Raw genomic sequence first — 53,472 nt, forward strand, 5'->3', positions numbered from 1 at the left:
TCGGGCGATCGACACCCGAGATGCTGCGGACCCTCGATGCGCTCCAGGCAGTCGATGACGGTCCCGTTCTGGCCCCTGCAAACTGGGTGCCGGGCGAGGCCTTGCTGGTTCAGCCCGATGCCTCGCTCGATAGCGTCTTCTCCGCGAAAGGCCACACCGATTGGTTCATGAAGGAAGTCAAGCGGGGATCGCGGAAATGACCGACGAAGAGCTGGTCGATGTTCTGAAGGCTCTCGCCCATCCGGTGCGTCTGCGTATCATGCAGGCGCTCACTGGTGCCGAACGCAATGTGGGCGAGATCGACGAAGCTGCCGATATTGGCCAGCCGACCCTTTCCCAACACTTGGCGGTACTGCGAAATGCAGGGCTGGTAAAAACCCGCAAGGACGCCAAGCTTGTCTATTATCGGATCGACGACAGCAGGCTCGCGAAGGTCGTGAGTGCGACGGGAGGGCTCGGCGGACTGTCCGCCGGGCCGGTGCGTCAGTCGCGGCAGCCGACTCCTGGAGTAGCCAATTTTGCAAAAATGGGATAATCACAGGTGAGGTGATGCCGCCTTCTTGGACAGTTTGGCGGCTGTGTTCAGCTAATCACCGTCCGCCGATAGACCTCCACCGGCCCCTGCCATCCATCCTGATGCGGACGTCGGCCTCGCGCAGAACGCTGGTGACGCGAAGCTGGTGGACGGCGATCCTCCTCGGCCTGCGTTCGGATCGGCGGATGTAATCACGTTCGAACACACCCTCACGATGTGTTCAGCACCGGACCAATCAGGGCAAATCCGACATTAAGCGAAGGCACTATCGGTGGCCTAAGTGAAGAGACACTCGAGATTCGGTGGATAACCTAATATGCCTTTCGGGCTTGGGGGTATCGATGGGGGTATTTTCAGGCGGTGCAGATAAAATATGTCATGTGCCCAACGGTATAGATCGGAAACGCAAGTCCCTCCTCCATCTCATAAAGGTGGTCCGCGCACTAATGTATGCGGACGACCTGGAAAGTATCCGGAGGCACGATGGGGGCATTCGGTTCGGTATACGACCGGAAGGGACCGTTCTTGGGGCTTTGATCCACCATATAGAGGAAGACTTCGGCCTAGCAGAATGCTCGTTATGCCTCCTTGCATCAGCCTGTGGTTTGATCAGTATATCGATGCACTCAATGCCTGGCTCGAGGCACAATGCATCGCGCAATGGGGCCATATCCAGCATGGCGTTCTGCCCGGCACTGTCGCCGATGTGCATGCCGCGGAGGCCGCCAGCCTGATGCCGCTGGGGCGGACCTTCGACGGCTTCGTCGAGCACACCAAGCGGGTATCGCCGACTTGCCTCGTGAACTTCGAGCGCAACCGGTACTCGGTGCCGGCCTCCTTCGCCAACCGACCGGTGAGCCTGCGGGTCTACCCTGAGGGCATTCGGGGCCCAGCCGGAAAGGGCGGGGATTTTTGGGTGGGGTCTACTCGCAGGATCTTCACCCGAAATAATCATCGTGGGAGTGCACTCTCCCGACCAATGAGGGTGTCGAAGCTCGACGCTATGTTTCCATTACGCAAATCAGGCGCCGGACAGCGCTGACGAACATCATTAAAAAGACCAGAGCAAAAAGGCCGATATCTTCCAGTCTTTTGGGGCTTGGCGCTGACCAAATATTTGTGGTGCGTTCACGGTTGGCCCTTTGTGGAGAAACGACGGTGCGCGATACCTTCAAGGCTAAGTCTAGCTCTTCAATACTCCGCTTCGTGAAGCCCCAGGCTCGCGGCCGCCTCATCCGGGACGAAGCGTGCTGGAGGGCATTCGCCGTCTGCACAGGGGCCGATTGCCAATGTGCGAGCGGTCAGTTCAGGGTCACACCCACCGACACTCTCGTTCACTCCGCCAGAAAAGGTAATGGTGCCGTCGTCATTGTGTGGCCTGCTGCCGGTTTGGTGGACACCGAGATAGGGTGTTTCCACCTATCGGAGGTCCACAATGCAAAGAAGGAAGTTCAGCCGCGAGTTCAAGCTTGAGGCGGTGAGGATGGTCCGCGAACGCGGGGTGACGATCGCCCAGGCGTCGCGCGATCTGGATGTGCATGCGAACGTGCTGCGTAAATGGGTCCGGGAGCTTGCCGCCGATCCGGGTCATGCCTTTCCCGGTCACGGTCAGATGAAGCCGGAGCAGATGGAGATCGATCGCCTGCGGCGCGAGCTGGCCAAGCTGAAGGCGGAACGCGACATCCTAAAAAAAGCCGCCGCCTACTTCGCGAGGGACTCGATATGAAGTTCCAGTTCATCGCGAAGCACCGAGGGATCTGGCCGGTGGCATGGATGTGCGGGGCGCTCGGTGTCTCGCGAAGCGGTTTCCATGCCTGGCTGATCCGCCCGCCGTCGCAGCGTGCCCGCGACGACGAGGTGATCGGTGCCAAGGTCCGTGCCAGCCATGTAGGAAGTTATCGCACCTATGGTGCGCGCCGTGTCTGGCACGATCTGCTGGCCGACGGGGTATCCTGCGGCTTGCACCGGATCGAACGACTGATGCGGGCGCAGGGTCTGCGAGCAAGGCCGCGGCGACGCGGGCTTCCCAAGGATCATGGCGAGCGGTCGGTCATCGCCGGCAATGTGCTGGATCGCCAGTTCACGGCAGACAGGCCGAACCAGAAGTGGGTCGCAGACTTCACCTATATCTGGACGGCCGAAGGATGGCTCTACGTTGCTGCGGTGATCGACCTGTTCTCGCGCCGGGTAGTCGGATGGTCGATGAGCGCCACCATGACAGCCCAGCTCGTCACCGATGCGCTGATCATGGCGATCTGGCGGCGTGGCAAACCCGACGCGCTGCTGCATCACTCGGATCAGGGAAGCCAATATACCAGCGAGCAGTTCCAGCGGCTGATGGCCGATAATGGGGTTACCTGCTCGATGAGCCGGTCCGGCAATGTATGGGATAATGCCGCCATGGAGAGCTTCTTCTCCTCGCTCAAGACCGAGCGGATCGGGAAGAAAATCTACCGCACGAGGGCGCAGGCGAAGGCCGACGTGTTCGATTATATCGAATGCTTCTACAACCCGACCCGGCGTCACTCGACCCTGGGTTACCTCAGTCCCATCGACTTCGAACGTGAAGCTGGGGTAGCCTGAATGAACTTATCTCGGCGTCCATCAAACCGGCAGCAGGCCAGTGGACGAAGCTATCAGGCGCTCCAAGCGAAGGGATAGGCCAGGGGTTGTCCTGGCTCGCCTCTGACCAGAGCGTGGTTATGCGAACGTGACGGCTATGTGGCGCGACTTCCTTCGGATAAGTGACAGAAAAGCCAACGATACAGTGGTTTTCACGATCAAGGATCTGTGGGCTGAACGTTACTTCATGCGGCGATTCTGCCGTGACCGTTTGAGCAGCGGCGGCAGCCGGACAGGTGGTCACAGCGAGCGCGACGACCACTGCCAATTGTATCGATTTCATCTAGCCGTCCCCTTTCTCTCGCTTCGAGGCGCTGTCCCTTGTGATGGTTTCGCCAAAGGGAGCTGCTACCTTCCGGGAAATATTACCCTTGCACCAAGGCGCGCCGGCCCTGGCCCTGCCGGCCGAGGCAGCTTGACTTGCTGTTTTACTGACTGAGACTATCCAGTTTGATGTCAAACGTCAGTTCGACTGCATGGCTTTTGCTGTCATCAATGGTCCGCCCGAAGTCTGTTGAATGACCGAGTTTCGCGGACACAGAACCACTGAGGTGCAATTGCTCGCCGGATTTCTCAACCTTGTTCAATGTCACGGGTGCGGTCGACGATGATGAAAGGTAGAAGGCCCGCTTCCCCTCGCCATTGTCGAGCGTAATTTCCGGATTGTTTGGCTTCCCGCCTCCGAGTTCAAAGCCGAAAGCAATATTGCCGATGTCGTCAGGCCCGCTCACTTTTCGGGCCATGACAGACACCGTGCCGCTGCTGGCATCACCTGTGAAATCCGACTGCATTGTCCACAGTGACCAGCTGGCAGGTTGCCCGTTGACTGTGCCGGTGATCAGTGTGCCCTCATCCTGCCTGCCAGTGCTGGCAGCGCCATCGCCGGCACCGCTGGATTGCGCAGCAGGGCTGGTGCCGGATTCCTGTCCATCGGGCGAACACCCTGTGATGAGCAGGGCCGCGATCGGGAGCAGGATGGCGCTGCGTTTAAAAGGGCGAAATGACATGATAGTCTCCTGGAGATAAACGGCGATCGCAGTGCGTCTTACGCCTTCAGCGTGAAGGTATGGGCATTATTGCTCGGTTTGAGTGACATCGATCTGGATCATGTAGCCTTCGACATCTTCGGGCTGCGAAACGGAGATCTGGCCGCTTTCGACGTTGCCGCCGTCGAACAGCAACCGGCCATCGGAGAGCATTCCGTCGTTGACCTGGTATCCAGCCGCCTCAAGCGCAGATTTCCATCCGGGGAATTCTGACTTGGGATCATTGGGGACACTGGCCTGCAGCAGGTATGTCCGCATGCCGATCTTGGTGTCCTGGATCACAGTGTGGCCACTTGGCAGGGCGACGCCCGCCGGCATCCAGTCCCGATTGCCCGAGGCCGAGGTGCCTGTGGCCGACATTTCCGTCTCGTCAGCCACAGCTTCATTTTCAACTGCGGTATCCTGCCCGCACGCCGCCAGCAGAAGCAGGGCAGGAGCGGCGGCGAATTTCGCGATATGGGGCTTTTTCATGAGACTCTCCTTCGCACGGCGATAGTGGGTTGCCTGTGATTCGGGCGACGGGGTCAAGCCCCAAGAATGACGGCGGCAGTGTCGGGGCAGGCCGAGCGCACTTTCGCCTCGATCCGATCGTTCAGGCGGCGATCGTAGGCTGCAACATCCTCGCCAACGTCAGTGATAAATCCGCCCAGCGAACTGCGGTGGACAGGCAGGGCTTTGAGCAGGTTGATGCACTCTGTCGTCCCGGGCTTCTCGACGGACAGGGTCGTCTCGACGAAGTGCGCCATGGCACCAACATAACAGGCATCGAGTGCCGCAATCGCATCCGTGCGTTTCTGCCCGCCGGTCGCCGTTGTTTTCAGCAGCCCTGCCGCCTTGCCGACAACGCCGGCACAGGCTTGCGAGGGGCTACGCCCTTCGCTGGCACTCTGCCACGCTCTATCGAATGATGTGCGGTAAGTTTCAGCGACGCCCGAACTGCCGCCTGTCGCTGCAGCAGCAGGCGATGTAGCCTCATCTGCCTGCTCGCCGGAGCACGCTGAAACCAACAGAAAAATGGGCGCAGATATCAGGAAGCGTCGCATGGTAAACCTCTCTCAAATCCAGAACTGCTGAGCACGCGCGGACAAATCGGAGCCAAAAGGCGGGTAACGACACCGGGTGGGGACGACACCCCACCCGAAAGTTTGCCTGGTTCAGCGGATATTCCTGCGCTGCACCATGTTGACGATCCCGAGCAGGATCACGGCGCCGACGAAAGCGATGATCAGCCCGGTCAGAGAAAATTCCTGCACACTGCCGCTGATGCCGAGCAGTGGTCCGGCAACCGCATTGCCGATCAGTGAGCCCACGATGCCGACGACGATATTCCAGAAAATGCCCATCGAGGCATCGCGGTTCATGACCAGGCTGGCCAGCCAACCGGCGATACCGCCGACGATCAGTGCAATAATCCAACCCATAGTTTCTTCCTCCTCAGTTACGGATTTCCAGGTGCGTCACGCTGACGTCCACGAATTGATCGTTGCCGATGTTCTCCGGTGCTTCGCCAGGTGACAGCATGACCCTCCAGATCAAGGCGCCAATCGCCGCGCCCACGAGGGGAGCGACCCAGAACAGCCACAATTGGCCCAGAGCCGCGGTGTCGGCGAAGAGGGCCACGCCGGTGGATCGGGCCGGATTGACCGAGGTGTTGGTGACGGGGATCGAGATCAGGTGGATCAAGGTCAGCGCCAGCCCGATGGCGATCGGCGCAAAACCGGAAGGGGCTGCCTTTGATGTCGCCCCCAAGATGACGATCAGGAACCCTGCTGTCAGCACGATCTCGATCAGCAGGGCTGCCTGCATCGAGTAGCCGCCAGGCGACAGGTCGCCAAAGCCGTTCGATGCAAAGCCGCCGGCGCTCCACCCGGTCTTGCCCGAGGCGATGACGTAGAGCACGACCGCGGCGGCAACCGCGCCCACCACCTGGGCAATCCAGTACGGGATCAGGTCCTTCCAGGAGAACCGGTTGGCGAGAGCGAGGCCCAAAGAGACCGCGGGATTGAAATGGCCGCCGGAAATCCCGCCCACTGCATAGGCCATCGTCAGGACCGTCAGGCCGAAAGCCAGCGAGACACCGGTGAACCCGATGCCGAGCTCCGGAAATCCGGCGGCCAGGACGGCCGAACCGCAGCCTCCGAATACCAGCCAGAATGTGCCGACGAATTCGGCTGCGAATTTGCGTATCATTGGTTCTCCCCCTTATGCTTGTGTGGCGCCATGAGACCAGTAGGCTGCGCCGCTCGTGTCAGCGGCCGAGCCGTCCTGCCATGCCCAGAATGTCGTCGAGTGGATTGCCATCGCCGTCGAGGTCGATCAGCGACGCAAGGCCACCAAGACCACCAAGACCACCAAGACCGCCGCTTTGCGCCGCTCCGCCTTGACCGCCGCCCATCACGCCGCCGAGAACCTGGCCCAGCATGCCGCCAAGGCCGCCGCCCTGTCCGGTGTCACTGGCCCCGCCGCCCGCCTTCTGGCTGGCCAGGTAACCGGTGACGGCCATGGCCAGCAGCGGCAGCATCTTCTTGAGCAGCGCAGGATCGATGCCGGTCGATTGCGAGGCCTGGCCAGCAACAGTCCGGCTGACCTCCTTCGAGCCAAAGATCTGGCCCAGGATTTCATTGCCAGGTGCTGCGGGGGTCGGAGCACTGCCGGTCACTGCCTCCAGCAGGCCGCCGCCGCCGGCACCGCCCAGCATGTCGATCAGTCCGCCAAGACCGCCCGGCGCGGGCTGCGCCTGCTTCTTGAAGCCGCCGAGGATGGCGGGAAGCAGCGCCTCTGCTCCGGTGCGGGCTGTTGCGGGGTCGACACCCAGTTCACGTGATATGGAATCAAGCGCCCCAGTCTGTTTCATGATGTCTGCAATATTCACAGCGGCCTCCTGTTCTTAAACGACGCCAGACGTGTCCGACAGACGTCATGATCATCGCCCATGACTTGCCAAAGCAACATGGCTCCCACACACTCGTTTCGGGATGATGTCAGAGAGCAAGGAGAAGCGCGATGAGTTTTTTCGGTAAAATCAAGGACGCCATTTTCGGCAAGAAGGCGCAGGCGGCTCCGGCTGCACCCGCACCGACCACGGCGGCGGCTCCCTCGGCACTGACTCCAGTCGCACCGCAGCCGGTTTCCGAAGTCGATGTGGAAGCCATCCTCAGTGGCCTTGCGGCAAAGTCTGACCAGAAACTCAACTGGCGCACCTCGATTGTCGACCTGATGAAGCTGCTCGGCCTCGATTCCAGCCTCACCGAGCGCAAGGGCCTCGCCCAGGAACTCGGTTACACCGGTGCGCTTGACGGTAGCGCTGAAATGAACATCTGGCTGCACAAGCAGGTCATGCGGGAACTGGCGGCCAATGGCGGCAAGGTTCCGGCCGAACTTCTGGATTGATCGTCAGGCTGGGGGCAACCCAAACAGGGGATTTTCAGGAGAAGCACCATGGCTATCGCCAAAGTAATCGAAGTGATTTCCAGCTCGACGACGGGTTTTGAGGATGCGGTTTCCAGCGGCATTGCCAAGGCATCGGAGACCGTGAGCAATATCGAAGGTGCCTGGGTCAAGGACACCAAGGTCACCGTCAACGATGGCAAGATCAGCGAATGGCGGGTGATCCTGTCGATCACCTTTATCGTCAAGTGACGCACCTTGGATACGGTCGCTGCTGACGGCCGAACCCAAAGGTGCAAGAAAAGGCCGAGGACCTGTCCCTCCAGATCCTCGGCCTATATTTGTGTGTTGTCGCCTTCGCTCCGTGAGGGGCAACCGGGGGCATCAACGATCGACGATTGCGCTCAGCCGATGATGGAAGGGATGGTGCGGGGTGTCGCCGCGGGTGACATCACGAAAAATTCCCCCTCCCAGCACAGGCAGCAGGCCTTCGACCTTCAGCAAGTCCTCGAAATTCCTTACGTCGATATGGACGTGGAGTCTGCCATCGAAATCGAAGCTGATAATCGCGTCTTCGGGGCAAGCGCCCTTCAGCATGGCAAGGACCTTGTTCAGTTCGTCAGTGATCATCGAGGACCGCTGGTCAGGCAGGCGTTCTACACTCTGCTTTTGAGCCGGATTCTCGCTCATGGCATCTCCCGATTTCCTGGTGTCCGGATGCAATGCCCCTCGATCAATGGCTGATCGCGGGATCCATGGTCTTGGCCTGATCGACCCATTTCTCGACCTGCGAGGCAGCGGGCACTGCCCGGGTGAATTTCTTCGCCTCGTTCATCTCTTTCATTTTCGCTGCCAGGTTCTCGGCATTGCGGGTGGCCAGTTCCTTGACCGTGTCAACGCCGGCGGCCTCGAGTAGTTCGGAGTACTCTTCGCCTACGCCTGAAATCCGCATCAGGTCGGCCATGTTGGCCCACTTGAGCAGCTGGCTGGTAGAAAATCCGGTTTGCGCGGCAACGTCGTCCCGGCCTTTGCGGCTGCCGCAGGCGCTGAGCAAATCGTCCGTGGTCTTGATGCCCGCTGCCTGCAGTCGTTCGGCGTACTTCGCTCCAATCCCTTCGATTTCATCGATCTTGTACGCCATCATCCACTCCTTGCATTACGCCTTGTCTATTCTGCGACTGACAGCCTAACCGGACAGATCAGGCCATGCAAACGCCGGTCAATATTTCTGCTGGCGCTCATAGAGGTCACGGTAGTGTTGCAGCCTCGTGACCCGCAGCCCCTGCATACCAGACCGGTCGACGGCGCGCTGCCAGGCGGCAAACTCCTCGATGGTCAGGTCATAGCGCTCGCAGGCTTCGTCGATGGTCAGCAATCCGCCGTTGACGGCAGCAACCACTTCGGCCTTGCGCCGGACGACCCAGCGTCGGGTGTCTCTTGGCGGCAGGGAATCGAGGGTGAGCGGCTCACCGAGCGGCCCAATGACTACGGCGGGACGGAATTTCTGGTTCTCAATCATAATGAATATCGATCGCCTGGCCGCAAGCGCTGGCACCGTCTCCTTTGTCAGCGATGTGTGCTGCCAATCATGGCCAAGAGGAAGTTAACATTGCGTGAGACTGCCGATGCCGTTGTGCAAGCCATATGTATTCCAGCGAACAGACAATCTGGATCACTGCATGGATTCGCCTTGAGCGAGTGATACTCCCGCCGTAACGTCTGCCTGTTATTCCATCGGCGGAGAGGAGAATCCCATGTCTGACGAAATCCTTAACAAGGGGAAATGCCCGGTTTCCCATATGACCACGGCGTTCGGCGCTCCGGTCGTCGACAATCAGAACTCGATGACTGCGGGCAAGCGCGGTCCGGTGCTTGTGCAGGATGTCTGGCTCAACGAAAAGCTCGCCAATTTCGTGCGGGAAGTCATCCCGGAGCGGCGGATGCACGCCAAGGGTTCCGGTGCATTCGGCACCTTCACCGTGACCAACGACATCACGCGCTATACGCGGGCCAAGATTTTCAGCGCCGTCGGCAAGAAGACCGAAATGTTCGCGCGTTTCAGCACGGTGGCCGGCGAACGGGGCGCGGCGGATGCCGAGCGCGACATCCGCGGTTTTGCACTCAAGTTTTATACCGAGGAAGGCAACTGGGACATGGTGGGCAACAACACCCCTGTGTTCTTCCTGCGCGATGCGAAGAAGTTCCCTGACCTCAACAAGGCGGTCAAGCGCGATCCGCGCACCAATATGCGTTCACCGACGAACAACTGGGACTTCTGGACGCTGCTGCCCGAGGCTCTCCACCAGGTTACGGTGGTGATGTCGGATCGCGGCATTCCCAAGAGCTACCGTCACATGCACGGCTTCAGCAGCCACACCTACAGCTTCTGGAACGATGTCGGCGAACGCTTCTGGGTCAAGTTCCACTTTCGGACCCAGCAGGGCATCGAGAACCTCACCGACGCAGATGCCGCAGCGGTTGTGGCCAACGACCGCGAGAGCCATCAGCGCGACCTTTTCGAAGCCATCGAACGCGGCGACTTCCCGCGCTGGAAGATGTATGTGCAAGTGATGCCCGAAGCCGAGGCGGAAACCTATCACGTTCATCCGTTCGACCTGACCAAGGTCTGGTACAAGAAGGACTATCCGCTGATCGAGGTTGGCGAGTTCGAATTGAACCGCAATCCCGAAAACTATCATATGGATGTCGAGCAGGCGGCGTTCTCGCCATCAAATCTAGTGCCCGGCATCAGCGTATCGCCTGACAAGATGCTACAGACGCGGCTCATCAACTATCCGGATTCGCAGCGTTATCGCCTTGGCGTCAACTATCACCAGGTGCCGGTCAATGCGGCCAAGTGCCCGGTCATGAGCAACCATCGCGATGGTGCAGGACGGATGGACGGCAATTTTGGCGGATTGCCGCACTATCAACCGAACAGCTTTGGCCAGTGGGTCGACCAGCCGGAATTTGCAGAGCCGCCGCTCCGCATCGACGGCAATGCCGAGATGTTCAATTTCCGCGAGGATGACGACGATTACTACAGCCAGCCGCGCAAGCTGTTCCAGCTCATGACGCCTGCGCAGCAGCAAGTGCTTTTCGAGAATACGGCGCGCAACTTGGGTGATGGCCCGGACTTCATAAAGCAGCGCCACATCGACAATTGCACGCGCTGCGATCCGGCTTACGGCGCAGGAGTTGCCAAGGCTCTCGGCATGTCGGTCAAATCGCCGCAGGAATTGTCGCCTGAACCGGAATTGGCCGACTGAAACAATAGAATGAAGTCAAGGTAATGACGCTTGATGCTCCCCGGCGAGGTGGGACGCCACTTGGCCGGGGAGCATCAGGTCAACGGGGGAGGAGCTTGAGACTGTCGCCGATCACGGAGCATAATGCAGCGAACCCATTGCAGAACCACTCAAGGAACAGGAAAGAAAGGACGATCAATGCCTGCACCAGACCTCCGCACAGTCCTGCTCGACGCCCTTGAGGACGAACGCAAGGCCGAAGCTACCTATGGAGCGGTAATCGCGAAGTTCGGCCCGGTCCGCCCGTTCATCAACATCGTGGAAGCCGAGCAGCGCCATGCCGCGGCTCTTGAGCGGCAGATACAGCGGTTGGGCATGGAAATCCCGGAGAACCCCTGGCAAGCAGCCAAGATTGCGCTGCCCCCATCTCTCGCTGATGCCTGTGCCATGGCCATCGAAGCGGAAATCGAGAACATCGCGCTCTATGACCGCCTGATCCCGCAGATCGATGATCCGATTGTGCGGCAGGTACTTCAAAATTTACAGGACGCCTCGCGCAACAAGCACCTGCTAGCCTTCCGCCGTTGTCTGGCGCGCGAGAGCGGCGAACGCGGGGGCAATACAGGTGGCGGGCGCGGTCAGGGTGGTCGCCGCCATCGAGGGGGTTGCCGCTCCTGAATCAATCGATGCAATTTCGGACCGGTCTTCTGTTCCCCGTTCCTGCAACGCGGCAACAGTGGCTGGCAATCCTGCTCGGCTTGTTTGCCCTGCTTTCCGCGTTGTCGCCTGCAAATGCGGCGGACCGGATAGACGTTCATTTCTTCTGGAGCGCCGAGTGCCCGCATTGCCGGGACATGGCCGCATCCGTGGACGCAGCCATCGGCGGCGAAGGAGATGTCACACTCCATCGGCACGAAGTCTCGCACGATGCCAGAAGCGCCGAACTGTTTGCGCAGACGGTCGAGAGTCTGGACTTGCCCGCCGTGGTGCCGATCGTGCTGATCGGCCGGGAAGTCATGGTCGGCCATGAACCCGGCGCCAGCGAGGGACTGCGTGAGATGATCAACCGGTGTCGGGCAGGCCCGTGTCCCGACCTGGTCTGGACGCAAACGGCAGCCGAAAGCAGCCACACATCCGCCCCACTGCAGAATGTACGGCATAAGCAGGCATCGACACTGCGCGTCCCCTGGCTTGGCGAGGTGCAGATATCCGATCTTTCGCTCCCGGCTCTGACTATCGCCATGGCGGCGATCGACGGCTTCAATCCTTGCGCGATGTGTTCGCGGATCATTTCGTGAGGGTCTGGACGAAAGTGATGGAGAGCGATCGCCGCTAAGCGATCGCTACCCGAGTCATCGGGCGACCGCTCGATCCTGATCCCCGACTGCTCGCTTGCGGAATATCCGCGGGCGAGTGGTCGGGGGACTTTCACGCATTCGAAGTTGGACCCCGCATGGTGATCGGGGTAGGTCGCGACCATGTGTAAATTTCCAGGTCTCACCATTCTTTTGCTGTTCACAACGGCGTGCGCGCCCGAGATGATACCCAAGGCAGGGGTACCAAACCCCGCCACGACTGCGGAAGGTGCCGGCTCAATCCGAGAATCTGCTGAGGCTAGGGGGCTGGCATTTGCGCAACAGCATTGTTCCGGTTGCCATGCTGTGAGCGCCGGACGACGATACTCCCCGAACGTTGATGCCCCGACCTTTGAATCTGTCGTCAACACGCCAGGCCTGACCGGCGCGACGATCAAGCCCTGGCTGCAGAAATCACACAATTTTCCCGATGTGATGAACTTTGCCATCGATCCCGACCAGATCGATGACCTTGCTGCCTACATGATATCATTGCAGCGAAGCGATTACGTACCACCGATCTGACATGGGATAGACCGCAGTGGTTACGGGCAGGAACCATGTCCAATTGGTTGCCGGCACGGTGCTGCTATGCTCTGATCGGTATTGCCTCCCACAACGCTGAATTAGAGGGAGCAGGAGGCAAACACGCGATCCCGGTCAGGCGTTTTCGGTCAGAGCCTGGGCAATCTGGTCCTTGAGCGCGAGGCGCTGCTTGCGCAGTTCGGTTTCGCGATCCTGCGACACCGGCGCGATGTTGGTTTCTGCGCGATGGATCTCGTCGTTAACTGCGTCATAGTCCACCAGGAGCTTGGCGAACCGGGTGTTCGACACCTTCAGAGCGTGGATCTGGTCCATCTGGTCAGGAAATTCATCGCCCAGAGTGTGGGGGGTATTCGACATTCAAATTCTCCAATCGCAATCACGGCCCGGTCTCAAATGCGGCAAGAAGAATCCCTCGCGCCTCGCCGGAGCTGGCCGTTCCCTAACCCTAGGGATGGCGAGCACAACTGTCGACGTCGCTTGAAGGCCGGAAAAAATCCTGCAGGCCGGCGTAAACAACGAATCCTTGCCTGCCGGCTTTGCGCCGAAGGACTTCTCGTTGTCAGGCAGCGGCGGCACTTGCTAACAAAGGGCAGGAGACTTGAAAGGATCATTGTCCATGCCGAATGCCGACGCCGCCCGAGCACGCCTTTCGCAACAACTCACCGAACTCGCAGGCCGGCAGCAGCGCCTGGCTCAGGATCTTTCAGAACCCTTGAACCCGGATTCGTCCGAACAGGCGGTCGAGTTGGAGGATGACGCCTCTCTCGAAGCGCAGGCTGCGCTGGTCGCCCGCGAAATTGCGTCGGTCAACCGGGCCTTGCTGCGCATCGAAAATGGCACCTATGGCGAATGCGTGCGCTGCGGCGATGCCATCGCTCCCAAACGTCTTGAGGCGCGCCCGGAAGCAGCACTCTGCATTTCCTGCGCAAGCAGCGAGCAATGACCTCGTCCGATTGAAAGCGCATGACCGAAAGCCCTGCTCAGCCGTGGCACGACGTACTGGACTTCTGGTTTCCGGAAGGGCGCAGCAAGGATGTGGACACAGAAACTCATCGCAAGCATTGGTTCTGGCGCATGCAGGGCGGTGCAGATGAGGCGATCGTCGCCCGGTTTCCAGAACTCACCGCGCGTGGTGCGGAAGGCGGGCTCGATCACTGGGCAAGCGATCCGGAGGGGCGACTCTCACTGATCATTCTGCTGGATCAGTTTTCACGGTCGCTCTGGCGGGGCACGCCGCGCGCATTCACGCAGGATGCTGCCGCACTGAAACTGGCGCTGACGGGGTTGGCAACCGGCCACTATGAAGCTCTCGATACGCCGTGGTTCAAGATCGCCTTCACCCAGCCACTCGGCCATTGCGAAGGCCCCGACCACCTTGAGCGCATTGATCTCCTCATCCGTCTGCGGGGAGAAATTGCTTCCACCGCCCCGGAACATTTGCAGCCGATCTATCGATCCCTGGTAAAACAGGCCGAAGACGTCCGCCAGGTAGTTGCAACATTTGGTCGTCACCCGCACCGCAATGAGATCCTTGGCAGGCAATCGATGCCTGCGGAACAGGAGTACCTTGGAGAGGGCGATTTTCCGCACCTGCGCGCATTTCAACCAGAACGCCTGTGACGGCAGGCTCGCACTGTTCTCGACCACTGCAACCTTCACGCCAAGCAAGTGGCATTTTGTCAGACAGTTCGAGAAATGACCTGTTATGGTCCCAGCATGGGCCACGGCATGAGGGGAGACGTTCTTTGAGTACAGGCGCGACAACAGCGCACATCGTCGAGACCGGTGAAAGTGCTTTTGCCGTCAGCATCGACGTGTCCGGCCATCACCTCATCGGCGATGAGCCCGTCGAACAGGATGGCGGGGACCTGGGACCGGCGCCCTATGACCTGTTGCTGGCCGCACTGGGCGAATGCACGGCCATGACGGTGCGCTGGTATGCCCGTCAGCAGAACTGGCCGCTCGAACGCGTGGAAGTCACCCTGACCCACGCCAAGGGCACGGTCGAGGGGAAGTCGGCGAAAACGGATCATTTCACCAAGACGATCCGTGTCATTGGCGAGGATCTGTCCGATAAGCAGCGGGAAAAGCTGATCACGGTCGCGGCCCGCTGCCCGGTGCAGCGCACCCTGGAGGGCACGCCGGTGATCACTACGGTTGCGGTAAGCTGACGAAACCCGAGCCCGATAGGAGAAAGCAGAGGATGAGCTACTATATTTCCGCCAGGTTGAAGGTTCCGTTCGATGACGCCATCGCGCGCGCAGAGGCTGCGCTGAAGACAGAGGGGTTCGGAGTGATCAGCCGGATCGATATCCAGCAGACCCTCAAATCGAAGATCGACGTCGAATTTCGCCCCTATACGATCCTTGGGGCCTGCAATCCGACATTGGCGCACGAGGCGCTGCAGCTGGAAGACAAGGTCGGTCTGATGTTGCCCTGCAATGTCATCGTGCAGCAGTCAGGTTCGGACGAAGTTGAAGTCGCCGCAATTGACCCGGTGGCGTCGATGCAGGCGATCAGCAATCCTGAACTGGTCAAAGCCGCCAGCACGGTCCGGGAAAAGCTCGCACGCGCGATCGACCGGCTGCGGCAATCCGAAATTTAGACCAGCGAAAATCAGCACAGGCGGAAGATGATGAGCGCATTGGAAAATCTGAAGACGGAACTCGCCACGTTGCGTGATGAGGCCAAGGTGCAGGCCCATCTGGGCAGCATGGAAGCCCAGCAGGAATGGCAGGAAGCCGAAACCAAATGGAACCACTTCGTGGCCGAAGCGCGCCTTCATGACAGCGGGCAGAACATCAAGTCGGCGATCGAGGTGCTGGCCGAGGAACTGCGCGCCTCCTATGAGCGATTGAAGAGGGCGCTCTGAGCTTCAATTCAAGGTCTACGCAGATCCATGCCAAGTCGGGCCTATTGGCACCCTTAAATCCGACAGGCCCGATGGAGACCCAAGATTGATGACCTCACGAATTGCCCATCCATTGCTCCAGTCCCGGGTGATGGACGCCGAGGCGGCCGCGGCGCTGATCGCGCCGGGCACGACCGTGGGGATGAGCGGTTTTACCGGCGCGGGCTATCCCAAGGCGGTGCCGCAGGCGCTGGCGCGGCGGATCGAGGCGGCACACGCGGCCGGCGATCCGTTCGCGATCAGCGTGTGGACCGGCGCCTCGACCGGGCCTGAACTGGACGGCGCACTCGCCAAGGCCAAGGGCATCGATTTTCGTTTGCCCTACAATTCCGATCCGATTGCTCGCGAGCAGATCAATCGCGGCGAGATGAACTATTTCGACATGCATCTGAGCCAGGTGGCGCCAATGGCCTGGCAGGGATTCCTCGGTCCGCTGGACACGGCGCTTGTCGAAGTGACGGCGATCCTGCCTGATGGCTCGCTGGTCCCCGCCTCGTCAGTAGGGAACAACAAGACCTGGCTGGACCGGGCGGGGCAGGTCATCCTCGAGGTCAATCGCTGGCAGAACCCGGCGCTGGAGGGGATGCACGACATCTATTACGGTACGGCCCTGCCGCCGCACCGCGTGCCGATCCCTCTGGTTCGCGCCGATGACCGGATCGGCCAGCCCACCTTCCGCTGCGATCCGGCCAGGGTTGTCGCTATTGTCGAAACCGACACGCCCGATCGCAACCTGCCGTTCAAGCCAGCCGACGATTGCGCCCAGCGGATCGCTGGCCACCTGATGGAATTCTTCGCGCATGAAGTCGCGCAGGGGCGGCTGCCGGAAAATCTGCTGCCGCTACAATCGGGCGTCGGCAATATCGCCAACGCCGTGCTGACCGGCCTGATCGACAGTCCGTTCGAGAACATGACCGCCTATACAGAGGTCTTGCAGGACGGAATGCTGGACCTGCTCACCTCGGGTAAGCTGCGCATGGCATCCTCGACGGCATTCTCGCTGAGTCCCGAGGCGGCGCATGCGCTGAATGCCGACATGGACCGCTACCGCGAGCGGATTATCCTGCGCCCCCAGGAAATCAGCAATCACCCCGAACTGATCCGCCGTCTGGGCTGCATCGCGATGAACGGGATGATCGAGGCGGACATCTACGGCAACGTCAATTCCACCCACGTCATGGGCTCGGCGATCCAGAACGGCATCGGCGGTTCGGGCGACTTTGCCCGCAATGCCTATATCTCGATCTTCATGGCTCCTTCGACGGCCAAGGGAGGGGCGATATCGACGATCGTGCCGCAGGTCAGCCACGTCGATCACATCAACCAGGACGTGCAGGTGATCGTGACCGAACAGGGGCTTGCCGATCTGCGCGGACTGGCGCCCAGGCAGCGCGCCTGCCTGATCATCGAGACCTGTGTCCACCCGCGCTATCGCGACAGGCTGGCCGACTATTACGAGCGCGCACTGCGCGATTCCTTCGGCAAGCATTCCCCTTCGTTGCTAAGCGAGGCGCTCGCCTGGCATCAGAAATTTATCGCCACCGGCCACATGTGAATGCAGGGCATTGGCCTGTGACCGGCACACCGAAAAGCGCTTCCGGCGGGGTTTCGAACGCCTGAAACCAGGCTGGTGCGGGCTATCATCCTGACCAGTGGGCGTCTCATTCAGGATGACAATGGAACCGTTGATCCATGGCAGGATCAGGTTTGGGTCCTCAAGGACATCGACGTGCGGTTCCACACGGTCGGTGCTGTGCTGCGCGGAGTGCCGATTTATGTGCGCGCGCTGATGGAACACGTCGAACGCTACGCTGCGCATCTGAACTTTCGATCCAAACTGGTCGCGATCGACGGTGAGGCAAGGCTCGCGACGTTCGAACAGAAACGCGGCGACGAGTTCTCGCACGACGAAGAGCGATCCGACATAATCCATGACGTGCCGCCCCAAACCGCGCCAGGTTTCGTGCGATCCAGTCCTTTGGCGGCCCTTTCCATTCAGGTGCTCCGCGAATTGTCCGATGAGAGACTGTAGGCTTTTCGCCGATTCGTCGTGCAATCGTAACGGTTCATCGCATCGCTTCTGCGGGGGTATCGGTGGGGGTATTTTCCTCGAAAAGTAAAAAAAGATAAATCTATATCAACATTATAAGAGAAATTTATGCGTCCCTCCTCCGCTACCACAAAATCCCATGTTTTCTGACGTTTAAAATGAATCGAACCCCCGTCGAACTTCGATTTAATGGTTGGGCTGCATTCATCATCGGTATGGGGTGTGAAGTGGCTATGTTTGCCGCTACGCAGCTTGGATGAGCGTGAACGACTACGACCTTGAACTTGAACAGCTGGAGGAGCGTGCCACCGGCAGGCTGCTAACGGCTGATACGTTTGATGCCGCAGCTTTCGAAACTCTCTTTAATCATATTGCGGACAAGGCCCGAGACCTTCGAGAAGTGAGCGTACTATCGAAGCAAATTCTTCGCGCGCTGCGGCAAGCGGCAGCGGCTGTCCGCACCAGATCTGAATATGTCTTGGCGGCGCGCGAGAACCTGAAGGTCGCTGATACATTTGAGATGTTGCTCGATCTGATCATCATTGGTGAGCATCCCGACGACCGAAAGCCCGGCGCTCCTCGGATCATCTAATCGACACTTCCGAAATTGGCCGTTGGCTGCCGATATATGCTGATCTGGGCTTAGCGTCTGGAATCGACCATAGGTGGCAATCGGCATTGCGCACTAAGCGAGGTGAGTATGCGAACAGAACCGGTTGAGATTTACTCTGATGCGACCAATGCCGCCGTCATGCGACATCCGGGCCGCAACTTCCCCGGAATGTTGATCCAAGGGGACACTCTGCACAACCTGAGCAGCATGGCAACAGCTGCCCTTGCGGGCGCTGAGCCAGATTCGGAACATTGGCACGACCTGAAGGAACTCGCCGACGAACTTCAGGCGAGGGTCAATTTCTACGCTCAAATCATGCAAGAGTATGGCTTGCAGCTGCCTTTTTCCTGCGGGAGTGAATGACCGCTCTCCACCCCAAAGCAGCCTCTAAATCTGGATGCGAGCCAATCCCCGCTTAAAGCCAAGTCCCTCCTCCGCTACCAATTTCCTGTTTGGCGATAGTCGCCAAAGGTTGAAAAAATACCTGATTTCCGCTAGTTTTAGAGCAATCGTTGGTTGTCAGCGATCGCCGTTGCCTGTCTGTATTCGCGGAAGATGGGGGCAACTCGGTGGCTTTGCGAAGTCCTCGCACAAGCGAGGGCGCTATGGCACCGAGCGATACCGCAATCCGATTGCGCCCGCCGAATTTCTTCCACAACCATGCTGCGTATGGGCCCGTCACGCGATCTTCTGAAATCGCTCGAATCTGCCTAGCGCGACCTCGATCCGGGCTCGCAAAGTCCTGGTTTCCGGTACAGTCCAGGTCCACTTCTGGATGATTAAGGAACCCGTCCTGCGATCCATCTTCGTGTCGATCGCGGCGACAATCCGGTCGCCCACGAGCACCGGAAGTGCGAAATATCCAAGAACGCGCTTGGCCGCCGGGACATAGGCCTCGAACCGATGCTCATATCCAAAGAGCGCCGACAAGCGCTTCCTCTGGATCACCAGCGGATCAAATGGTGACAGGATATGGACGCGCCTGGCCGGGGCCAGGGATCGCAGCTCATCCAGCGCAGCCGGCTCGGCCCAATGGTTTGCACGGGACAGCCCTTCGATCTCGACGGGCACCAATGCATTTCGCGCAACGCGTTCGGCGACGAGCCGCGCTACGGCGGCCTTGGCCGGCGCATCGCCGTAAGTTGCGCTCTCAAGGCTGGCGACACCTTGGGTACGCAGGGCCCGCTCGAGCAAATAGGCGGAAAATTCATCGTGTGTCGCCGCGGGCGGCCGCTCGGTCCAGCCGAAATGCCGTTTGGTCAATTCATATGTCTTGAGCATGCCTGTCCGCGCACTCACGGTCAGGTCACCGACCCAAAAACCATGCGTGAGCAAGCGTTTTGAGGGCTTGCGGCTTGCCCAGGGATGCTGTTTTTCTTCCAGCAGCTGGTCATCGATGTCGCGGAGCGAGAGCGGGCCATCGTCGCGAATGCGCGCCAGCAGCGCCGCATAGGCATCGGGGTCCACTTTGGCGAAGGAGGGATGCGGCCTGATGCGCCAGGCATTCATTGCCGGAACAAAGAAGCGGTAATCGCTTGTCGGGATGTAGGCGAGCGCATGGGCCCAATATTCGAACGCGGACTTCTCGCTGGATTGCGCCGCCTCGAGGGCCGCGTTCCGATATTTCGGAATGCGCGACCACAGAATGTGATGATGACAGCGCTCGATGACATTGATCGTGTCGATCTGTACATAGCCGAGATGTTGTATCGCTGCTGCCACAGCCGTCGGTCCTGCGCCAAAGGGCGCGTTTTCATCTAGCCGCTGTGCCCGCAACCACAGGCGCCGCGCATCGGCTTGGCTGATCCTGACCGTTCCCGCCGTCATGTTCCTGCTTCTGATCCGCATATACGGCGTCGACCGATGTTATTCAGCATTGGCCTTTGCACCGCTCGCGCTTGGCTCTCAGTAAAAACAAAGAGAGAACAAATCAACCATCGGCCGATCGCTTCGAGCGACCAAAAGCAGGTGGCGGGCCGGGCAGGGGCAAGCCCTGGACGGTTTTCAGGGAGCGGTCAGAAGCAGATGGCAGATATCGCGGATCGCCGCGCGATCGCCGGAAAGCAGAGTGTCGCCGATCACATAGCTGTAGATCAGAAATGCGCGCGCCCGCACCTGTTCGGTCGGCACGCCATTCGCCGCGACCACCGATTCAAAATAGGTCAGCCGGTGCCGGTCGATCTCTTCCATCGCCCGCCTGGCGCGATCGTCGGTCAGCGCCCAAGTGCGCATCGCGACCTCGATCCACGCGCCCGTCCTGGCGCGGTCCATTCGCGAGATGGCAAACAGCCGCATCAACCGGTCCTCGGGACCCGTATCCATCGCGGTGAGTTCGCCGACGAGCCCGGTGGTCGTGCGCTGGCGCCAGTAATCGACCATGGCGTCGAGAAAGGTCTCGCGCGTGTCGAAGCGCGCATAGAACATGCCCTTGGTGACGCCGAGCGTTTCGGCGAGCAGTTCAACGCGTACCGCGTCGATCCCGCCGAGCGCAAGCTGTTCGAGTGCGGCGATGAACCAGCGTTCGGATGTGACCTTGGGCTTGGGACCGCGCTTGACCGGCGCGGCGGTCGCGCCCGGAAGGATCGGCTGAAGCGGAAGTGGCGGCAACGACATGACGCAAGGCGTAGGGTGCGCGCCCTCCGAGGTCAATGCTCGCAGAATTTTTCATTCGCTATCGGACGTATTTATCGAAAAATCTCTCAGAGCTTGACCAGATTCGTCCTAGTTGTCTATTTATATCTCATACGGAATCGTATTAAATGATTCGCATGGGAGGGACGATTTGATGACCGAATATCGCCGGGCGCTGAAATGCATGCTGCTTGCCGGATCGACGCTTGGCGCGATGGCGGGCGCGAACAGCGCCGCCGCGCAGGATGTGCTTCCCGACGGTGCCAGCACGGCGCAGGTTGAAGAGATCGTCGTCACCGCGCGGCGCCGCGAGGAAAGCCTGCAGGATGTTCCGATTTCGGTCACCGCCTTCACCGCCGATGCGCTCGACCTGAAGGGCGCGCCCGACATCACAGCGCTCCAGCGTTCGACGCCGAACCTGACGCTGCAGGTATCGCGCGGCACCAACTCGACGCTGACCGCCTTCATTCGCGGCATCGGTCAGCAGGATCCTTTGTGGGGTTTCGAGCCGGGCGTCGGCCTTTATGTCGACGATATTTACATTGCGCGGCCGCAGGGTGCCGTTCTCGACATTTTCGATATCGAACGGATCGAGGTGCTGCGCGGGCCGCAAGGCACGCTCTATGGCCGCAACACGATCGGCGGCGCGGTCAAATATGTGACCAAGCGGCTCGGCCATGATTTCAGCGGCAAGGTCCGCGGCGAAGTGGGCAGCTATAACGAATATAATCTGACCGGTTCGGTCGCGCTTCCCGTCTCCGACGCGATTTCGGTCGGCGCGGCCTTCGCCTGGTATAATCGTGACGGCTACGGCAAGAATTACTTCACCGGCGCCGACACCAATAACAAGAATGTGATCGCCGGCCGCCTGTCGGTCGAAATTGCGCCCTCCGACGATATCTTCATCCGGCTTGCGGCGGACCGCACCGAGGATCGTTCCAACGGCAACCACGGCCATCGCGAATTGCGCGAACCGAACAGCAATACGGCGGTTCTGCCGGGCCGATATGATACGCTCGCCGGGGTCGGCGACCAGAGCAAGGTCGTGACGCAAGGACTGTCGTTGACGGGCGAGTGGAGCGTATCCGACGTGATCACGCTCAAGTCGATCACCGCTTATCGCGATGGCTATTCAAGCGGCGACGGGATCGATTTCGACGGCACGCCGCAACCTTTCCTCGACATCGCGTCGAGTGGCAAAGTCTATCAGGATCGCCAGTTCAGCCAGGAATTTCAGGCGCAGATCGAAACCGACAGGCTGCAAGGCGTATTGGGCGTCTATTATCTCGATGCCAAAGCTTCGGGCGCGTTCGACACCATCCTCGGCCGTGGGCTTATTCCCGAGGGGCTGCTCGTGCCGCGGCCGAGCGCCGGGACTGCGCTGACCCAGCTCACCAGCGGGTCGGTCGATACCGAAAGCTTCGCGATCTTCGGCGACATGAATTATGATCTGACCGAGCGGCTCAAGCTGTCGCTCGGTGCGCGCTGGACGCGCGACAAAAAGGACGGAACGGTCTTCAAAGCCAATTATTTCGGCACGCTGGGAAGCCCGCTGCTGAAACCCTATGTCCCGGCTCTGCCGCCGCCGTTCAATGTCCCGCAGATTCTGACCGACTATAGCAACAGCCGGACCTTCGAAGAATTCACCCCGCGCGTCAGCCTGACCTATGCCGCCAGCGATGATGTGAACATCTATGCCGCCTATGGCCGCGGCTTCAAATCGGGCGGGTTCGACATGCGCGGCGACGCCACCGCGACCCCGGCCACGAAGGACGGCTATGACGCCGAGATCGTCGATTCCTATGAACTCGGGTTCAAGGGCGACTTTCTCGACGGCCAGTTCCGGATGAACGCTGCAGTCTTCTACACCGATTATGCGGGGCAGCAGGTGACGACGCAGGTGCCCAAGGTCACGCCGCCGCCGGGCGTCGTCAGCTTTGTCGACAATGTCGGCAGCTCGCGGATATGGGGCGCCGAGCTGGAAGCGCAGGCGGTGCTCAGCCGCGATTTCAGCGCGAACTTCAGCTTCGGCTACATCAATGCGAAGTTCAACGAGTTCATCGTCTTCGATCTTGCCACGGGCCAGAATGTCGACGTCGCGAACCTGCGGCGTTTCCAGAATACGCCGAAGTTCACGGGCAGCGTCTCGCTCAACTGGCAGGCCGATTTCATGGGCGGGCGGATGGCGGTGTTGCCCTCGATCTCGTTCCGCAGCGACACGCATTTGTTCGAAATCCCGATCCCCTCGATCGATCAGGACGGCTATGCGCTCGTCGATCTCAGCGTGACATGGACCTCGCCCGACGAACATTGGCGGCTCGGCGTGCACGGCCGCAATCTGTTCGACGTCGCCTATCGCACCGGCGGCTATAATTTCCCGTCGAACCAGTTCGCTCAGTCGGTGATCGGCTTCTATGGCCCGCCGCGCACCGCCCGCATCTCGGCTGAATATCGGTTCTGACGGTGGCGGATTTCAAGGAGCGGCGCTGGAACGCGCCCGACGGGGTGCCGCTCTTTGCCCGCGACTATCCCGCCGCCGATGGTGCGGCGCGCCTGCCGGTGATCTGCATCCACGGCCTGACCCGCAATTCGCGCGATTTTGAGGATATGGCGCCGTGGCTCGCGGCCTCGGGGCGGCGCGTGCTCGCCGTCGATGTTCGCGGGCGCGGGAAGTCGGGGCGCAGCGCCGATCCGATGCACTATCAACTGCCGGTCTATGCGCGTGACATGCTGGCGATGCTCGATGCGCTCGGCATCGCGCGCGCGCATTTCATCGGCACTTCGATGGGCGGCCTGATCACCATGATGCTGGCGGCCCGCCACCGCCGCGTTATTGCCAGCGCGATCCTCAACGATGTGGGGCCGGAGGTTGATCCGGCGGGGATCGCGCGCATCGCCGGCTATGCAGGTCAGGCGGTGGCGATCGAGACCTGGGACGATGCAGTTGCTCATTTCAAGCGCACCAGCTCCGTCGCTCTCCCGAATCTCGCGGATGACGACTGGCGGGTGCTCACCGAGCGCGCTTGCATCGCGGACGAGCAGGGGCGCCCGCAATTCGATTATGACCCGTCGATCGCGGTTCCGATCATGGCGAAGCCGCTTCCGCGCCGGTCGCTGCTGGCGTGGCTGCTGTTCCTCAGGCTCGCGAGGTCGCGTCCGACGCTGCTGATCCGGGGCGAGCTTTCGGATCTGCTGTCGCAGTCGATCGCCGCGAAAATGCGCCGTGCCGCGCCGCGCATGGCCTATGCCGAAGTGGCGGGGGTGGGGCATGCACCATTATTGTCCGAAGACGCTGCGAAGCATGCCATTGGGGCGTTTCTGGAAGCCAAGCCCTGAAGCCTTTCTGCCCAGGGTGCTGCATCTAGTGGATGTTCGCGCGTTTCGGCGCTATCCGCCAGCATGTTTCCTGATCCTGTGTTGGAGCATGCATGACCTGGCAGCTTGATGGTAAAATATCCCGGGTCTTCCACGCCGGTCGCCGTCATGTCGAGGCAAGGCGCCTGCTGGCGGGTGCCGCGGTCCTGCTGGCGGTCACCGGTTGCGGGGAGGGCGCAGCGCCGGTGGACAAGCAGGTTGCTGCAGTGAGCTCGCGCCAATGCCAGGCGATCGCCGATACGCCGGTGAAGCTTGCCGGCGGGACCTTTCATATGGGCGAAGATGATGTCTACGCCGAGGAAGGGCCGGTGCGGAAAACGACCGTCGGCGGTTTCTGGATCGACCCGCATGAGGTGACCAACCGCCAGTTCGGCGATTTCGTCAGGGCGACGAACTATGTGACGGTCGCTGAGAAGCCCGTCGACCTCAAACAGTTTCAGGTTCCCGCCGATCAGATTCCGCCCGACATGATGAAGGCCGGTTCGGCGGTATTCACCCCGCCCGATTTTCCGTCGAACAATTATAGCGACTGGTGGAAATATGTCCCCGGCGCGAGCTGGAAAAAGCCTTATGGTCCGAAGGGCGCCGATGCGGTCGCAAACGAACCCGCCGTCCATCTCGCGTGGGACGATATGGTCGCCTATGCCAAATGGCGCGGCGGGCGCATCCCGACCGAGGCCGAATGGGAATTTGCCGCGAGCGCGGGCGCGCCGTCGAAAAATGTCCAGCCCGCCGAAGCGAATAGCTGGCAGGGCGCCTTCCCCAATTACAATGCCGAAACCGATGGCTTTAAAGGCGTCGCCCCCGTGGGCTGTTACAAGCCCAACGCGCATGGCCTGTACGACATGGTAGGCAATGTGTGGGAGGTGACGGCCGATTTCTTCAAGCCGGGACACAATCCCGACGAGCGCGACAATCCCAAGGGGCCCGCCGAAAAGGCGTCCTACGATCCGTATAATCCGGGCATGCCGTCGCGCACGGTGAAGGGCGGCAGCTATTTATGTGCGCCCAATTATTGCCAGCGTTACCGCCCCGCTTCGCGACAGGGGCGCGATCCGGGCATGGGCACCAGCAATGTCGGCTTCCGCCTCGTTTACGACGAGGCGCCGAAAGCCTGAACCCCCGCTTCGCCAGCGCGGCGAAACGGGGGCGGTCCGTCATCAGGCCAGCGCGGCGGTGACGATCACTTCGACCTTATAGTCGGGGGTCGCGAGGCGGACTTCGCCGGTCGCGCGGGTCGGGGCGTTGGCGCCGCCGATCCATTCTTCCCACACCACATTCATCGCGCCGAAATCGGCCATGTCGGCGAGCCAGATCGTCGCCGTCAGCAGGCGCGACTTGTCGGTGCCGGCTTCGGCGAGCAGCGCGTCGATCTGGCCGAGGATCGCCCGGGTCTGCGCGGTCGCATCTTCGCCGGGGGCGGCGACCTGACCGGCGAGATAAACGAGGCCGCCGTGGACCACGGCCTGGCTCATGCGCGAGCCCGAGTGCAGACGTTCGATGGTCATATTATTTTCCTTTATTGTGGTTTTGAATCAGCGTGAATAGCGGGCAAGCTCCAGCCCCTCGGGGTCGATCGGCGGCGGCGTGCCGCCAATGATGCTGGCGATGAGGCGGCCCGAGCCGCATGCCATCGTCCAGCCCAAAGTGCCGTGACCCGCGTTGAGGAACAGGTTGGAAACCGGCGTCCTGCCGATGATCGGCGTACTGTCGGGCGTCATCGGACGCAAGCCGCTCCAGAAGCCCGACGGGGCATTATTGTCGGCGGCGCCGGGGAACAGATCGTTCAGCGAATGGCGCAGCGTCGCCTCGCGGCGCGGCGACAGGCTGCGGTCGTAACCCGACAATTCGGCCATCCCGCCGACGCGGATACGGTCGCCGAGCCGGGTGATCGCGATCTTGTAGCTTTCGTCGAGCAGCGTCGACACCGGCGCGCGCGCCGCATCGGCGACGGGCAGCGTGATCGAATAGCCCTTCACCGGATAGATCGGCAGGCGGATGCCGAGCTGCGCGAGCAGCGCGGGCGAATGGCTGGCGAGCGCGACCAGATAGGCGTCGCCGCGCAGCATGCCATCGTCGGTGCGGACGCCGGTGATCCGGTCGCCGTCCTTCTCGATCGCCTCTATGCGCGTGTTGTAGCGCAGTTCGACTCCCATTGCGGGCAGCCGCTGCGCGAGCGCGCGGGTGAAGATATGGCAATCGCCGGTCTCGTCATGCGGCAGTCGCAGCCCGCCGACGAAGTGATCCTGCGATATGGCCAGCCCCGGCTCGGCGCCGACGCAGCCGCTGCGATCAAGCACCTCATAAGGCACGCCATAGCTTTGCAGCACCGCAATATCGTCGGCGCTGCCGTCGAGCTGCTTCTGCGTGCGGAACAATTGCAGCGTGCCCTGCGAACGCTCGTCATATTCGATCCCGAGTGCGCCGCGCAGCGCGATCAATTCGTCGCGGCTATATTCGGCGAGCCGCACCATCCGGCTCTTGTTGAGTGCATAGCGGTTCGCGGTGCAGTTGCGCAGCATCGCCAGTACCCAGCGCAGCATCGCCATGTCGGGGCGCGGCTGGATGATCAGTGGGGCATGCTTCATCATCAGCCAGCGCATCGCCTTTGCGGGGATGCCGGGCGCCGCCCAGGGCGAAGCATAGCCGGGCGAAATCTCGCCCGCATTGGCAAAGCTGGTTTCCAGCGCCGGGCCGGGTTGGCGATCGACCAGCACCACCTCATGCCCTGCTTCGGCCAGATAATAAGCCGAAGTGACGCCGACGACCCCGGCGCCAAGGATGACGATCCTCATATCCGCTCTCCCGGTGCGGTGAATTCCAATACGCCGTCGTCATCGACGACGATCCGCGCGTGGCGCGGGCCGAGCTGCGTCAGAATTTCATAGGCGATGGTGTCCGCGTCGCGCGCGACGTCGGCGAGCGATTGCGACGGGCCGAGCAGTTCGACGAAATCCCCTTCGGCGAGCGCATCGGCAGGCAATGCGGTGATATCGACGGTCATGCTGTCCATCGACACCCGCCCGACGATCGGCAGCCGCACGTCACGATGCCACGCCGCGCCGACGCCGCTCAGGCTGCGCGGCCAGCCGTCGGCATAGCCGATCGCGATCGTTGCCAGCCGATGCGGGGTGGGGGCGGTGTAGGTGAGGCCATAGCCTACGCCGATGCCTGTCTCGATCTCACGGATTTGCAACACGCGGGCCTCGAGCGTGACGACGGGCCGCAGACCATGGGCGTCGGGCGCCGGATCGACGCCATAGAGCGCGACCCCGGGACGGGCGATGTCGCAATGAAAATCACCCGCCAGAAAGGCGCCGCCGCTGTTCGCGATCGACGCCGGGACGCCCGGGAAGTGCGCGCGGATCGCGTAGAAACCGTCGAGCTGGGCGCGGTTCGCGGGATGCGTGGGTTCGTCGCTGCACGCAAGATGGGTCATCAGAAGGCGCAGATCGATCTCGCGCGACAGGTGCAGATCCTGCGCCAGCGCGCTGGCGTCGGCGGGCGGCAGGCCGAGGCGCGACATGCCGCTGTCGATTTGCAGCGCGGCGGGCAGGGGCCTGCCCTTCGTGCGCGCAAGTTTGCGCCACCGTTCAATCTGCGAGTGCGAATTGAGCACGGGAAGGAAGCCGCGCTCGGCGCAATCGGCCTCGCTTCCGGGATCGAGGCCGTTGAGGATGAAGATGGTGGCGTCATCGCCGATCACGCGGGCCAGCGTGATGGCTTCGTTCAATTGAGCGACGAAGAAGTGGCGGCATCCCTCGCGATAGAGCGCGGGGGCGACCTGAACGACGCCGAGGCCATAGGCGTTCGCCTTGACCACTGCGCCCGACCGGGCGGGCGCAACGCGCGCGGCGATGGCGCGATAATTGGCGCGGATCGCGCCAAGGTCGATGCGAAGCCTGCTCGAACAGGCTTCGGCGATAATCTGATGCTTCATGGCCATCTCCCGCCGGGAGGATAGCGATTATTTTTATCAATTTTTGACCGGATTGGCGTATGAAGCGTCGATGATCGCCCGACGTGCGACAGATTATGCGAAGAAATGGAATATTCTGCATGCAGGCTCTCGACGACGCCGATCGGCGCATATTGAACCGGCTGCGCCTCGACGCGCGGATCACCAACAGCGCGCTCGCTGCCGAGGTTGGCCTGTCACCGTCGGCGTGCCTGCGCCGTGTCCGGCTGCTCGAACAATCGGGGATCATTCGCGGCTATACCGCGATCGTTTCGGGGGCGGCCCCCGACGAAGGCACCGTCGCGATCGTCCAGATCGAACTCGAACGGCAGACCGAGGAATATCTGGTCCGCTTTGAAACCGCGCTGCGCCGCCATCCCGAAATTCAGGAATGGTATCTGATGACCGGCGACGGCGATTATGTGCTGCGCGTCCAGATCGCCGGGATCGACGATTATGGCGCTTTCCATCGTGATATATTGTCGCGATTGCCCGGGGTTTCGCGCATCACGTCCAGCTTCGCGATGCGCAGCCACCGGCGGATGTGAGCGGCGGTGGGCAAGGGCTGGAGTCTGAAGGGGATTATACTGGTGCCGGCTACAGGATTCGAACCCGTGGCCCCCTGATTACAAATCAGGTGCTCTACCAACTGAGCTAAGCCGGCCTACCTTCAACGCCCCTTGCTTCAAATTATGCCAAAGGTCCAGCCTTCGGTGCATGCAAGTTCGTCGGTGAGCGGGGCAGGGCCCCATAGCGCGGCGTTGCCAGCGATGTGGCGCAGCCACGCGGCGGTCAGCAGCGCGTCGCTCGCATGGTCGCTGATCGGGCCGGTGCTGCCGATCGGCGGCGAATCCAGCGCGGCCAACGCCGCATCGAGCGCTGCGCCGTCGCGGATTTTGCTGCGCCCCGGTGGCAGGCCCGCGGCGCGTGCAGCGAGGCTGGTATATATTTCGACGAGTAACGGGCCTTTTGCGGGCAGAGGATCGAGCGGCCACAGCGGAATCCGGCCCGACAGACGGTGGAGCAGGCGCATCCCCGTCAGGCTGGCCTTGCCGACCTGTGCTGCGCCGACGAGGTTGAAATTGCTGACGCTGGCTGCCTGCTTCGTCGCGCGCTGATGTTGCTCGACGATGCGCAGGCGTCCGGCGCCGGGTTCGAACAGGTCGCCGACGTCGCTCTGGCCATGGCGAAAATGGCGCCGCGCTTCCGGATGCGCCAAAAACGACCCGGCTTCATGATGTGGATCGCCGCACGCGAGCCGTTCTACCAATGCCCATAGGGCGCGGATATTGGCTGGACTGTCGGCCCAGTCGGGGAAATAGGCGCCATGGTCGGCAAAGGCGAAGGCGGCCGAAAAATCGAAACCGATCAGTATATTCTCGCCTGCGGCTGCGATCGATTCCAGCCATTCCAGAACTTCGGCGCGTGACCAGATATGCTTCGGCCGGACCAGTGCGGGCGCGGCGGTGCCACGCGCGACGGCGAGCGCAATTCCGCGTTGCCGGGGGCCGCGTGCGCCCGACCAGTCGATGGCGGCGAAATGCGAAAAACGGCGCATTGTCTTCCCCTAGGGCATCTATGTTATCTTGCACAAAGGGCGTCGGCGTCCCACATGCAACCCATGCTGATCGAAACCGAATCGACGCCCAATCCCGCGACGCTCAAATTCCTGCCCGGTCGGGTGGTGATGGACGCGGGAACCCGTGACTTTGCGAGCCCCGAAGAGGCGGAAGCTTCGCCATTGGCGAGTGCGCTTTTTTCGCTCGGTGATGTCACCGGAGTCTTTTTCGGCCGCGACTTCGTGTCGGTGTCGATCGCGCCCGGTGCCGAGTGGAGCGACGTAAAGCCCGATGTCCTCGGCATCGTCATGGATCATTTCCTCGCCGACGTGCCGCTGTTCAGCGCCGCGAGTGCGGGTTTCTCCGTGCCGCCAGAGGATGAGGCCGGCTTCGCCGACGATCCCGCCGATGCCGATATCATCGAGCAGATCAAGGAACTCATCGAAACGCGCGTCCGTCCCGCAGTCGCCAATGATGGCGGCGACATCATCTATCGCGGTTTCGACAAGGGCAATGTGTATCTGAAGATGCAGGGTGCCTGCGCCGGCTGTCCGTCCTCGACCGCGACGCTGAAGAATGGCATTGAATCGCTGCTCAAACATTATGTTCCCGAAGTGACTGCGGTCCACGCCGTCTGACGATCCCAAACAGGAGAATGCCCATGAGCGAGCCGCTTTCGGATAGCGCCCTCGACCAGTTGTTTCGTGCCGCGCGTACTTATAACGGCTATCTCGACAAACCGGTTTCGGAAGCGCAACTCCACGCCATTTGGGACCTGGTGAAGTTCGGTCCCACCAGCGCCAACAGCCTGCCGGCGCGGATCATCTGGTGCGTGTCGGACGAGGCGAAGCAAAAGCTCGCCGCCTTCGCGCTGCCCGCCAATGCCGAAAAAATCCTGAAAGCGCCGGTCACTGCGATCATCGGCATGGACAATGAATTTTACGAAAATCTGCCCGACCTTTTCCCCCACGCCGATGCGCGTGCATGGTTCGTCGGCAATGACGCGCTGGCGCACACGACCGCGTTCCGCAATTCCAGCTTGCAGGGCGGCTATTTCATCCTCGCGGCGCGCGCGCTCGGGCTCGATACCGGGGCGATGTCGGGCTTTGACAATGCGGGCGTCGATGCGGCTTTCTTTACCGATCAGCCGAATGTGAAGAGCAATTTTATCACGACGCTCGGCTATGGCGATCCGGCGAGCATTTTCGACCGCAGCCCGCGCCCGGATTTCGGCCGCTTTAATCGCATCGCCTGAACGGGCGGGCGGGGTCTTTTCATGCGGTATCTGGTCATCGATTCGGCGAGTGAAGCCTGCTCGGTGGCACTGGTGGACGCGGGAGAGGTCGTGGATTCTCGCCATGAGGTGATCGGCCGTGGCCACGCCGAACGGTTGGTTCCGCTGATCGCGGATCTGGCGGACGGTGGCCGCGCTGATGCCATTATGGTCGGCTGCGGCCCCGGCAGTTTCGCCGGGGTGCGCATCGGCGTCGCGGCAGCGCGGGGATTGGCGCTGGGCTGGCAGGTCCCGGTTCAGGGATTTTCGACTCTGTCGCTCGTCGCGGCCAGCGCCGCTGACGCCATTGCGGCGGCTGGCGGCGCGCTGGTGGTGATGGAGGGCGGGCATGGCCAATGGTTCGTGCAACCCTTTGCCGCCGACCTGACGCCGCGCGCCGCAATACGCTCATTGCTTCCCGCAGAAGCGATCCGCGCCAACGATGCGCTGATCGTCGGCAACCGTGCCTTGCCCTTTGTCGAGTTGCGCGGAACCGGCGATGCGCTGTCGGTGCTTCCCGATGCGCGCGCGTTCCTGCAGCTTCCGGCCGATGCGCTGTTCGCCGATCCCCGGCCGATCTATGGTCGTGAACCCGATGCCAAACCGATGCGCACGACATGAGCGATGAAATTCGCCTTGCCGCCGCCCGCGTCAGCGATCTCGCGGCGGTGATGCGCGTGATGGATGCCGCCTTCGACCCCGCCTATGGTGAAGCGTGGAGTGGCGCACAACTGTTCACCCTGTTCGCGCTGCCCTCGGCGCGGGTCGCGCTCGCCTGGGATGGCGAGCGGCCGTGCGGTTTTTATGCAGCGCGTATTGCGGGGCCGGAAAGCGAACTGCTGTTGCTTGCGGTCGACCCCTCCGATCGCGGGCGCGGCATCGGTGCGCGGCTGATCGGTGATTGGCAGATATGGGCCGATGCGCAGGGTGCTGACGACTATTTCCTTGAAATGCGTGCCGATAATGACGCCGTTCATCTTTATGCGCGCGCCGGATTTTCGGAATGTGGCCGCCGACCTGCTTATTATCGCGGCGGGGACGGGGTGGTGCGCGACGCGATTACCATGCGGCGATCGTCCACGGGAATGTAGCCAAATGATCGGCCATTGCGGAATTGTTCCCAAAGTGGCAGTAATCGGTCCGGTGGAAGTAGAATACCAATATTCGCTTCCCACTCTTCAGGGTGAATCTAGCAAGGAATAATCTCATGTCGGACCATGCCGATACCAACGAAATGCTCGTGACGCTCACGGCTGACATTGTCGCAGCACATGTCAGCAACAATAGCGTCGCGATTTCGGACCTCGCCGTTCTGATCAACAATGTCCATGCCGCCTTGTCGGGGCTTGGCGAAAAGGTCGTTGTTGAAGAAGAACTCGTGCCTGCGGTGTCGATCCGCGCGTCGGTGAAACCCGACTTCATCACCTGTCTCGAAGATGGCAAAAAGCTGAAGATGCTGCGCCGCCACCTGATGACGCATTACGGCATGACTCCTGATGATTATCGCGCCAAATGGGGCCTGCCTGCCGACTATCCGATGGTCGCGCCGAACTATGCCGAAAAGCGTCGTGCGCTGGCCAAGGAAATCGGCCTCGGCACCAAGGGCCGTGGCGGCGGGCGCAAACCCAAAAAGGCCTAAGCGCTTTGCAATAGGGCCATAACGGCAAATGAGGGCGGCGCCGAAGGGGGCCGCCCTTGTTCTATCCGCGGCGCGACCCTATACAGTTGCCAGAACAAAGATACGACTGCATCACGCAGGAAAGGCCCGCATGTCCGGTTCCATCGACCTTGAAGCTCTCTGCCATGAAAAAGGGCTTCGCATCACCGAGCAGCGCCGCATCATTGCGCGTGTGATTTCGGATTCCGAAGACCATCCCGACGTCGAGACGCTCTATGAGCGCGCCTCTAAAGTCGATAGCGGCATTTCAATTGCCACCGTTTACCGAACCGTCCGTCTATTCGAAGAAGCGGGCATTCTCGATCGCCATGATTTCGGCGACGGCCGGTCGCGCTACGAAGCCGCGCCCGAGGCGCATCACGACCATCTGATCGACGTCGAAACGGGCAAGGTGATCGAATTCGTCGATCCCGAACTGGAGGCGTTGCAAAAGGTTATCGCCGAACGGCTGGGCTTCCGCCTCGTCGATCATCGTATGGAGCTTTATGGTGTCGCCATCGATCGCAAGCGCGACTGATCGCGCCTCGATTACCTGGCGTTCGGTCGCACGCCTCACCTTGATGGTGCTGGCGCTTCTGTTCCTGATCGTTCCGCATCTTTGCTATCGTGCCGTTGGTCGCCCGTCGCCGATGGTCATGGCTTTTCTCAACGCCGCTGGCTGGATCGCGGGCCTGCGCGTCCGTACCACCGGCACGCGGTTGCGGCGCGATGTGCTGTTCGCGTCGAACCATGTCAGCTGGCTCGACATATTGGCGCTTGGCGGCGCCGCGCGATCGGCCTTTGTGTCGAAGGCGGAGGTCAAGGGCACGCCGCTCGTCGGCTGGCTCGCCGACCAGAATCATACCATTTATGTTCAGCGCGATGCGAAGCGCGAAATTCATGCGCAGGCGGACAATCTGCGCGGCGCATTGGCGCGCGGCCGGCCGGTGACGCTGTTTCCTGAAGGAACGACGGGCCCCGGCGACGGGCTGCTGCCATTTCGTGCCTCATTGTTCCAGGCCGTCGTCCCGCCGCTTCCCAATTTGCGGATCCAGCCGGTGTTCCTCGATTATGGCGCGGAGGCGAACGACATTGCCTGGCTCGACCCCGAATCGGGACTCGGCAATTTCAAGCGGCTGCTGGCGCGCAAGCGCCCGATCGCGCTCACGATCCACTATCTCGATCCGCTACCCGCCGAAGTGACCCATGATCGCAAGGCGATCAGCGAGTCAGCGCGGGCCGCGATAGCGCGTGAAATCGCCGCGACGGCGCGCCCTTCCGCCGCGGCGCTGCATCGCCTATAGCGAGCCGATGAACCCCGACTCTCCCAAAACATTTCACGTCAAATCCTTCGGCTGCCAGATGAACGTCTATGATGGCGAGCGCATGGCCGAGATGCTCGGCGCCGAAGGCTATGTTGCCGCGGCCGAGGGCGCCGATGCCGACCTTGTCGTGCTCAACACCTGTCACATTCGCGAGCGCGCGGCCGAGAAAGTCTATTCGGATATCGGCCGCCTGAAGCGCGCCGACGGCAGCCGCCCGACGATTGCCGTCGCAGGCTGCGTCGCGCAGGCCGAGGGCGCCGAAATCGCGCGCCGTGCGCCCACCGTCGACGTCGTCGTCGGCCCGCAGGCCTATCACCGCTTGCCCGACCTGATCGCCCGCGCGGCGCGCGGCGAGAAAGCAGTCGACCTCGACATGCCCGCCGAATCGAAATTCGGTGCATTGCCCAAACGCGCGGGCGGTCAGCGCCCGACGGCTTTCCTGACGGTGCAGGAAGGCTGCGACAAATTTTGCACCTATTGCGTCGTACCCTATACGCGCGGCGCCGAAATCAGCCGGCCCTTCGCCGACCTGATCGCCGAAGCGCGCGCGCTCATCGCGGGCGGCGCGCGCGAGATCACGCTGCTCGGCCAGAACGTCAACGCGTGGGACGGTGAGGATGATCGCGGCCGCGCGATCGGCCTCGACGGGCTGGTCCGCGAATTGGCGCGAGAGGATGGGCTGGAGCGTATCCGCTACATGACCAGCCACCCCAATGACATGACCGACGGGCTGATCGCGGCGCATGGCGAGATCGACAAGCTGATGCCCTATCTCCACCTGCCGGTGCAGGCGGGCAGCGACCGCATCCTCGCGGCGATGAACCGCAGCCACAGTGCCGACAGCTATTTGCGCATCATCGAACGCGTCCGCGCGGTGCGTCCCGACATCGCGATCTCGGGCGACTTCATCGTCGGCTTTCCGGGGGAGACCGAGGCGGATTTCCAGGCGACGCTCGATCTGATCCACGAGACGCGTTACGCGATGGCGTATAGCTTCAAATATTCGCGCCGCCCCGGCACTCCCGCGGCGACGATGGACGATCAGATTCCCGATGAGGTGATGCACGACCGGTTGCTGCGCATGCAGGCGCTGCTCAACGAGCAGCAGCGGGCGTTTAACGCGGCAACGGTCGGCAAGACGACGCGCCTGCTGATGGAACGCAAAGGCAAGCTCGATGGTCAGCTGATCGGCAAGTCGCCATGGCTCCAGTCGGTGCATGTCATCGTGCCGGGCCTCGCGATCGGCGATATGGTCGATGTGCGCGTGACGTCGGGCGGCTCGAACAGCCTCGGCGCCGAACCGCTGATGAGAGAGGTCGCCTGATGCGACGCGGCGCGCCCGGCACCCACGAATACCCACGGTCGATTTTCAGCTAGGAGCATTGCCCACGTGTCCAAACGCCCACTCGCCGCAACCCCCGCCGAACCCGGCGATCGCGTCCGATTGACGGCCGAGTTTGAACGGACACAGCTATTGGGGATATTGTTCGGCGAGTTTGATCGCAATCTCGTTGCGATCGAAAACCGCCTCGGCGTCTATATTTCGGCGCGCGGCAATCGCGTGCAGATCGAAGGCGAGGCGGAAGCTGCGGCGCGCGCCCGCGACGTGCTCGCCGATCTCTATGGCCGCATCGAACAGGGGCAGGAGGTCGATGGCGGCATGGTCGATGGGGTGATTGCGCTGTCGGCGCAGCCGACACTCGACGGCATCATCCGCCACGATGTCAGCGAAGCGCCGCCGATCATGATCCGCACACGCAAAAAGACGATCGTCCCGCGTGCGCCGTCGCAGGTCCCCTATATGCAGGCGCTCGCCCGCGACGACATCATCTTCGCGCTCGGCCCGGCGGGGACCGGCAAGACCTATCTCGCGGTCGCCCAGGCGGTCGCGCAGCTGATCACCGGTAGCGTCCAGCGCCTGATCCTGTCGCGTCCCGCGGTCGAGGCGGGCGAAAAGCTCGGCTTCCTTCCCGGCGACATGAAGGAAAAGGTCGATCCCTATTTGCGTCCGCTCTACGATGCGCTCCACGATTGCCTGCCCGCCGAACAGGTCGAGCGCCGCATCGCGAGTGCGGAAATCGAAATCGCGCCGCTCGCCTTCATGCGCGGGCGCACGCTCGCCGATGCCTTCATCATCCTCGACGAAGCGCAGAACACGACGATCCCGCAGATGAAGATGTTCCTGACGCGCTTTGGTGCGAACAGCCGCATGGTCGTGTGCGGCGACCCGAAACAGGTCGATCTGCCGATCCCCGCCAGCTCGGGTCTCGCCGACGCAGTCAGCCGCCTCGAGGGCGTGGAAGGCATTAACGTCAGCTATTTCACCAGCGCCGACGTTGTCCGCCATCCGATTGTCGGACGGATCGTCGATGCCTATGAGGGGCCGGGGGCAAAGAGCTAACGGCTTTTCGTCCCGTTTGTGTCGAGCGAAGTCGAGACCCCCATCGGTATAGCGCTTGGCCGAGGGGCATCTCGACTTCGCTCGATGCGAACGGTTAATTAGGCTGCTCGATATTCTTGGAGATAGCTTCAGCCCGTCTTGCGCCCGAACACCCGCCGCACGCCGAAACCGGGCCGAGCGGACGGTGTAGCGCCCGGTTGCGGGCCGCTTGCGCAAACCTCGAAGCTGCCGCCGATCCCCTCGGCCATGCTGCGCTTCGATTGCCATTCGTCGAGCAATATCTGACGCTCGTCTTGCGCTGACGGCATCAACGCGGCGGGCGGCGACCGGTCGTCGAAGACGCGTTCGCGCGGGACATAGCTGTCCGACTGAAAACCATATTCGCGGTGCAGCAGTGGTTCGAGTTCATAGAGCGGCACGTCGTCGTCGGTCGCCGCGATATGGCGGACGCGATAGGATAGGCTGTGGTCGTCCGGGCCGAACGTGTCGTCGTCGGGGATGATATAGCCATTTTGGGTGGTCGCGACGCGCAGGAACGCCAGGATCGTCTCGAAATTTGCGGCCCAGGGCAGCTCGCTCGGTTCGATCCGGATTTCGCGATCGATGAAATGGCCGGCGCCGAAGGTGCGGATGCCCGCGAGGGTCTTGCCGCTCGCCGATTGGCCGCCGCCATAGAGATAAGGGTGGATATGCAGCGGGCCCGGAACGCTGCCGGTGCCCAGCGTGTCGAACATTTCGCCGGGAAACAGCTGGTTGCTCTGTGTCCAGTGGACGACGCTCGCGGGCTGTTCGTCCTGCGCCAGCCGCGTGAGAAGCGTGCAAAGCTCGATCCGGCGCATGAATTGCGGCAGCGTGGTACTTGGTCGGACATAGCCGATTTTGCCCAGTACCCGGTCGATGTCACGGGTCGAGGGCAGCGCGCCATGCGATACATTGATCAAGATATGCGCGCGATGTCGCATCAGCCGCTGGGGCATGTCGGGGCAATAGATGCGTGTGATCGCCGATTCGACCGGCTGCCGGAATGCATCGGGGTTGGCGGGCTCAGCCACATATTCCAGCGTGATCATCGTCTCGCCGGCGCCGAACAGGCGATAGAAGACGCCCGGCTTCGCTTCGACCAGATTATAGTCGAGGCCGCTGCGCGCCGCCTCGATGTTCAGGAAACTGTGCATCACCGATTCAAGATGGCGGACGGGCGCATCGAACAGCAGCGCCGATTGAATCTCATGAGGAAAGGGCATGGCGGCCTAGCGAGCGAAGGGTCGATGGACCGCTTATGCCGCAGCCCGGTTTGATTTTGGTTAATCGCGCGATTTTGGCTTTCCAATTAACGCAAGTGATTCTTAATAGCATAATACTTGACCACTGCGCCGCGCCTGCCTAGAGCGCGGCTATTGCGAATCAATCGCAATCAAGCAGGGGAAGAATTTTGACGCACGCCGCTCCGCCGTCCACCGTTTCCACGCGCGCCGCGCGCCTTGCTGCGGGCACCGCGCTCGGCCTCGCGCTTGCCGTGACCGCCCAGCCGGCGTTCGCGCAGGACAATGACGGCGATTACTGGATGGCGCGCAAGAACCAGATCGTCGTCACCGCGACGCGCACCGCGGTGCGGGCAGAGGATCTTCCGATCACCGTCACGGTCATCGATGAAGAGCGGATCGCCGACGAACTCGTCACCGATATCCGCGATCTCATCCGTTTCGAACCGGGCGTCAGCGTCCAGCGCCAGCCCGCGCGCTTCGGTGCCGCGCTCGGCGCGACGGGGCGTGCGGGCAACGACAGCTTCAACATTCGCGGGATCGGCGGCAACCGCGTGCTGATCCAGGTCGACGGCGTCCGCGTTCCCGATGGCTTCAGCTTTGGCGCGCAGGCTTCGGGACGCGGGGATTATGTCGATCTGGGCCTCATCAAGTCGGTCGAAATTCTCCGCGGACCTTCGTCGGCGCTTTACGGCAGCGACGGGCTGGCCGGGGCAGTCAGCTTCATCACCTCCGATCCGTCGGACTTTCTGCAGGAAGGCAAGAGTGTCGGCGGTCTGGTCCGCGGCGCTTACAGCAGCGCCGACGAGGAGTTCAGCGAAACCGCGATCCTCGCGGGCCGCAGCGGCGACTGGTCGGCCATGGCCGCCTATACGCGCCGCGACTGGCAGGAGCTCGATAACAAGGGGACCAAGGACGGCACCGGTCCCGCACGCACGCTCCCCAATCCGCAGGATGGCCGGTCGAACGCGGCGCTGGGGCGTATCGTCTATGATCCCGCGAACGGTCACAAGCTGCGCCTCACCGGCGAATATCTCGACACGCACCTCTATACGCAGGGCCTGACCGGGATCACCGCGACCGTCGATCGTCTCGAAGGTTTCGACACCGGGGAACGCAAGCGCGTGTCGCTCGACTGGAGCTGGGAAGGCGAGGGGACGATCGATTTCGCCCGCGTCGCGCTCTACTGGCAGGACAGCGAGGATCGCCAATATACAGAGGAAGATCGGACCCCCGCCGCCGACCGTACGCGCCTCAACACCTTCGAGAACCGCGTCTTCGGCGCCTCGGCCGACGCCCGCTCCGATTTCGCGACCGGCCCGCTCGCCCACCGCCTCGTCTTCGGCGGCGACATCAGCAAGACGCGCCAGCGCGGCCTGCGCGACGGGACGATCCCGCCGGCGGGCGAAGTCTTCCCGGCGCGCGCTTTCCCGAGCACCGATTTCACCCGCGCAGGCCTGTTCGTCGGCGACGAAATCAGCATCGCCGACGGTCGCCTGATCCTTTACCCCGCGCTGCGTTTCGACTGGTATGACCTGTCGCCGCAGGACGACCCGCTGCTGCCGAGCTTCGCTGGCGCCAAGCAGGACGGCTCGCGCCTGTCGCCCAAGTTCGGCGCGCTGTGGAAGGTCACCGACGAGGTGCGCCTGTTCGCCAATTATGCGACCGGTTTCAAGGCGCCCGAACCGGGGCAGGTGAACCAGTTTTTCGAAAATCTGGCCTTCGGCTACACGTCGAAGCCCAACCCCGATCTCGGTCCCGAACGCAGCGAGAGCTTCGAGGGCGGCCTTCGCTTTTCGAGCGATGCCGTCAGCCTTGATCTCACCGCCTTTTCGGCGCGCTACAAGGATTTCATCAGCCAGGAAGTCGTCGGCGGCAGCTTCACGCCCGCCGATCCCGCCATCTATCAATTTGTGAATCTCGATCGCGTCCGGGTCAAAGGGGCCGAGGCGCGGTTCGAGGGGCGAGCGTCGTCCGGCCTGTATACGACGCTCGCCCTATCCTATGCGAAGGGGGATATTATCGAGCCCGATGGCACGCGCACGCCGCTGTCGACGATTGACCCGCTGAAGCTCGTCGCCGGGGTCGGTTACCGAGAGCGCGAAGGACGCTTCGGTGGCCAGATCATCATGACGCACGCCGGCCGCAAGGAAGCGTCGCGCGCGGAGGGGCTTTGCACGCCCACCTGTTTTCGGCCCGCCGCCTTCACCATCCTTGATGCGACGGTTTTCGGCCGCATTACCGACGGGCTGACCTTGCGCGCCGGTGTCTTCAACATCCTCGACAAGAAATACAGCTGGTGGAGCGATGTACGCGGCCTCGCGATGATCCAGACGCCGCCGCCAGCGGGCTCGCCTGCGGGTGTGCCCGGGACCTTCGTCACCCCCGCGAGTGCCGACGCCTATACCCAGCCCGGCCGCAACGCGAGCGTGTCGCTCAGCTACCGCTTCTGAACACCAAAAGAAGGACTGCACCGATGAAAGCATATCGTAAAATCGCTGCGGGTTTGTTGCTGCTCTCCGCGGCACTCCCGACCATCGCGTCGGCGCACCCGCCGATCGCCGCCGAGCAGGCGGCGGCCAATTTCGAACAGGACCGCGCCGACATCCTTGCGATGGCGGGCAATTACCGCGTCAGCTTCAACATGCAGGAATCGACGCGCTGGGACCCGAATTACGAGGTGCTGGAACCGAAGCGCTCGGGCGGCAACGAGGTCATTCGCGTGATCGAGGATACCGGGCGCAAAATCTCGCTCCAGCATATGCTCGTCATCACCGGCGACGACGACAAGAGCTTCGTCATCAAGCATTGGCGGCAGGATTGGGAATATGAACCGGCCAGGGTTCTGGTCTATTCGGACCGCAACGCATGGACGTGGGAAGATGTCCCCGAAAAAATGCGCACCGGTCGCTGGTCGCAGACGGTGTGGCAGGTCGACGACAGCCCGCGCTACGGCGGCTGGGGCCAGTTCGAGACGCAGGGCGGTGTTCGCCGCTGGCGCTCCAGTTGGACCTGGCGCCCGCTCGCGCGCCGCGATGCCGTGCGGAACCCGGTTTACGACCGCTATCTGTCGATCAACCGCCACCAGCCGAGCCCCGACGGCTGGGTCCATTGGCAGGATAACACCAAAATGGGGACCAAGGACGGCAAGCTTGTCCCGATCGTTCAGGAATATGTCCTCAACACCTATATCAAATATGACCAATATGATGTGAAGGCCGCCGACGATTATTGGGCAGTGACCAAGGATTATTGGGCCGCCGTCCGCGGCGAATGGGCCCGGGTTGCGCAGGCGAAGGGCGGCATCGCGATCGAGGAAAAGGCCGACACCGGCACGGTCATCAGCGGCCGCCTGCTCGAAATTGCCGACGAAATTCAGGAAAAGAAGCTGATCACCGCCAAGGCGATCGCCGAAGCGAAGAAGCTGATCGAAACCAACACCCGCAAACTCTGACCCACTTCACCATGTGAAGCCCGCAACTGGGGCGGCTCTGCAAAGGGCCGCCCCTATTTTTGTGTCAGATCATTTTTTTGTGGCGCCTTCGACACTCCAGATTCCTGCGCCGCGCGTTGCGATGAACAGGAAGATGAAGCAGTAAAGCGCAATCGTTTCGCCGCCATTGACGATCGGGAAGGGGTTTTTGGCGCCATGCGCGACCCAGTAACCGACTGCCGCCATGCCGCTGGCAAGGAAGGCCGCGGGGCGGGTGAACAGGCCGAGGACGATCAGGCCGCCCGCGACAATCTCGATCGCGCCCGCCGCCATCAACATTGGGTTGAGCGGCATCGGGAAAGCCACCGGGAAATTGAAGAATTTCTGCACGCCATGCGCGAGGAACAAGAGACCTGCGACGATGCGCAGCAGCGCATAGGCCTGTTCGCCGAAACCATCGAGAAATTTCATGATAACCCCTCCTTGCCGTTGATCGACGGGTGAATGCTAGAGCGCTGTCGGTCGATATCAAGACGTCATTGCGAGGAGCCGAAGGCGACGCGGCAATCTCCAGCCATCGGCGTGGCGGAAGGCGGATGGCTGGAGATTGCTTCGCTTCGCTCGCAATGACGCGTTTGCGAAATTATTTTCGTTCCCCGTGTCACATCCGCCCACCCTGTCTCGTCAAGTCAGCACAACCTGCAAAAAGGAGCCTCGACATGACGAACGTAACCGACCCCTTCGCCGCCGCGCCGCAACTGATGAAGCAGTGGATGGCGACCTCGCTCGCGGTGCAGGATAGCCTCGAGAAGAGCCTGATCGAACTGGTCAAGATCCGTGCCTCGATCCTCAACGGCTGCGCCAATTGCATCAACATGCATACGACCGAAGCGCGCGCGGGAGGCGAAAGCGAACAGCGCATCTACCTGCTCGCCGCGTGGCACGAAGCGCCGGTCTATACGCCCCGCGAACGCGCCGCGCTGGCGTGGACCGACGCCTTGACCCGCCTGTCGCAAGGCCACACACAGAAGGAAGCCAAGGATGCGCTGGAAGCGCATTTCACACTGGAGGAACAGGTGAAGCTCACGCTGATGATCAACATCATCAACGGCTGGAACCGCATCGCGGTCGGCTTTGACCTCTGGTATGAAATGCCCGCGGCCAAGGCGGCCTGATGACGGCTGAGGGCCATCATGATGCGGCAGACGCGGCGGTCAGTTTCGACCCGCTGCGTCCGCTGCTCACCCGCGTCGCGTACCGCATGCTCGGATCGGTCGCCGATGCCGAGGATGTAGTGCAGGACGCCTTCATCCGCTGGCTCGGGACCAACCGCGCTGAGGTCCGCGAGCCCGCGGCCTTCCTGCGCCGCACCGTGACGCGGCTCTGCCTCGATCAGATCAAATCGGCGCGCAGCCAGCGCGAGACGTATGTGGGGCCGTGGCTCCCCGACCCGCTGGTCGAGGAGGAAGAGGCGGACGACGTCACCCTGCCGCTGATGCTTGCCCTCGAACGCCTGTCGCCTCTCGAGCGCGCTGCCTTCCTGCTTCATGACGTATTTGGCGTCGGCTTTGACGAGGTTGCGACGACGATTGGCCGCGATGCCGCCGCGACGCGCCAACTCGCCGCCCGCGCCCGGACACACGTCCGCGATGCGCGCCCGCGTTACAAGCTCGAGAAGGAGCAGGGGATGGAGATCGCCAACGCCTTCTTCGCTGCCTCGCGCAGCGGCGACATGGGGGCGCTCGGCGCCCTGCTCGCGGCGGACGTTGGTATGTGGTCCGACGGTGGCGGCAAGCGCCCAGCGGCGCTGATGCCGGTGCTCGGCTTCGATATCGTGATGAAGCTCCACCGCAGCCTCGCGGTGCTTTTTGGAAAATATGGCTCGACTCTGGTCCACGCGGGCATGATCAACGGCCTGCCGGGCTTCGTTACCCGCGAGGCCGATGGAGAGCTGCAAACGACGGCGCTGGAGATTGCCGACGGCAAGGTCTCCGCCATCTATGTTATGCGCAACCCCGACAAGCTGCGGCATGTGCATTAAGGGCCGATGAGTTTCTTTCCATCGTCACCCCGGGCTTGACCCGGGGTCCCGCTTCCGCGGGCAAAAGCGGGACCCCGGGTCAAGCCCGGGGTGACGAGTGTCATAATGGGCAGATTTCTGTTCCAGAGAAGGCAATCACTCGTCGGATTGCCGCTGAGCGCGGGCCCCTAGCGTATCCGCTGGCCGCCCTTCCACATAGCGGTGGCGCGGCCCTGGACGGGCATGCCGTCGAAGGGGGTGTTGCCGGCCCAGGCCGCCATCTTCTTCGCATCGACCTGCCACGGCGTGTCGGCGTCGACGAGGATGAGGTCGGCCTCCATGCCTACCGTCAGGCGGCCGGCGTCGACGCCAAGCAGGCAGGCGGGGGTGCGTGCGAGTAGTTCGAACAGACGCCCCGGCGAGACATGACCGTCGCGGACGAGGTTGAGGCCGAGCGCGAGCAGGGTCTCGGCGCCTGCCATGCCGGGCTGCGCCTCGGCGAAGGGGAGGCGCTTGTCTTCGGGACCGCGCGGGTCGTGGCCTGACGACAAGATGTCGATCGTGCCGTCCTTGATCGCGGCGAGACAGGCGTGGCGGTCATCCTCCGACCGCAGCGGCGGCGACAGGCGCGCGAAGGTGCGGAAATCGCCGATCGCAGTGTCCGAAAGGAAAAGATGCGCGGGGGTGATGCCGCAAAGGACGGGCAGCCCCTTCGCCTTGGCCGTGCGGATCAGGTCGAGGCCGCGCGCGGTGGTGACCTGGCGGAAATGGACGGGCGCACCGGTTTCTTCCACCAGCATCAGATCGCGGGCGATCGCGATCGCTTCGGCGATGGCGGGTGCAGAGGCGAGGCCAAGGCGGGTCGCCATTTCGCCGTCGGTCGTGACCGCGCCGGCGGTGAGTCCTTCATCTTCGGCATGGATGATCGTGACGAGGCCGAGCGAGGCGGCGTAGCTGAGTATGCGGCGCATCACGCCGCTATCGGCGATGCGCGCGCGGCCGGTGGCGATCGCGCGCGCGCCTGCGCCCTTCATCATGCCGATTTCGGCGAGCTCCTTGCCCGCAAGCCCCTTGGTCGCGGCAGCGACGGGGTGGACCCACAGGTCGGGCTTGCCGCCCTTTGCTGCTCGCTCGACCAGGCCGGGGTCGTCGAGGCGCCCGGCGTCGGGCATCAGCGCCGCGCGGGTGATGCCGCCGAAGTGAAAGGCGGGCTTGTCGGTCGCGAAGACGCCCAGATCGATGATGCCGGGGGCGAGCCACTGGCCCTTGGCGTCGACGGTCTCGCTGCCCTCGGGAAGCTCAGTCGGGTCAATTTCGGCGATGCGGCCGTCTACTGCGAGCAGGCTGCCCGGACGCGGCGTGTCGCCGTCGATCAGCTGGGCGTTGACGATGTGGAGCGGCGTCACGCCCATCCCGGTATCTTTCGTTTGCGGCGGGTCAAAATGTCGAGGCAGGCCATGCGGACGGCGACCCCCATTTCGACCTGCTCGGTGATGGTCGAGCGGACGGGATCGTCGGCGACGCTGCTGTCGATTTCGACCCCGCGGTTCATCGGGCCGGGGTGCATGACTATCGCATCGGGCTTCGCTTTTTCGAGGCGTTTCGGCGTCAGGCCATAGAGCGCATGATATTCGCGTGCGCTCGGCAGATAAGCGCCGTCCATGCGTTCGTTCTGGAGGCGGAGCATCATCACGACGTCGGCGTCCCTGATGCCTTCATTCATGTCGGTGAAGGTGGTGACGTGCATCCGCTCTATCGCGGGCGGGGTGAGCGTCGGCGGCGCGACGACGCGCACTTCATTGCCGAGCAGGGTCAGCGCGAGGATGTTCGAGCGTGCGACGCGACTGTGAAGGACGTCGCCGCAGATCGCGATGGTGAGGCCCTCGACCTTACCCTTACGGCGGCGGATGGTGAGCGCGTCGAGCAATGCCTGCGTCGGATGCTCGTGGCGGCCGTCGCCGGCGTTGAGTACGGGGCAGTCGACCTTGTCGGCTATCAGCTGGACCGCACCCGAGCTTTGATGGCGGATGACGAGGGCGTCGGCGCGCATCGCGTTCAATGTCATCGCGGTGTCGATCAGCGTTTCGCCCTTTTTCACGCTCGACTGCGCGGCGTGCATGTTGACGACGTCGGCGCCGAGACGTTTTCCGGCGATTTCAAACGACAGCAAGGTGCGCGTCGAATTTTCGAAAAAGGCATTGATGATGGTGAGGCCAGCGAGCGCATCGTCATGCTTTGCGGCGCCCGCGCGGTTCAGATCGACCCACTGTTCGGCGGCGTCGAGAACGTAGGAAATTTCCCACGGGGTGAGCTGGGCGATGCCGATCAGGTGGCGATGGCGAAAGGCATCGCCGCCGGGCGGATAGTCGCTGACGGGTCGGGTTTTTGCGATTGTCATTAAAGCCGAGCCTCTATGCAGGATCAGGCAAATAAGCAAGCATTGCCGCGACCAGCGGCCCAAGAAATCCCGACGCCCAAAGCGCGAGCAGGATGATTTCGAGGGCGAGAATGACGATCATTTGCGTCGCGAACGGCTGCTTGCGCGTCTTGTGGCGGACGAGGCGCGAAGCGGCGTAGGTGCCGAATGCGCCGCCGAAAAAAACCCAGCGGAGAAGTGTGCTTTCGGAAATGCGCCGTGCGCCCGCCTCGGCGCGGCGTTTGTCGACGACCATCAAGCCGAAGGCGATGCCGTTCGCGACGCCAAGCCAATAGAGGATATATTCGGTCAACCGCGCACCATCACGGGCGGGTCAGTGCGTCGATGGCGCCTTGCAGGATGAAGGCAGCGGCGGCGCTGTCGATGCGTTCGGCGCGTTTGGCGCGGCTGACGTCGGCAGCGATCATCGCGCGCTCGACCGCGGCGGTCGACCAGCGTTCATCCCACAGCAGGAGCGGCAGGCCGAGCGGCACGAGGTTGCGCGCGAAGGCGCGGGTGCTTTGGGTGCGCGGGCTGTCGGTGCCGTCCATGTTGAGCGGCAGGCCGACGACGAGACCGACGATCGACTGTGCTGCGACGAGCGCCTTCAGGATTTCGAGGTCGGCGGAGAATTTCTTGCGGATGATTGTCTTGTCGGGGGTCGCGAAGGCCCAGTTCGCGTCGCAAAAGGCGACGCCAATGGTCTTGGTGCCGACGTCGAGGGCCATGAGGCGGCCGCCGTTCGGCAGCGCTGCGGCGAATTCGGGGGCGGCGGTGGTAATCATGGAGTGGGCTCTATCAACCAAATGTCGTCATTGCGAGGAGCGAAGCGACGCGGCAATCCAGAGGCGGTTCTGCGCAACTCTGGATTGCTTCGCTGCGCTCGCAATGACGAGGTGTTGGGAGGCGATGCCGCAATAGATAGCGGGTCCCGAATGGACCCCGGATCAAGTCCGGGGTGACGACGAAGGGGGCGGGGGTGACGAATTGGCGGGGGTGGGCGCCAGCGTGACGGGAATGGCCGCCACTGCAGGCGGAACGGGCGAGGGTTTCCCCTCGAATGTCGCCAGCCGGCGCAGCACGTCGGCGCGGACGTTCGCCCAAAAGAGGGTGATGTCATAGACATGGTAATTGTTACCCGGCAGCACATAGCCCGCGACGACATAATTTTTCGCAATGTCGCCGTCGCCGATCATCAGCAGGCCGCGCGCGTCGTCGCATTGGGCGCCGATCTTGCCCGCGACCAGCGATCCGCTCTTGAAGCCCGTGGTGGGCTTCAGCGTGCCGAGATTGGTATCAGGCGTCGCCCCGGCGTCGGGGGTGCCGGTGATCGGGTTGGTGCACAGCATCCGCGTGCCGGCGCGCGGGCGGCCGTCGAAGCCGATCGTGCCGTCATAGGCGCCCAGGACCATTTCGGGGTCGGCGGGCGCCGCGAAGCTCACCCAGCTGAGGATGCAGCCTTTTTGCTCCGGCGTCTGGCATGCGGGAAGGCCGAGGCCCGCCATGTCGGTTTCGACCGAGATCGGCCAGCCAACGGCATAGACCGCGACGATGCGCTTGGCGAGCGGGGTGCCGACAATCTTGTTCTTGAGCAAAGTAGTGAGGTGGAGCGCGCCCTGGCTGTGGCCCGCGAGAATGATCGGCTTATTCTTGGGCTGCGCGGCGATGAAGGCGTCGAACGCCTGTTCGACATCCTGATAGGCGGCGTCGATCGCCTTGCCCGCGGTGACGCGGTCTTCGGCGAGGAAGGCGCCGAGGGTCGCCTGGCGATAGCGCGGCGCCCAGATGTCGCCGGCGTCGGCAAAGGCGCTCGCCATGCCCTGAACGAACAAATTGGCGCGGTGATCCGAATCGCGATCCGCAAGCGGGGCGTTCCAGCTTGAGCGGCTGTAATAGCTGGTCGGGTGGACGAAGAAGACTGCGGCGTCGCCCTTGGGCGGCGCGTCGGCGGTGGGTTGGGCGGCATTGGCGGGCGGAATGAGCTGGTCGCCGCGCTGTGCTTCGGCGCTGTCGGGCGACGGCGTGCGGGCGTTGACGACTTCGGGGCGCCAGCCCGAGGGGTTCTTCTCCATCCCGGGCCGCGCGAACCACATTTTGGGGTCGTCATAGGCGTTCGGCGTCACCGCGGCCTGCGGCTTGAATTCGGCGCTGGGGACGAAGGCGGTGCGCGCGATCCAGCCTGGATAAAGCTGATACACAACCCCGGCGGCGAGGATGAGGATGATGACGGCGGCGATGAAGTAGAGGAATTTGCGGGCCATTGGGGCTCCATGAGGCGAGGGAGAGGTTTCGGCTTCTGTATCCGCTCGTGACGACGGCTTCAAATAACGTGTCATGCCGAACGTGTTTTAGCATCCATAGCCTGAACGCGCGCCTTTAGGCCATGGATCCTGAAACAGGTTCAGCATGACGATGTTACGCGATAGGCTGAGGCCATGACCGACGCTTCATCATCCATCGCCCCCGATTCGCCGCTTCCCGTGTCAGCGCGGCTCAACGACAGCGATCCGCCGTGGCCGCTGCGGCCGTGGATCCTGGCGGCGATCTGCGCCGTCGCAGGGTTCTTGTTCCACATGCTCGTCGATCGCCAATATGTCGCTGAACCGGCGCCGTTGCTCGACGGGCTCGCGGCGTTCGTGGCGATTTCGACCATTGTTTTCGTGCTGGGGGTCGAACTGCGCCGCTGGCAGTGGGCGGCGGGTTTCGCGCTCCTGTGGGGTGCGGTGATGGGGCTGATCGCGTCGCAGGCGGCGGCGTATAATATACAGGGTTCGCCGATCGAATGGCCTTTCTGGTCGGGACTGCTCGCGGTGCTGGTCGCGACGCCCCTATTCCAGACGCGGCGCGATGTCGCACCCGACTGGCGCTTCTGGAAGCTGTGGCAGATGCCGTACGAGCGGCTGCACAGCCATGCGTGGACCGATGCGGTGATCGGCGCGGCGAGTCTGGCATTCGTCGGGGTGAGCTTCCTGCTCGTCCTGCTGATTTCGGAGATGTTCCACCTGATCGGGATCGATGTGATCCGCGACCTGCTCAACGACGAATGGTTCGGCTGGATGCTCGCGGGTGCGGCGTTCGGAGGCGCGGTCGGGCTGTTGCGTGAACGCGACAAGCTGGTTTCGACGCTCCAGCGGCTGGTGATGATCGTGTTGGCGGTGCTCGCGCCGGTGTTGGCGGCCGCGCTCGTGATCTTCCTGCTGTCGCTCGCGGGAACTGGCCTGCAGAAACTCTGGGATTCAGGCTTTTCGACCGCGGCGTTGATGATGGCGGCGGGCGCCTTTGCGGTACTGCTCGCCAATGCCGTGATCGGCAATGGCGCCGAGGATCGCCCGGCGAACCACATACTGCGCTGGGCCGCGCCGGTGCTGGCGGTCGCGGTGCTGCCGCTGGCGAGTATCGCCTTTTATTCGATGTATTTGCGCATCGGCCAATATGGCTGGACGCCTGAGCGTATCTGGGGGGTGATCGCGGCGGTGATCGCGGTGGCTTACGGGCTGGTGGGTCTGTGGGCAGTGGTAAAGGGGCGGCGCGATTTCGACGATCTGCTGCGGCCGTTGCAGCAGAGGCTGGCGATCGGGCTTATGCTGCTCGCTGCCTTCCTCGCGCTGCCGATCGTCGATTTCGGGGCGATTTCGACGCGCGACCAGATGGCGCGGCTGAAGTCGGGCGCGATCTCGACCGAAAAGTTCGATTGGGCGGCGATGGCATTTGATTTCGGGCCAAGCGGGCGCGCGGCGCTGAAGGAGTTGACGAAGTCGCCGCAAAAGGCGCGCGCCGACGCGGCGAAGCTGGCGCTGGAGACGAAAAATCGCTGGGACCTCGGCGGGCCGCGCGGTCCGGCGCTGATGAAGCCCTTCGCCGAGCGGTTGCGGGTGTTCCCCGCGGACCGCCCGCTGCCCGCCGACGCACTCGCGATCGTCTCAGGCAGTTATATGTGCCAGCGCGCGAAGGCGTGCGTCGCGGTATGGCTGGCCGATGACCGGATCGGGGTGATGGGGCAGAATGAGCCCGGCGAGACGACGAATTTCGACTTCGTGATGCGGAACAAGGAAGGGCGATGGGTGCAGGGCGACCTGACCCGCGACACGCGGCCGAAGCGGCCCGAGATCGACCTGTCGAAAGCGACGATTGAGGTCGAGACGGTGCAGCAGCGGCGCATCCTGGTGAATGGCGTGCCGGAATCGGGGACTTTTGAGTGAATTGATCCTCCCTGTCGCGCAGCGATGGGGAGGTGGCGGCGCGAAGCGCTGACGGAGGGGCTGATTGCGCGAGGTCGCGGCCCCTCCACCATCCGCTTCGCGGACGGTCCCCCTCCCCATGACTTCGTCACAGGGAGGATCAGGAAGGTTGAAGCGCCGGGGCGGGGATGCTAGCGGCGCGGCTTCGTTAAAGTTAGGATGATCATGTCAATCGATCAGGCAACAGTAAGGAAAATCGCGTCGTTGGCGCGCATCGCGATCAGCGATGCGGAGGCCACCGCGATGGAAGGCGAATTAAACGGTATCCTCGGCTGGGTCGAACAACTCGGCGAGGTCGATGTGACCGGGGTCGAGCCGATGACTGCGGTGATCCCGAACAGCCTGCGGCTGCGCGACGACGTCATCAACGCCGACCCGCTGACCGGCGGGAACCGCCGCGACGATGTGCTGGCCAATGCGCCGGCGCCGCAGCATGGTTTCTTTGGCGTGCCCAAGGTGATCGAATGATGGAACATCATTCGATCATCCCGGACAGCCGCCGAGCGGCGACCGATCCGGGATCCAGAAACGAGAATTTGGGCGCTTTGACGCTCTGGGCCCCGGCTTTCGCCGGGGAACGGTGAGAAACGAAATGACTGACCTGACCAACCTTACCGTCGCCGGAATCCGCGACGGCCACCGCGCGGGCGATTTCAGCGCCGTCGAAGTCGCCGAGGCGTTTAGCGCCAATGTGGCGGGCGCGAAGGCGCTCAACGCGTTCATCGTCGAGACCCCCGAGCATGCGCTGACCGCCGCGAAGGCGGCCGATGCCGATCGCGCCGCGGGGACGCTGAAACCCCTGTCGGGCGTGCCGATCGGGATGAAGGATTTGTTCGCGACCAAGGGCGTGCAGACGACCGCCGCGAGCCACATGCTCGAAGGCTTTGTCCCGCCCTATGAATCGACCGTCAGCCAGAAATTGTGGGACGCGGGCGCGGGGATGCTGGGCAAGCTGAACCTCGACCAGTTCGCGATGGGGTCGTCGAACGAGACGAGCTATTTCGGCAATGTGATTTCGCCCTGGCGGCGCAACGATGGCGGCCCAAATCTTAAAGACCGGGCCGCGCTTGCGCCGGGCGGGTCTTCGGGCGGTTCGTCGTCGGCGATCGCGGCGCGGCTCTGCCCCGCGGCGACGGGGACCGACACCGGCGGCTCGATCCGCCAGCCCGCGGCCTTCGTTGGCATCAGCGGGATCAAGCCGACCTATGGCCGCTGCTCGCGCTGGGGCATTGTCGCGTTCGCCAGCTCGCTCGATCAGGCAGGGCCGATGGCGCGCGACGTGCGCGACTGCGCGATCATGCTCGAAGTGATGGCGGGTTTCGACGCCAAGGATTCGACCAGCCTCGACCTGCCGGTGCCCAATTGGGAAGCGGCTTTGTCGAGCGATCTCAAGGGCAAGAAGGTTGGTATTCCCAAGGAATATCGCCTCGAAGGCATCGACCCCGACATTGACGCGATGTGGGACGCCGGGATCGCGATGCTGAAGGATGCGGGGGCCGAGGTCGTCGAGATCAGCCTGCCGCACACGAAGTACGCGCTTCCGGCCTATTATATCATCGCGCCCGCCGAAGCGTCGTCGAACCTCGCGCGCTATGACGGCGTGCGCTATGGTTTGCGCGATCTGCCGCAGGGCGCGGGGTTGCAGGACATGTATGCCGCGACGCGCGCCGAGGGTTTCGGACCCGAGGTCAAGCGCCGCATCATGATCGGCACCTATGTGCTGTCGGCGGGCTTCTACGACGCCTATTATACCCAGGCGCAGAAGGTGCGGACGCTGATCGCGCGCGATTTCGAGCAGGCTTTTGCAAGCTGCGACGTGATCCTCGCGCCGACCGCGCCGTCGGCGGCGTTCGGGCTGGGTGAAAAGACCGCCGATCCGTTGTCGATGTACCTCAACGACGTGTTCGCGGTGCCCGCGAGCCTTGCGGGACTGCCCGCTATGTCGGTGCCCGCAGGGTTGAACCGCGAAGGGCTGCCGATCGGGCTGCAGATCATCGGCAAGGCTTTTGACGAGCAGGGCGTTCTCAACGCCGGGCTCGCGATCGAAGAGCGGGCCGGGTTTACGGCGCGCGCGGAGAAGTGGTGGTAAGTTTTCTACCCCGTTTGCCCTGAGCTTGTCGAAGGGCCGTACTTTCTATCCGACGCTTGAAGAAGGACGGTCCTTCGACAAGCTCAGGACGAACGGAATTTAGGGCAATGAGTAATTCAACGTACCGCATCAAGGGTGAAACCGGCGAGTGGGAGGTCGTGATCGGCCTCGAAGTTCACGCCCAGATCACGACCAACGCCAAGCTGTTTTCGGGCGCCGCAACGGCGTTCGGGGCCGAGCCGAATACGCAGGTGTCGCTGGTCGATGCCGCGATGCCCGGCATGCTTCCGGTGCCGAACCGCGAATGCGTCCGCCAGGCGGTGCGCACGGGCATGGCGATCGAGGCGCAGATCAACAAATATTCGCGGTTCGATCGGAAGAATTATTTCTACGCCGATTTGCCGCAGGGCTATCAGATTTCGCAGCTTTATCATCCGATTGTCGGGGAAGGTTCGCTGACGATCGAGGCCGATGAAAAAGCCGGATTGCCTGAAGCCAAGGTGATCGGGGTCGAGCGCATCCATATCGAACAGGATGCCGGCAAGCTGATGCATGACCAGCATCCGACGATGTCCTATGTCGATCTCAACCGCAGCGGCGTTGCGCTGATGGAAATCGTGTCGAAGCCCGACATGCGCTCGCCTGCCGAGGCCGGGGCCTATGTCCGCAAGCTGCGTGCGATCCTTCGCTATGTCGGCTCGTGCGACGGCAATATGGAAGAAGGCTCGATGCGCGCCGACGTCAACGTCAGCGTGCGTAAGCCCGGCGACGAATTCGGGACGCGGACCGAGACGAAGAATGTCAATTCGGTGCGCTTCGTGATGGCGGTGATCGAAGGCGAAGCGAAGCGTCAGGTCGCGCTGATCGAAAGCGGCGGCACGGTGGTGCAGGAAACGCGGCTTTACGATCCCGACCGGAACGAGACGCGCTCGATGCGGTCGAAGGAAGACGCGCACGACTATCGTTATTTCCCCGATCCCGACCTGTTGCCGCTCGAACTCGATGACGCCTTCCTCGCCGAATGTCGTGCGAGCCTGCCCGAGCTCCCTGATGCCAAGCGCGACCGTTATCTGGGGCTGGGGATTTCGGCGTATAACGCCGACGTTCTGACGGCCGAGGTCGAGGCGGCGCGCTGGTTCGACACTTTGCTTGACGCGGGCGCGAAGGGCCCCACGGCGGCGAATTGGGTGACGAGTGAATTGTTCGGCGCGCTCAACCGCATGGGCCGTGATCTGACCGATTCGCCGGTCTCGCCGCAGCAGGCCGCCGAATTGCTGGGCCTCGTCGCCGACGGCACGATTTCGGGCACCATCGCCAAGACGGTGTTCGAAAAGATGCTCGAGAGCGGCGACGGAGCCGCGGCGATCGTCGATCGCGAAGGCCTCAAGCAGACCAGCGACACGGGAGCGATCGAAGCCGAAATCGCGAAAATCCTCGCTGCCAATGCCGATAAGGTTGAGCAGTATAAGGGCGGCAAGGAAGCGCTGTTCGGCTTCTTCGTCGGTCAGACGATGAAGGCGAT

The 53,472-nt window shown here is 62.4% G+C and carries 62 protein-coding genes, 1 tRNA gene and 1 pseudogene (2 of these 64 running past the window's edge); 40 read left to right on the top strand and 24 right to left on the bottom strand.

The features are described 5' to 3' along the window. From CDQ91_RS12755 to CDQ91_RS12770, 4 genes and pseudogenes are all read left to right on the top strand, one after another. On the top strand, positions 1–200 hold the final stretch of the coding sequence (locus tag CDQ91_RS12755; RefSeq protein ID WP_237245968.1) for a peroxiredoxin. 469 nt of this gene lie to the left of the window's left edge; only the last 200 of its 669 coding nucleotides appear in the window; its start codon lies beyond the left edge, outside the window; its stop codon occupies positions 198–200. Next, a complete protein-coding gene (locus CDQ91_RS12760; RefSeq protein WP_088473102.1) occupies positions 197–535 on the top strand; it encodes an ArsR/SmtB family transcription factor in 339 nt (112 codons plus the stop codon). Before CDQ91_RS12755 ends, CDQ91_RS12760 begins: the two co-directional genes overlap by 4 nt. 616 nt (positions 536–1,151) lie before the next feature. Further along, a pseudogene (locus tag CDQ91_RS12765) lies at positions 1,152–1,412 on the top strand (Mu transposase domain-containing protein); the annotation flags it as partial. Positions 1,413–1,970: 558 nt separating this feature from the next. Then, a protein-coding gene (locus CDQ91_RS12770) for an IS3 family transposase (RefSeq protein WP_088473103.1) occupies positions 1,971–3,118 on the top strand; the annotation gives its coding sequence in 2 pieces (ribosomal slippage) (positions 1,971–2,229 and positions 2,229–3,118; 1,149 coding nt in all). Positions 3,119–3,585: 467 nt separating this feature from the next. Here the strand turns inward: CDQ91_RS12770 and CDQ91_RS12775 are convergent. From CDQ91_RS12775 to CDQ91_RS12800, 6 genes are all read right to left on the bottom strand, one after another. Next, on the bottom strand, positions 3,586–4,164 hold the full coding sequence (locus CDQ91_RS12775) for a hypothetical protein (protein WP_088473104.1): 579 nt from the start codon (positions 4,162–4,164) through the stop codon (positions 3,586–3,588). Between the two features lie 66 nt (positions 4,165–4,230). Further along, the gene (locus CDQ91_RS12780) at positions 4,231–4,674 is read right to left on the bottom strand and encodes a hypothetical protein (RefSeq protein ID WP_088473105.1); all 444 of its coding nucleotides are present in this window, start codon (positions 4,672–4,674) and stop codon (positions 4,231–4,233) included. Between the two features lie 53 nt (positions 4,675–4,727). After that, positions 4,728–5,246, bottom strand: coding sequence for a hypothetical protein (locus tag CDQ91_RS12785; protein WP_088473106.1), 519 nt, complete (start codon positions 5,244–5,246; stop codon positions 4,728–4,730). Between the two features lie 111 nt (positions 5,247–5,357). Continuing rightward, the gene (locus tag CDQ91_RS12790; RefSeq protein WP_088473107.1) at positions 5,358–5,624 is read right to left on the bottom strand and encodes a GlsB/YeaQ/YmgE family stress response membrane protein; all 267 of its coding nucleotides are present in this window, start codon (positions 5,622–5,624) and stop codon (positions 5,358–5,360) included. A gap of 13 nt (positions 5,625–5,637) precedes the next feature. Then, positions 5,638–6,393: an aquaporin Z gene (aqpZ, locus tag CDQ91_RS12795; protein ID WP_088473108.1), complete on the bottom strand. Its 756-nt coding sequence runs from the start codon at positions 6,391–6,393 to the stop codon at positions 5,638–5,640. A 58-nt stretch (positions 6,394–6,451) separates the two neighbouring features. Beyond that, the gene (locus CDQ91_RS12800) at positions 6,452–7,075 is read right to left on the bottom strand and encodes a DUF937 domain-containing protein (RefSeq protein WP_088473109.1); all 624 of its coding nucleotides are present in this window, start codon (positions 7,073–7,075) and stop codon (positions 6,452–6,454) included. Positions 7,076–7,206: 131 nt separating this feature from the next. Here CDQ91_RS12800 and CDQ91_RS12805 point away from each other — a divergent pair, with 131 nt between their 5' ends. After that, positions 7,207–7,593 (top strand): DUF3597 domain-containing protein, encoded by a 387-nt coding sequence (locus tag CDQ91_RS12805; RefSeq protein WP_088473110.1) that lies wholly within the window; start codon positions 7,207–7,209, stop codon positions 7,591–7,593. A gap of 48 nt (positions 7,594–7,641) precedes the next feature. Continuing rightward, the gene (locus CDQ91_RS12810) at positions 7,642–7,842 is read left to right on the top strand and encodes a dodecin family protein (RefSeq protein ID WP_088473111.1); all 201 of its coding nucleotides are present in this window, start codon (positions 7,642–7,644) and stop codon (positions 7,840–7,842) included. Between the two features lie 132 nt (positions 7,843–7,974). Here CDQ91_RS12810 and CDQ91_RS12815 read toward each other — a convergent pair whose 3' ends face one another. The 3 genes from CDQ91_RS12815 to sciP all read right to left on the bottom strand — a co-directional run bounded on the left by CDQ91_RS12815 (position 7,975) and on the right by sciP (position 9,109). Continuing rightward, complete coding sequence (locus CDQ91_RS12815; protein ID WP_088473112.1) at positions 7,975–8,280, bottom strand: hypothetical protein; 306 nt, start codon at positions 8,278–8,280, stop codon at positions 7,975–7,977. Between the two features lie 43 nt (positions 8,281–8,323). Then, the gene (locus tag CDQ91_RS12820; protein WP_237245969.1) at positions 8,324–8,734 is read right to left on the bottom strand and encodes a DUF4332 domain-containing protein; all 411 of its coding nucleotides are present in this window, start codon (positions 8,732–8,734) and stop codon (positions 8,324–8,326) included. A 75-nt stretch (positions 8,735–8,809) separates the two neighbouring features. Continuing rightward, the gene (gene sciP / locus CDQ91_RS12825) at positions 8,810–9,109 is read right to left on the bottom strand and encodes a CtrA inhibitor SciP (RefSeq protein WP_088473113.1); all 300 of its coding nucleotides are present in this window, start codon (positions 9,107–9,109) and stop codon (positions 8,810–8,812) included. Between the two features lie 235 nt (positions 9,110–9,344). Here sciP and CDQ91_RS12830 point away from each other — a divergent pair, with 235 nt between their 5' ends. The 4 genes from CDQ91_RS12830 to CDQ91_RS12845 all read left to right on the top strand — a co-directional run bounded on the left by CDQ91_RS12830 (position 9,345) and on the right by CDQ91_RS12845 (position 12,718). Further along, the gene (locus CDQ91_RS12830; RefSeq protein WP_088473114.1) at positions 9,345–10,859 is read left to right on the top strand and encodes a catalase; all 1,515 of its coding nucleotides are present in this window, start codon (positions 9,345–9,347) and stop codon (positions 10,857–10,859) included. Between the two features lie 177 nt (positions 10,860–11,036). Continuing rightward, positions 11,037–11,516, top strand: a complete 480-nt coding sequence (locus tag CDQ91_RS12835; protein WP_088473115.1) for a ferritin-like domain-containing protein — start codon at positions 11,037–11,039, stop codon at positions 11,514–11,516. A gap of 8 nt (positions 11,517–11,524) precedes the next feature. Beyond that, entirely contained in the window at positions 11,525–12,136 is a 612-nt protein-coding gene (locus CDQ91_RS12840; RefSeq protein ID WP_144036768.1) for a hypothetical protein, read from the top strand. Between the two features lie 180 nt (positions 12,137–12,316). Then, positions 12,317–12,718: a c-type cytochrome gene (locus tag CDQ91_RS12845; protein ID WP_201791898.1), complete on the top strand. Its 402-nt coding sequence runs from the start codon at positions 12,317–12,319 to the stop codon at positions 12,716–12,718. Between the two features lie 135 nt (positions 12,719–12,853). Here the strand turns inward: CDQ91_RS12845 and CDQ91_RS12850 are convergent, their stop codons facing one another. After that, complete coding sequence (locus CDQ91_RS12850; protein ID WP_088473117.1) at positions 12,854–13,096, bottom strand: HP1242/YdcH family protein; 243 nt, start codon at positions 13,094–13,096, stop codon at positions 12,854–12,856. Positions 13,097–13,355: 259 nt separating this feature from the next. Here CDQ91_RS12850 and CDQ91_RS12855 point away from each other — a divergent pair, with 259 nt between their 5' ends. From CDQ91_RS12855 to CDQ91_RS12895, 9 genes are all read left to right on the top strand, one after another. After that, positions 13,356–13,682, top strand: coding sequence for a TraR/DksA family transcriptional regulator (locus tag CDQ91_RS12855; RefSeq protein WP_088473118.1), 327 nt, complete (start codon positions 13,356–13,358; stop codon positions 13,680–13,682). Between the two features lie 20 nt (positions 13,683–13,702). After that, a complete protein-coding gene (locus CDQ91_RS12860; RefSeq protein WP_088473119.1) occupies positions 13,703–14,359 on the top strand; it encodes a DUF924 family protein in 657 nt (218 codons plus the stop codon). A gap of 125 nt (positions 14,360–14,484) precedes the next feature. Further along, positions 14,485–14,910, top strand: coding sequence for an OsmC family protein (locus tag CDQ91_RS12865; RefSeq protein ID WP_088473120.1), 426 nt, complete (start codon positions 14,485–14,487; stop codon positions 14,908–14,910). Positions 14,911–14,942: 32 nt separating this feature from the next. Further along, positions 14,943–15,344 (top strand): DUF302 domain-containing protein, encoded by a 402-nt coding sequence (locus CDQ91_RS12870; protein ID WP_088473121.1) that lies wholly within the window; start codon positions 14,943–14,945, stop codon positions 15,342–15,344. Between the two features lie 27 nt (positions 15,345–15,371). Then, positions 15,372–15,611, top strand: a complete 240-nt coding sequence (locus CDQ91_RS12875) for a hypothetical protein (RefSeq protein WP_237245970.1) — start codon at positions 15,372–15,374, stop codon at positions 15,609–15,611. A gap of 88 nt (positions 15,612–15,699) precedes the next feature. Beyond that, complete coding sequence (locus tag CDQ91_RS12880) at positions 15,700–17,205, top strand: acetyl-CoA hydrolase/transferase family protein (RefSeq protein WP_088473122.1); 1,506 nt, start codon at positions 15,700–15,702, stop codon at positions 17,203–17,205. A 75-nt stretch (positions 17,206–17,280) separates the two neighbouring features. Next, entirely contained in the window at positions 17,281–17,682 is a 402-nt protein-coding gene (locus CDQ91_RS12885; RefSeq protein WP_088473123.1) for a hypothetical protein, read from the top strand. 274 nt (positions 17,683–17,956) lie between these two features. Continuing rightward, positions 17,957–18,292 (top strand): hypothetical protein, encoded by a 336-nt coding sequence (locus tag CDQ91_RS12890; RefSeq protein ID WP_088473124.1) that lies wholly within the window; start codon positions 17,957–17,959, stop codon positions 18,290–18,292. A gap of 108 nt (positions 18,293–18,400) precedes the next feature. Then, positions 18,401–18,676, top strand: coding sequence for a DUF6959 family protein (locus CDQ91_RS12895; protein WP_088473125.1), 276 nt, complete (start codon positions 18,401–18,403; stop codon positions 18,674–18,676). A 315-nt stretch (positions 18,677–18,991) separates the two neighbouring features. On the opposite strand, the gene CDQ91_RS12900 is transcribed toward CDQ91_RS12895, so the two are convergent. Next, on the bottom strand, positions 18,992–20,140 hold the full coding sequence (locus CDQ91_RS12900) for a winged helix-turn-helix domain-containing protein (RefSeq protein WP_088473126.1): 1,149 nt from the start codon (positions 20,138–20,140) through the stop codon (positions 18,992–18,994). 177 nt (positions 20,141–20,317) lie between these two features. Continuing rightward, entirely contained in the window at positions 20,318–20,926 is a 609-nt protein-coding gene (locus CDQ91_RS12905) for a TetR/AcrR family transcriptional regulator (RefSeq protein WP_088473127.1), read from the bottom strand. A gap of 172 nt (positions 20,927–21,098) precedes the next feature. On the opposite strand from CDQ91_RS12905, the gene CDQ91_RS12910 reads away from it, so the two are divergent. The 3 genes from CDQ91_RS12910 to CDQ91_RS12920 all read left to right on the top strand — a co-directional run bounded on the left by CDQ91_RS12910 (position 21,099) and on the right by CDQ91_RS12920 (position 25,437). Next, positions 21,099–23,405, top strand: a complete 2,307-nt coding sequence (locus CDQ91_RS12910) for a TonB-dependent receptor (protein ID WP_088473128.1) — start codon at positions 21,099–21,101, stop codon at positions 23,403–23,405. Positions 23,406–23,407: 2 nt separating this feature from the next. Further along, positions 23,408–24,280, top strand: coding sequence for an alpha/beta fold hydrolase (locus tag CDQ91_RS12915; RefSeq protein WP_088473129.1), 873 nt, complete (start codon positions 23,408–23,410; stop codon positions 24,278–24,280). Between the two features lie 92 nt (positions 24,281–24,372). Further along, on the top strand, positions 24,373–25,437 hold the full coding sequence (locus tag CDQ91_RS12920) for a formylglycine-generating enzyme family protein (RefSeq protein WP_088473130.1): 1,065 nt from the start codon (positions 24,373–24,375) through the stop codon (positions 25,435–25,437). A 42-nt stretch (positions 25,438–25,479) separates the two neighbouring features. Here CDQ91_RS12920 and CDQ91_RS12925 read toward each other — a convergent pair whose 3' ends face one another. Genes CDQ91_RS12925 through alr form a run of 3 tightly spaced genes read right to left on the bottom strand, consistent with a single transcriptional unit; the run spans position 25,480 to position 28,259 of the window. Then, a complete protein-coding gene (locus CDQ91_RS12925; protein WP_088473131.1) occupies positions 25,480–25,827 on the bottom strand; it encodes a RidA family protein in 348 nt (115 codons plus the stop codon). Positions 25,828–25,854: 27 nt separating this feature from the next. Continuing rightward, the gene (locus tag CDQ91_RS12930; RefSeq protein WP_088473132.1) at positions 25,855–27,114 is read right to left on the bottom strand and encodes a D-amino acid dehydrogenase; all 1,260 of its coding nucleotides are present in this window, start codon (positions 27,112–27,114) and stop codon (positions 25,855–25,857) included. Beyond that, positions 27,111–28,259: an alanine racemase gene (gene alr / locus CDQ91_RS12935; protein WP_201791900.1), complete on the bottom strand. Its 1,149-nt coding sequence runs from the start codon at positions 28,257–28,259 to the stop codon at positions 27,111–27,113. The genes CDQ91_RS12930 and alr overlap by 4 nt, the downstream gene beginning before the upstream one ends. 119 nt (positions 28,260–28,378) lie before the next feature. Between alr and CDQ91_RS12940 the strand changes: the two genes are divergently transcribed. Further along, on the top strand, positions 28,379–28,825 hold the full coding sequence (locus tag CDQ91_RS12940; protein WP_088473134.1) for an Lrp/AsnC family transcriptional regulator: 447 nt from the start codon (positions 28,379–28,381) through the stop codon (positions 28,823–28,825). A 40-nt stretch (positions 28,826–28,865) separates the two neighbouring features. Here CDQ91_RS12940 and CDQ91_RS12945 read toward each other — a convergent pair. Continuing rightward, a tRNA-Thr gene (locus CDQ91_RS12945) sits at positions 28,866–28,941 on the bottom strand. A 21-nt stretch (positions 28,942–28,962) separates the two neighbouring features. After that, positions 28,963–29,835: a hypothetical protein gene (locus tag CDQ91_RS12950; RefSeq protein WP_088473135.1), complete on the bottom strand. Its 873-nt coding sequence runs from the start codon at positions 29,833–29,835 to the stop codon at positions 28,963–28,965. 63 nt (positions 29,836–29,898) lie between these two features. Here CDQ91_RS12950 and CDQ91_RS12955 point away from each other — a divergent pair, with 63 nt between their 5' ends. From CDQ91_RS12955 to CDQ91_RS12995, 9 genes are all read left to right on the top strand, one after another. Beyond that, a complete protein-coding gene (locus CDQ91_RS12955; RefSeq protein WP_088473136.1) occupies positions 29,899–30,474 on the top strand; it encodes a NifU family protein in 576 nt (191 codons plus the stop codon). A gap of 23 nt (positions 30,475–30,497) precedes the next feature. Then, the gene (locus tag CDQ91_RS12960) at positions 30,498–31,091 is read left to right on the top strand and encodes a malonic semialdehyde reductase (protein WP_088473137.1); all 594 of its coding nucleotides are present in this window, start codon (positions 30,498–30,500) and stop codon (positions 31,089–31,091) included. 21 nt (positions 31,092–31,112) lie between these two features. After that, positions 31,113–31,730, top strand: coding sequence for a tRNA (adenosine(37)-N6)-threonylcarbamoyltransferase complex dimerization subunit type 1 TsaB (gene tsaB, locus CDQ91_RS12965; protein ID WP_088473138.1), 618 nt, complete (start codon positions 31,113–31,115; stop codon positions 31,728–31,730). Continuing rightward, positions 31,727–32,200, top strand: a complete 474-nt coding sequence (locus CDQ91_RS12970; protein ID WP_237245971.1) for a GNAT family N-acetyltransferase — start codon at positions 31,727–31,729, stop codon at positions 32,198–32,200. The genes tsaB and CDQ91_RS12970 overlap by 4 nt, the downstream gene beginning before the upstream one ends. Positions 32,201–32,316: 116 nt before the next feature. After that, positions 32,317–32,748, top strand: a complete 432-nt coding sequence (locus CDQ91_RS12975; protein ID WP_088473139.1) for a Ros/MucR family transcriptional regulator — start codon at positions 32,317–32,319, stop codon at positions 32,746–32,748. Between the two features lie 130 nt (positions 32,749–32,878). Continuing rightward, the gene (locus CDQ91_RS12980; RefSeq protein ID WP_088473140.1) at positions 32,879–33,304 is read left to right on the top strand and encodes a Fur family transcriptional regulator; all 426 of its coding nucleotides are present in this window, start codon (positions 32,879–32,881) and stop codon (positions 33,302–33,304) included. Beyond that, positions 33,273–34,070, top strand: coding sequence for a lysophospholipid acyltransferase family protein (locus tag CDQ91_RS12985; protein WP_237245972.1), 798 nt, complete (start codon positions 33,273–33,275; stop codon positions 34,068–34,070). Before CDQ91_RS12980 ends, CDQ91_RS12985 begins: the two co-directional genes overlap by 32 nt. Before the next feature lie 7 nt (positions 34,071–34,077). Beyond that, a complete protein-coding gene (gene miaB / locus CDQ91_RS12990; RefSeq protein WP_088473189.1) occupies positions 34,078–35,415 on the top strand; it encodes a tRNA (N6-isopentenyl adenosine(37)-C2)-methylthiotransferase MiaB in 1,338 nt (445 codons plus the stop codon). Positions 35,416–35,481: 66 nt separating this feature from the next. Continuing rightward, positions 35,482–36,492, top strand: a complete 1,011-nt coding sequence (locus CDQ91_RS12995; protein ID WP_088473141.1) for a PhoH family protein — start codon at positions 35,482–35,484, stop codon at positions 36,490–36,492. Between the two features lie 128 nt (positions 36,493–36,620). On the opposite strand, the gene CDQ91_RS13000 is transcribed toward CDQ91_RS12995, so the two are convergent. Then, positions 36,621–37,736: a hypothetical protein gene (locus CDQ91_RS13000; RefSeq protein ID WP_088473142.1), complete on the bottom strand. Its 1,116-nt coding sequence runs from the start codon at positions 37,734–37,736 to the stop codon at positions 36,621–36,623. Positions 37,737–37,924: 188 nt separating this feature from the next. Here CDQ91_RS13000 and CDQ91_RS13005 point away from each other — a divergent pair, with 188 nt between their 5' ends. After that, positions 37,925–40,207, top strand: coding sequence for a TonB-dependent hemoglobin/transferrin/lactoferrin family receptor (locus CDQ91_RS13005; RefSeq protein WP_237245973.1), 2,283 nt, complete (start codon positions 37,925–37,927; stop codon positions 40,205–40,207). A 23-nt stretch (positions 40,208–40,230) separates the two neighbouring features. Then, the gene (locus tag CDQ91_RS13010; RefSeq protein ID WP_088473143.1) at positions 40,231–41,208 is read left to right on the top strand and encodes a DUF6607 family protein; all 978 of its coding nucleotides are present in this window, start codon (positions 40,231–40,233) and stop codon (positions 41,206–41,208) included. Between the two features lie 69 nt (positions 41,209–41,277). Here the strand turns inward: CDQ91_RS13010 and CDQ91_RS13015 are convergent, their stop codons facing one another. Next, a complete protein-coding gene (locus CDQ91_RS13015) occupies positions 41,278–41,658 on the bottom strand; it encodes a DoxX family protein (protein WP_088473144.1) in 381 nt (126 codons plus the stop codon). 248 nt (positions 41,659–41,906) lie between these two features. Here CDQ91_RS13015 and CDQ91_RS13020 point away from each other — a divergent pair, with 248 nt between their 5' ends. Further along, positions 41,907–42,362: a carboxymuconolactone decarboxylase family protein gene (locus tag CDQ91_RS13020; RefSeq protein WP_088473145.1), complete on the top strand. Its 456-nt coding sequence runs from the start codon at positions 41,907–41,909 to the stop codon at positions 42,360–42,362. Continuing rightward, entirely contained in the window at positions 42,362–43,228 is an 867-nt protein-coding gene (locus CDQ91_RS13025) for a sigma-70 family RNA polymerase sigma factor (protein WP_088473146.1), read from the top strand. Before CDQ91_RS13020 ends, CDQ91_RS13025 begins: the two co-directional genes overlap by 1 nt. Before the next feature lie 167 nt (positions 43,229–43,395). Here the strand turns inward: CDQ91_RS13025 and CDQ91_RS13030 are convergent, their stop codons facing one another. The 5 genes from CDQ91_RS13030 to CDQ91_RS13050 form a co-directional block, all read right to left on the bottom strand. Continuing rightward, the gene (locus CDQ91_RS13030) at positions 43,396–44,613 is read right to left on the bottom strand and encodes a dihydroorotase (RefSeq protein ID WP_088473192.1); all 1,218 of its coding nucleotides are present in this window, start codon (positions 44,611–44,613) and stop codon (positions 43,396–43,398) included. Continuing rightward, positions 44,610–45,605: an aspartate carbamoyltransferase catalytic subunit gene (locus tag CDQ91_RS13035; RefSeq protein ID WP_088473147.1), complete on the bottom strand. Its 996-nt coding sequence runs from the start codon at positions 45,603–45,605 to the stop codon at positions 44,610–44,612. The genes CDQ91_RS13030 and CDQ91_RS13035 overlap by 4 nt, the downstream gene beginning before the upstream one ends. 13 nt (positions 45,606–45,618) lie before the next feature. Next, positions 45,619–45,936: a DUF1294 domain-containing protein gene (locus tag CDQ91_RS13040; RefSeq protein WP_237245974.1), complete on the bottom strand. Its 318-nt coding sequence runs from the start codon at positions 45,934–45,936 to the stop codon at positions 45,619–45,621. A gap of 10 nt (positions 45,937–45,946) precedes the next feature. Next, positions 45,947–46,408: a Holliday junction resolvase RuvX gene (ruvX, locus tag CDQ91_RS13045; protein ID WP_088473148.1), complete on the bottom strand. Its 462-nt coding sequence runs from the start codon at positions 46,406–46,408 to the stop codon at positions 45,947–45,949. Between the two features lie 162 nt (positions 46,409–46,570). Further along, on the bottom strand, positions 46,571–47,884 hold the full coding sequence (locus CDQ91_RS13050) for a DUF3089 domain-containing protein (RefSeq protein WP_088473149.1): 1,314 nt from the start codon (positions 47,882–47,884) through the stop codon (positions 46,571–46,573). 174 nt (positions 47,885–48,058) lie between these two features. Here CDQ91_RS13050 and CDQ91_RS13055 point away from each other — a divergent pair, with 174 nt between their 5' ends. The 4 genes from CDQ91_RS13055 to gatB form a co-directional block, all read left to right on the top strand. Next, positions 48,059–49,822 (top strand): DUF4153 domain-containing protein, encoded by a 1,764-nt coding sequence (locus tag CDQ91_RS13055; protein ID WP_088473150.1) that lies wholly within the window; start codon positions 48,059–48,061, stop codon positions 49,820–49,822. Positions 49,823–50,026: 204 nt separating this feature from the next. Continuing rightward, a complete protein-coding gene (gene gatC, locus CDQ91_RS13060; RefSeq protein ID WP_088473194.1) occupies positions 50,027–50,329 on the top strand; it encodes an Asp-tRNA(Asn)/Glu-tRNA(Gln) amidotransferase subunit GatC in 303 nt (100 codons plus the stop codon). 124 nt (positions 50,330–50,453) lie between these two features. Further along, on the top strand, positions 50,454–51,950 hold the full coding sequence (gatA, locus tag CDQ91_RS13065) for an Asp-tRNA(Asn)/Glu-tRNA(Gln) amidotransferase subunit GatA (RefSeq protein ID WP_088473151.1): 1,497 nt from the start codon (positions 50,454–50,456) through the stop codon (positions 51,948–51,950). Between the two features lie 107 nt (positions 51,951–52,057). Beyond that, positions 52,058–53,472 carry the 5' portion of an Asp-tRNA(Asn)/Glu-tRNA(Gln) amidotransferase subunit GatB gene (gatB, locus tag CDQ91_RS13070; RefSeq protein ID WP_088473152.1) on the top strand. It continues 58 nt past the right edge of the window, so only the first 1,415 of its 1,473 coding nucleotides appear in the window; it begins with the start codon at positions 52,058–52,060; its stop codon lies off the right edge, out of view.

Source organism: Sphingopyxis witflariensis, from assembly GCF_002205635.1.
Lineage (GTDB): Bacteria > Pseudomonadota > Alphaproteobacteria > Sphingomonadales > Sphingomonadaceae > Sphingopyxis > Sphingopyxis witflariensis.

What these genes read in the sequence shown, in the direction of transcription:
- CDQ91_RS12875 (WP_237245970.1), top strand. Translation starts at nt 15,372, where the DNA reads ATGATGAGCGCATTGGAAAATCTGAAGACGGAACTCGCCACGTTGCGT.
- CDQ91_RS12895 (WP_088473125.1), top strand. Translation starts at nt 18,401, where the DNA reads ATGCGAACAGAACCGGTTGAGATTTACTCTGATGCGACCAATGCCGCC.
- CDQ91_RS13055 (WP_088473150.1), top strand. Translation starts at nt 48,059, where the DNA reads ATGACCGACGCTTCATCATCCATCGCCCCCGATTCGCCGCTTCCCGTG.
- CDQ91_RS12955 (WP_088473136.1), top strand. Translation starts at nt 29,899, where the DNA reads ATGCTGATCGAAACCGAATCGACGCCCAATCCCGCGACGCTCAAATTC.
- CDQ91_RS12845 (WP_201791898.1), top strand. Translation starts at nt 12,317, where the DNA reads ATGTGTAAATTTCCAGGTCTCACCATTCTTTTGCTGTTCACAACGGCG.
- CDQ91_RS12960 (WP_088473137.1), top strand. Translation starts at nt 30,498, where the DNA reads ATGAGCGAGCCGCTTTCGGATAGCGCCCTCGACCAGTTGTTTCGTGCC.
- CDQ91_RS12925 (WP_088473131.1), bottom strand. Translation starts at nt 25,827, where the DNA reads ATGACCATCGAACGTCTGCACTCGGGCTCGCGCATGAGCCAGGCCGTG.
- CDQ91_RS12780 (WP_088473105.1), bottom strand. Translation starts at nt 4,674, where the DNA reads ATGAAAAAGCCCCATATCGCGAAATTCGCCGCCGCTCCTGCCCTGCTT.
- alr (WP_201791900.1), bottom strand. Translation starts at nt 28,259, where the DNA reads ATGAAGCATCAGATTATCGCCGAAGCCTGTTCGAGCAGGCTTCGCATC.
- CDQ91_RS13025 (WP_088473146.1), top strand. Translation starts at nt 42,362, where the DNA reads ATGACGGCTGAGGGCCATCATGATGCGGCAGACGCGGCGGTCAGTTTC.
- CDQ91_RS12760 (WP_088473102.1), top strand. Translation starts at nt 197, where the DNA reads ATGACCGACGAAGAGCTGGTCGATGTTCTGAAGGCTCTCGCCCATCCG.
- CDQ91_RS13010 (WP_088473143.1), top strand. Translation starts at nt 40,231, where the DNA reads ATGAAAGCATATCGTAAAATCGCTGCGGGTTTGTTGCTGCTCTCCGCG.
- CDQ91_RS12785 (WP_088473106.1), bottom strand. Translation starts at nt 5,246, where the DNA reads ATGCGACGCTTCCTGATATCTGCGCCCATTTTTCTGTTGGTTTCAGCG.
- CDQ91_RS12840 (WP_144036768.1), top strand. Translation starts at nt 11,525, where the DNA reads ATGCAATTTCGGACCGGTCTTCTGTTCCCCGTTCCTGCAACGCGGCAA.
- CDQ91_RS12910 (WP_088473128.1), top strand. Translation starts at nt 21,099, where the DNA reads ATGACCGAATATCGCCGGGCGCTGAAATGCATGCTGCTTGCCGGATCG.
- sciP (WP_088473113.1), bottom strand. Translation starts at nt 9,109, where the DNA reads ATGATTGAGAACCAGAAATTCCGTCCCGCCGTAGTCATTGGGCCGCTC.
- CDQ91_RS12890 (WP_088473124.1), top strand. Translation starts at nt 17,957, where the DNA reads ATGAGCGTGAACGACTACGACCTTGAACTTGAACAGCTGGAGGAGCGT.
- CDQ91_RS13015 (WP_088473144.1), bottom strand. Translation starts at nt 41,658, where the DNA reads ATGAAATTTCTCGATGGTTTCGGCGAACAGGCCTATGCGCTGCTGCGC.
- CDQ91_RS12850 (WP_088473117.1), bottom strand. Translation starts at nt 13,096, where the DNA reads ATGTCGAATACCCCCCACACTCTGGGCGATGAATTTCCTGACCAGATG.
- CDQ91_RS12940 (WP_088473134.1), top strand. Translation starts at nt 28,379, where the DNA reads ATGCAGGCTCTCGACGACGCCGATCGGCGCATATTGAACCGGCTGCGC.
- ruvX (WP_088473148.1), bottom strand. Translation starts at nt 46,408, where the DNA reads ATGATTACCACCGCCGCCCCCGAATTCGCCGCAGCGCTGCCGAACGGC.
- CDQ91_RS12920 (WP_088473130.1), top strand. Translation starts at nt 24,373, where the DNA reads ATGACCTGGCAGCTTGATGGTAAAATATCCCGGGTCTTCCACGCCGGT.
- tsaB (WP_088473138.1), top strand. Translation starts at nt 31,113, where the DNA reads ATGCGGTATCTGGTCATCGATTCGGCGAGTGAAGCCTGCTCGGTGGCA.
- CDQ91_RS12830 (WP_088473114.1), top strand. Translation starts at nt 9,345, where the DNA reads ATGTCTGACGAAATCCTTAACAAGGGGAAATGCCCGGTTTCCCATATG.
- CDQ91_RS13000 (WP_088473142.1), bottom strand. Translation starts at nt 37,736, where the DNA reads ATGCCCTTTCCTCATGAGATTCAATCGGCGCTGCTGTTCGATGCGCCC.
- CDQ91_RS12775 (WP_088473104.1), bottom strand. Translation starts at nt 4,164, where the DNA reads ATGTCATTTCGCCCTTTTAAACGCAGCGCCATCCTGCTCCCGATCGCG.
- CDQ91_RS12980 (WP_088473140.1), top strand. Translation starts at nt 32,879, where the DNA reads ATGTCCGGTTCCATCGACCTTGAAGCTCTCTGCCATGAAAAAGGGCTT.
- aqpZ (WP_088473108.1), bottom strand. Translation starts at nt 6,393, where the DNA reads ATGATACGCAAATTCGCAGCCGAATTCGTCGGCACATTCTGGCTGGTA.
- CDQ91_RS12855 (WP_088473118.1), top strand. Translation starts at nt 13,356, where the DNA reads ATGCCGAATGCCGACGCCGCCCGAGCACGCCTTTCGCAACAACTCACC.
- CDQ91_RS13035 (WP_088473147.1), bottom strand. Translation starts at nt 45,605, where the DNA reads ATGACAATCGCAAAAACCCGACCCGTCAGCGACTATCCGCCCGGCGGC.
- CDQ91_RS12870 (WP_088473121.1), top strand. Translation starts at nt 14,943, where the DNA reads ATGAGCTACTATATTTCCGCCAGGTTGAAGGTTCCGTTCGATGACGCC.
- gatA (WP_088473151.1), top strand. Translation starts at nt 50,454, where the DNA reads ATGACTGACCTGACCAACCTTACCGTCGCCGGAATCCGCGACGGCCAC.
- CDQ91_RS12930 (WP_088473132.1), bottom strand. Translation starts at nt 27,114, where the DNA reads ATGAGGATCGTCATCCTTGGCGCCGGGGTCGTCGGCGTCACTTCGGCT.
- CDQ91_RS12975 (WP_088473139.1), top strand. Translation starts at nt 32,317, where the DNA reads ATGTCGGACCATGCCGATACCAACGAAATGCTCGTGACGCTCACGGCT.
- CDQ91_RS12900 (WP_088473126.1), bottom strand. Translation starts at nt 20,140, where the DNA reads ATGACGGCGGGAACGGTCAGGATCAGCCAAGCCGATGCGCGGCGCCTG.
- CDQ91_RS12810 (WP_088473111.1), top strand. Translation starts at nt 7,642, where the DNA reads ATGGCTATCGCCAAAGTAATCGAAGTGATTTCCAGCTCGACGACGGGT.
- CDQ91_RS12905 (WP_088473127.1), bottom strand. Translation starts at nt 20,926, where the DNA reads ATGTCGTTGCCGCCACTTCCGCTTCAGCCGATCCTTCCGGGCGCGACC.
- CDQ91_RS12820 (WP_237245969.1), bottom strand. Translation starts at nt 8,734, where the DNA reads ATGATGGCGTACAAGATCGATGAAATCGAAGGGATTGGAGCGAAGTAC.
- gatC (WP_088473194.1), top strand. Translation starts at nt 50,027, where the DNA reads ATGTCAATCGATCAGGCAACAGTAAGGAAAATCGCGTCGTTGGCGCGC.
- CDQ91_RS12860 (WP_088473119.1), top strand. Translation starts at nt 13,703, where the DNA reads ATGACCGAAAGCCCTGCTCAGCCGTGGCACGACGTACTGGACTTCTGG.
- CDQ91_RS12970 (WP_237245971.1), top strand. Translation starts at nt 31,727, where the DNA reads ATGAGCGATGAAATTCGCCTTGCCGCCGCCCGCGTCAGCGATCTCGCG.
- CDQ91_RS13050 (WP_088473149.1), bottom strand. Translation starts at nt 47,884, where the DNA reads ATGGCCCGCAAATTCCTCTACTTCATCGCCGCCGTCATCATCCTCATC.
- CDQ91_RS13020 (WP_088473145.1), top strand. Translation starts at nt 41,907, where the DNA reads ATGACGAACGTAACCGACCCCTTCGCCGCCGCGCCGCAACTGATGAAG.
- CDQ91_RS12880 (WP_088473122.1), top strand. Translation starts at nt 15,700, where the DNA reads ATGACCTCACGAATTGCCCATCCATTGCTCCAGTCCCGGGTGATGGAC.
- CDQ91_RS12950 (WP_088473135.1), bottom strand. Translation starts at nt 29,835, where the DNA reads ATGCGCCGTTTTTCGCATTTCGCCGCCATCGACTGGTCGGGCGCACGC.
- CDQ91_RS12985 (WP_237245972.1), top strand. Translation starts at nt 33,273, where the DNA reads ATGGTGTCGCCATCGATCGCAAGCGCGACTGATCGCGCCTCGATTACC.
- CDQ91_RS12815 (WP_088473112.1), bottom strand. Translation starts at nt 8,280, where the DNA reads ATGAGCGAGAATCCGGCTCAAAAGCAGAGTGTAGAACGCCTGCCTGAC.
- CDQ91_RS12835 (WP_088473115.1), top strand. Translation starts at nt 11,037, where the DNA reads ATGCCTGCACCAGACCTCCGCACAGTCCTGCTCGACGCCCTTGAGGAC.
- CDQ91_RS12790 (WP_088473107.1), bottom strand. Translation starts at nt 5,624, where the DNA reads ATGGGTTGGATTATTGCACTGATCGTCGGCGGTATCGCCGGTTGGCTG.
- CDQ91_RS12805 (WP_088473110.1), top strand. Translation starts at nt 7,207, where the DNA reads ATGAGTTTTTTCGGTAAAATCAAGGACGCCATTTTCGGCAAGAAGGCG.
- miaB (WP_088473189.1), top strand. Translation starts at nt 34,078, where the DNA reads ATGAACCCCGACTCTCCCAAAACATTTCACGTCAAATCCTTCGGCTGC.